The following is a 43,554-nucleotide window of genomic DNA, read 5'->3' as shown; positions in this document are numbered from 1 at the left end:
CCGGCGGGCGACGTCAGAGCCTCAAGCTCCTCGATCGTCATGCCGTAGAAGTCGTCGGCCTGCATGGAAGCGGCGGCTTCGGCGGCGGCGGCTTCGGCGGCAGCGGCTTCGGCGGCAGCGGCTTCGGCAGCAGCGGCTTCGGCAGCAGCGGCTTCGGCAGCAGCGGCTTCGGCAGCAGCGGCTTCGGCAGCAGCAGCTTCGGCAGCAGCAGCTTCGGCGGCAGCAGCTTCGGCCGCAGCGGCTTCAGCGGCAGCGGCAGCGGCTTCGGCAGCGGCTTCGGCAGCGGCGGCTTCGGCAGCGGCGGCTTCGGCAGCAGCAGCTTCAGCGGCAGCGGCCTCGGCAGCCGCGGCTTCAGCCGCCGCAGCTTCCGCGGCGGCGGCAGCCAGCGCGGCTTCGGCGGCAGCGAGCTCTTCGGCGGACGGACCGGCGCTGAAGTCTTCCGTGATGGTGAAGGCGGGGGCCGCGTCGTCGACGCGGGTGTCCTGCAGGAAGGCGTCGAGCGAGATGCGCTCCTGCGGTTCTCCGGCCGCTTCCGCGGTGTCGAAGCTGGGCAGGCCGGACAGGTCCGGGATTTCCATCGGCACCGGGGTCGGCATCACGCCGGTCGGCTCGTCCGGATGCAGCGGGATCGGGGCGTTGGCTTCCGGCAGCGCGTCGCGCAGCGCGGCCGCACGGGCCGCCAGCGGGGCGAAGGACGGCACCACGCCGCCCGGACGCTCCAGCGCGACGATGGCCTCGCGGATGGCGGCGGCCGAATCGCGGACCACCGACACGCCCTCGTCCGAGGGAATGCGCCGGTCGGCGACCGAGCGCTTCATGAAGCCTTCCAGCGGCGCGGTCACGTCGGTGAGCGCGGTGACTTCGGTCATCGCGAAGGCGCCGTTCATGGTGTGCACGGCGCGCAGCAGCGGATCGGTGACGGCCTGCGGGCCCTTGGCCGCGCACGCGGCCAGCCAGGCATCCACGGTCTCGAGGTGGCCGGCGACTTCGGGCTTGAGGATCTCGAACAGCACCGGGTCGATCGCGAAGCCACCGGCCTCGTCGGCCGCGGCCTCCTCCAGCTGCGCGAACACCACGGCCGGCTCCGGCAGCGACGGCTCGGGCTCGGCCACCGGCTCGGGCGCCAGCTCGGCCACCGGGGCCGCTTCCGCGGCGGCAGCCGCGGCCATCGCGGCCTGCGGCGGCTGGTACATCACTTCCTCGCCGGCCGCGACGCGGTCGGCCAGGGCCTGGATGCCCTCCAGGTCGGCATGAACGGTTTCGCCCTGCAGCGCGGCGCGCAGCAGCGGCAGGGTATTGAAGGCGTTTTCGATCAGCGACACCACCGCCGGGCTGGCGGTGCGGGTGCCGTCGAGCACGCGGTTGAGCGTGCTCTCGACCTTCCAGCTGAACTCGCCCAGGCTCTTGGCGCCGACCAGACGGCCGCTGCCCTTGAGCGTGTGGAAGACGCGGCGGATCGGCCGCAGCTGCTCCATGTTGTCGGGCTGCTTGCGCCAGGTCGGCAGCAGCTGCTCGAGGTTGCCGATTTCCTCCTGGAACTCCTCCAGGAAGACCTCGCGGATCTCGTCGTCGATCTCGTCGCTGGTGCCGTCGAAGCCGGGGATGACCGGCAGCGCCGGCGGCGCGAAGCTGGGCGCATGTGCGGCAGGGGCGGCAGGCGCCGCCGCGACCGGCGCGGGCGGCAGGTCCACCGGCAGGTGGAAGGCCGAGGTCAGCTCGACCGGGGCCTCCGGTTCGAATACGGGCGCCACCGGGGCCTCGGCGACCGGCTCCGACACCGCGGGGGCCTCGAAGATCGCTTCGTCAAAGGCCGGCGGATCGAAGATGGCGCCATCGAAGGCGGACACCGGTTCGACGGGCTCGGGCAGGACCTCCGGCTCGGGCTCCGGCGCGGCCGGCGCCACCGGCGCGACCACGGGCGCAGCGGCGCGCGGCGTCTCGACGTAAACCGGCGCGGGCGCCGTGATGGCGTCCTCGGCCGGCAGCGGCCAGTAGCCGAGCGACTCGAGGTTCTGGCGCGCGACTTCCAGGATCTGGTCGCGCTTCGGGCGGCGGTCGCGCAGCGCCTCGAGGTAGTACTCGAGGCTGGCGAGCGCGTCGGCCAGGCGGTCCATCTGCTGGCCGTTGGGCACGCGGTGGCGGCGCAGCAGCTCGTTCTCGGTGAAGCGGCGGACGGCGGCGAGGTATTGCGGCGCTTCTTCCAGCTCGAGGATGCGCAGCGCACCCGCGACTTCCTCGACCAGGCGCGGCACGTCGGCCAGCTGGGCGTGGTCCCAATGGGTTTCGACGAAGGCGACGAAGCACTGGCGCGCCTGCGCGAAGTTGGCGATGGCTTCCTTGACCAGCACCTCGAGCACCTTTCGGGCCTCGGTGTTGGGCAGCAGGGCGTCGTCGGCGGGCGCGTCGGCGCCATCGTCTGCCTCGCCAAGGCGGGCGACCTGGTCGTCCAGCGAGGCTTCGACGTAGAGCAGCGCACCGGCGATGTCGAGCAGGCTCGACTCGTCGGCGATGCGCTCGCCGCTGACCAGCCGGTGGATGGCATTGCGCTGGTCCTGCACGACCCGGCGCGGGACGCCGAGGCCGAGCATGCCGAGCGTGTCGGCGACGCGGTCGAGCGCTTCCACCTGGTCGCTCAGGCCGACGGCCGCGGCCTCCGGCGTGCGCAGGTGCAGGTCGAGCGCATCCTTGACGCGCAGCAGGTCTTCCTTGATCGCCACGGCGACGGTGGACAGCAGCGCGCGGTTGCGGCCGCTGAGGCTGCCGCGGGCGTGCGCGAGCTCGGATTCGCTGGGCAGGTACTCGCCCAGGCCGAACACCTGGCGGATCTCGCCGATGCGGCCGGCGTCGGTGGGCGCATGCGCCACGAAGTAAAGCAGCTGGCGGGTCAGCTCCAGCGGCGGATCGGAGCGGAAGGCGGCGTCGCCGCCCTCGGCCAGGCGCTTGATCTCGCGCTCGACCTTGGCCAGCGCCTGCTTGAGCGGGTTGCTGGCCTCGAAGGACTTCTTGGCCAGCGCGTCGAGCGTGCCGGCGGCGACCCAGAACAGGCGGCGCGCATGCTCGGAATCGGTGATCGGAACGAGCTGCTCGCAGACGTCGGTGAGGTCGCGGATGGTGGCCTGGCTGTTGTCGTCCTTCAGCCAGCGCAGCAGCGCGCCCTGGAACAGGTTGCGCATGCCCTCGGCGCGACGCTTGAGCTCTTCCGGCGCCAGCGGCTGGGCCGGGCCGGCCGCGGTGGGCGGCAGCGGGCGCGACAGGTCGGGCGAGAACAGCACGGACTCGGACAGCCCCTTCTCGCCGCGCGGTTCGCGCAGGTCGTTGAGCAGGGGCAGCAAGACGATGGGGATGTCGCGGTGGCCGCTCTGCAGGCGCTCGAGGTAATCGGGCAGCTGCACGATGCCGCGCATCAGCGCGGCGTAGCCGGTTTCACGCTCGGCGACGCGCCCCTCGACCAGCGCCTTGGCCAGCTGCTCCATTTCCTCGGCGACCATGGCGGCGCCGTACAGCTCGACCATGCGCAGCGTGCCCTGCACCTGGTGCAGGTAGTTGGCGCAGGCCTTGAGCTGGCCCGGGTCCTCGCCTTCCTCGACGTAGGCCTCCAGCGCCTGGCGGGCCTGGCGCAGGGTCTCGTCGAGCTCGGGCTTGACCCAGGTGAGCGTGGTGAAATCGTTGCTTTCGTGCAGCCTCATGCCGAGGTCCTGTCAAGGTAGGGGCGCCGGGAGGAGCGCCCGTACCGGGGTGAGTCCAGGGGCAAGCCGGGGCCGGGCATCAGCCCGGCAGCTTGAAGTCGGCGACCGAGCGACGGAGGTCGGCAGCGAGCTGCGCGAGGTTTCCGATCGACTCCGCCGTCTGGCTCGCGCCCTGCGACGTCTGGGTGGTGATCTCCTGAATCACGGACATGGTGGCCGTGATGTTGGTCGCCGCGGTGGACTGCTGGCGGGCCGCCTGGGAGATGTTCTGGATGAGGTCCGCGAGGTCGTTCGACACCTTTTCGATCTCGCCCAGCGCGAGGCCGGCGTCCTCGGCCAGTCGGGCACCGGCCACCACTTCCGCGGTGGTCTGTTCCATCGAGCTGACGGCTTCGTTGGTGTCGGACTGAATGGTCTGGACCAGGGCCTCGATTCGCTTCGTCGCGTTCGAGGCGCGCTCCGCGAGTCGCTGCACTTCGTCGGCCACGACCGCGAAGCCGCGGCCCGCTTCACCGGCGGAGGCCGCCTGGATGGCGGCGTTCAGCGCCAGGATGTTCGTCTGTTCCGAGATGTCGTTGATCAGTTCAACGATGGAACCAATTTCCTGCGAGCTTTCGCCCAGGCGCTTGATTCGCTTCGAGGTCTCCTGGATCTGGTCACGGATGTTGTCCATGCCCTGGATCGTCTGGCGCACCACTTCGGCGCCCTTCGCGGCGATCTGCACGGAGCGCTGCGCCACGTCGGCCGATTCGGCGGAGTTCTTCGACACCTCGTCGATGGACGACGCCATCTCGTTGATCTGCGCCGAGGCGCTGGTGATCTGCTGCGCCTGGTGTTCGGCGGCCTCGGCGAGGTGCATCGCGGTGGCCTGGGTTTCCTGGGCCGCGGCGGCGACCTGCACGGCCGTTTCGTTAATGGTGGACACCAGGGATCGCAGCGCTTCGACCGCGAAGTTGATGGAGTCGGCGATCGCGCCGGTGATGTCCTCGGTGACCGTCGCCTTGACCGTCAGGTCGCCTTCGGCGAGCGAACCCATTTCGTCCAGCAGGCGCAGAATCGCCTCCTGGTTACGCTGGTTGAGCTCCTGGGTGGTGCCGAGGCGGCGGCGCTGGTCGCGGAAGATGGTGAACAGCAGGCCGACGATGCCGAGGCCGGCGCCGATGGCGCCGCCGATGGCGAAGTAGTTGTTCGGGAAGACGCGCTGGTAGTTGATGGCGTCGAAGCTGGCGAACAGCGCCTGGCTGTTCTCGAGCAGGACGTTGGAATCCTCGGAGATCTGGGTCGCGGCGCCCTGCACTTCGGCCAGGTCGGCGGCGGCTTCCAGGATCACGTCGAGGTCGGCCTGCGCCTCGGCGTAGAGGTCGGACGCGGCCTGCAGGTTGGCGATGCCGGCGGCGCTGGTGATGCGGTTGTAGCCCGCCTCCTCGTTGCCGTCGCGGAAGCCTTCGAGCACCGAGGCGAACACGCCGGCGTCGCGCGAGAGCGCGTCGGCCGCCGAGACCGCGTTCTCGCCGCCCGCGACGATTTCCGTCACGCGGCGCGACATGCGGTCGGCCAGCACGAGCTGGCGGTTGGCGATGGAGATCTGCGAGGCCGGGGCGTTGGCGTCGGAGAGCGATCGCACCACTTCGTCGAGCTGGAAGGCCAGTCGCGGCACGCGGGCGGTGAACTGGGCGGCCGTGTCGGCGAGGTTGAGCACTTCCTCCTCGCTCTGGGTGATGCGGTCGGCGGCCTCGGCCATCGGGGTCCAGGTCTCGGTCACCTTCTCGAGCGCGCTGCTGACGCCGATCGCGTTCGGGTCACCCTCGTAGCCGGGCACGTTCTCGGTCTCGCTGCCGGTGCGCAGGGCCGCCACGATCGAGTCGATGCGGGCCTTGGTGGCCTTGAACTCGGTGAAGGCGTCGGCGTTGCCGTCGACGGCTTCCTGGGTGTACTTCGCGAGCTGCTGCGAAAGCACCTGGAGGTCCGCCGTGAGGCCTCGCGCGTTGTTTTCCTGGTTGTTGAGGTAGGACGCGTAGATGAAGTTCGCGCCGAACACCAACAGCGAAACGATCAGGATGAACGCCCAGAAGCCCAGGCCGAAATTGGTTAGCTTGTCGGTGAACGAGCGCGAGTTAGTGCTCATGACTGGACCTCAACCCCTGTAAAAAAACAAAAATGAGTGGAACCTTGGACGGCTACTTATGCGGTGGCCTGGCGGAATTCGGGGGTGCGCGTGAGCAGCGACATGTTGAACACACCCCAGGTCTGGTCGGCCAGCCGGTAGGCCTGGCCGACGAAGTGGCCGTAACGGCCGTCGTTCTCGCCGGACATCTCGGTCCGGTGCGAATCGTTGAAAGTGCGCTGGCCGAACAGCTCGTCGATGATCACCGCGACGTTGCCGCCGGACTGGCGCACGACCAGGCAGCGCTGGCCCTCGTGCACGACGGTGCGGTCGCCCTCGAGGAACTGCTTGAGGTCGACCACCGGCAGCAGGCTGCCGCGGACGTTGGCGACGCCGAGCATCCAGGCGTGGGCGCCCGGCACGGGCGTGACGGGCGGCAGCGGCAGGATCTCGACCACTTCGTCGAACGAGGACACCAGGCGACGCTGGCCCAGGCGGAAACCGACGCCGCGCCAGTGGCCCGGCGCCTCGATCATCTCCGGACGGCCGGCGACGTGGGCGAGCGAGCGCTCTTCGTAGTCGAGCAGGATGTCGAAGGGCGTGGCGGCCTGCGGGGACGGGGACTTGGCCATGGCGCGCGCCTCAGCCCGCCGGGACGTACTTGCGGATGGCGGAGAGCAGCTCATCGCGCGTGAAGGGCTTCGTGAGGTACTGCTCGGAGCCGACGATGCGGCCGCGGGCCTTGTCGAACAGGCCGTCCTTGGAGGACAGCATGATGACCGGCGTCTGCTTGAACATCTGGTTGTTCTTGATCAGCGAGCACGTCTGGTAGCCATCCAGCCGCGGCATCATGATGTCGACGAACACGATCTGCGGCTGGTGGTCGGCGATCTTGGCCAGCGCCTCGAAACCGTCCGTGGCCGTGACCACGTCGCAACCCTCCTTCTTGAGGAGGGTTTCGGCGGTACGGCGGATCGTCTTCGAGTCGTCGATGACCATGACCCGCAAGCCGGCCAGGTGGTTGTCTTCCATCTCACTCCCCATTGCGATGCTGTCCCTGGCAGTGCGCAGGCCCTTGCCGGGCTTGCACATTATTAGCTTATATCCCAGCCGAACCGGAATGTGTCAAGCACGACACGGTTCCCGTGTGACCGACCTCACCATCCCCGGGAGGCCCTGCTAGTCTAGGGCTCCGCGAGGATGGAGATGCAGCGCCGATGGCACTGGACGTGGCCGTGGTGATGGATCCGATCGGCCGTATCAAGATCGGGAAGGATACTAGCTTTGCGATGATGCTCGAGGCCCGGCGCCGCGGGCACCGCCTGCACTACGTCGCGCCCGGCGGCCTGTCGCTGGACGGCGAGCGGGCCATGGCCCGGATGGCGGAGGCCGAGGTCCGGGACGATCCGGCCGACTGGTACACGCTGGGCCCGGTGCAGCGCCGCCCGCTGGCCGAAATGGACGTGGTGCTGGTCCGGACCGACCCCCCGTTCGACGCCAACTACCTCTACGACACCCATATCCTGGGCCTGGCCCAGGACCAGGGCGTGCTGGTGGTCAACGACCCCCGCGGCCTGCGCGACCTGAACGAGAAGCTGGGCGCCCTGCTCTTCCCCCAGTGCTGCCCGCCGACCCGGGTCTCCCGGGATGCGGCCGAGCTGCGGGCCTTCGTGGCCGAGCACGGCGAGGCGGTGCTCAAGCCGCTGGACGGCATGGGCGGCCGCTCGATCTTCCGGGTCCGGACCGGCGACCCGAACCTGAACGTGATCCTGGAAACCCTGACCGACAACGGCCGGAACCTGGCCCTGGCCCAGCGCTACCTCCCGGAAATCAAGGACGGCGACAAGCGCATCCTGCTGGTGGATGGCGAGCCGGTGCCCTACTGCCTGGCCCGCATCCCGCAGGGCAACGAGTTCCGGGGCAACCTGGCCGCCGGCGGCCGCGGCGAAGGCCGCCCGCTGTCGGACCGCGACCGCTGGATCGCGGCCCAGGTCGGCCCCGAGCTCAAGCGCCGGGGCATGCTGTTCGTGGGCCTGGACGTGATCGGCGACTACCTCACCGAGGTCAACGTCACCAGCCCGACCTGCGTGCGCGAGCTCGACGCCCAGTTCGGGCTGAACATCGCCGGCCAGCTGTTCGACGCCATCGAGGCCCGCCGGGCCGGTCGCGGCTGAGATGGCGGCACCCGTCATCGGTCCGGCCGAGCGGCTCAGCGCCACCCTGGCGCTGAGCCTGGTCGCGTTCGGGGTGCTGATCCTGGGCGTGGGCTTCGCCCGCGACTCGGCCGCGCCGATCACCCCGACCCTGGACGTGATCCTGACCGAGACCCGCAGCGACGCCGCGCCCGAGGACGCCGACTTCATCGCCCAGGCCAACAACCAGGGCGGCGGCGACAGCGACGCCGCCGAGCGCCCGCGCGAAGAGCAGCTGGCCCCGGTGCCCAAGCCCGAGCCCGGCCTGGCCCCGGAAACCCTGGTGGCCCAGGCCCCGCCGCCCGAACCCGAGCCGACGCCGCGCCTCCTCAGCACCACGGCGCAAAGCGAATTCGCCCTGCCCCCGCCCAAGGACCAGCGCGAGACCGAGCCCAACCAGCTGGCCCCGGGCCGCGAGCTGGTCGAGCAGAGCCTCGAGATGGCCCGCCTGGCCGCCGAGATCGAGCGCCGGCAGGAGCTGCGCGCCAAGCGCCCCAAGCGCAAGTTCGTCTCGGCCAGCACCAAGGAATACGAATACGCCAGCTACCTGCGCGCCTGGGTGGTGAAGGTCGAGCGCATGGGCAACCTCAACTACCCCGACGAAGCCCGCCGGCGTGGCCTGGGCGGCCGGCTGGTGATGACGGTGGCGGTGCGCCGCGACGGCAGCATCGAGGAGATCCTGCTCAACCGGAGTTCGGGCCTGGGCGTGCTCGACCAGGCCGCGATGCGCATCGTGCGCCTGTCCGAACCCTTCCCGCCGCTGCCGCGCACCGACGAGAACATCGACGTGCTGCACATCACCCGCACCTGGCAGTTCCGCAACGGCAGCGTCGAAAGCGAGTGATCAGCTGAGCAGGGCGTCGATCACGGCCATGCGCACCGGCAGGCCGTTGGCCACCTGCGCCAGCACCCGCGACTGCGGGCCGTCGGCCACGGCGCCGTCGATCTCGATGCCGCGGTTCATCGGGCCGGGATGCATCACGATGGCATCGGGCGCGGCCAGCGCCAGCCGGCGCGGGTCCAGGCCGTAGTCGCGGAAGTAATCCTCGAGCGAGGCGACCAGGCCCTGCTCCATGCGCTCGCGCTGCAGGCGCAGCATGATCGCCACGTCCACGCCGCGCACCGCCTCGTCGAAACCGGCGATGACGCGGCAGCCGCGCAACGTGTCTGCATCCGGCAGCAGGTTGGCCGGGCCGCAGACGCGGATCTCGCCGCAGCCCAGCGCGCGCAGCGCGTGCAGGTCGGAGCGGGCCACGCGCGAGTGCAGCAGGTCGCCGGCCACCAGCACCTTCAGCGCGGACAGGTCGGCGCCTTTGTGCTGGCGCAGGGTCAGCATGTCCAGCAGGCCCTGGGTGGGATGCGCGGCGCGGCCGTCGCCTGCGTTGATGACGTGGGTGCCGGGGTTGGCGCCGGCCGCCAGTTCCGCCACCGCGCCGTCGCTGGCGTGGCGGATCACGAACACGTCCACGCCCATCGCCTCGATGGTCTTGAGCGTGTCGAGCGCGCTCTCGCCCTTCTTGGTGGACGAGGTGGCGACGTCGAAGTTCAGCACGTCCATGCCCAGCCGCGTGGCCGCCAGCTGGAAGCTGCTGCGGGTGCGGGTGCTGGCCTCGAAGAACAGCGTGCAGAGCGTGCGCCCGGCGTGGCGGCCGCGCAGCGCGGTGCCGGAGTGCGCGTGCGGCAGCATCTGCTCGGCGCGCTCGAGCAGGCCGTTGACCTGGCCCGCGTCGAGGCCGTCGAGGGTCAGCAGGTGGTCGAGGCGGCCGTCGGCGGCGAACTGCGGGGGATGGCTCATGGGCGCGGGGGTCCGGGGTCGAGGGGAATGCGGGTGTCGGGATTGGCCAGCCAGCGTTCGAGGATCACGACCGCGGCCACGGCGTCGAGCTGGTCGGCCTGCGAGCGCTTGCGGGCGCCGGCGGCGCGGCCGGCGGCGAAGCGCTGGGCGGCTTCGATCGAACTGCGGCCTTCGTCCACCTGCTGCACGGGCAGCGCGTAGCGGCGCGCCAGCTCGCGGGCGAAGCCGCGGGCGCGCTGGCGCGCGGGCTGGTCGCCGCCATCGGCGGGCACCGGGTCGCCGACCACCAGGGCGTCCGGACGCCAGTCGCGCATCCAGCGGTCCAGGCGCGGCCAGTCGGGGCCACTGGCGTGCACGTCGAGCACGCCCACTTCGCGGGCGCTGCCCGAGACGGTATTGCCGACGGCGACGCCGATGCGCTTGGACCCGACGTCGAAGCCCAGCAGGGTGACCGGATCGCTCATGCGTGGCCCGAGTAATCAGTCAGCGTGGACAGGTCGACGCCCAGCTGCCGCGCGGCGGCCCGCCAGCGATCTTCCAGCGGGGTGTCGAAGACGATGCCGCGGTCCACGGGCACGGTGAGCCAGCTGTTCTGGGCGAGTTCGTCCTCGAGCTGGCCGGGCTCCCAGCCGGCGTAACCCAGCGCCACCAGCACCCGCGCCGGGCCATCGCCGCGCGACAGGGCCTCGAGGATGTCGCGCGAGGTGGTGACCGACAGGCCGGGCGCGACGTGGAGGGTGGAATTCCATTCGCTGTCGTCGCCGTGCAGCACGAAGCCGCGCTCGGGATGCACCGGCCCGCCGGCGACGATGGCGCGGCCGGCCAGGGCGGGGTTCTGGGTGCCGAGCCTGAGGTGGTCGAGCAGTTCGCCGACGGTGTAGTCGGCCAGACGGTTGATCACGATGCCCATCGCACCGCCCGCGTCGTGCTGGCAGACGAGCGTCACCGAGCGCTGGAAGTTCGGATCCTCCAGCGCGGGCATCGCCACGAGGAAGTGATCGGCCAGGGACGGGGGAGTCTGCATGCCCCGCATTCTACCGCCGGGAAAAAGAAAACGCCGGGCAAGCCCGGCGTCTTCGGCGCAACCCCATGCCAGGGTTACTTGACCTCGGACAGCTCCACGCCGTCCAGGCCCTGGCTCAGCGTGCGGGCGTCGCCGCCCTGGGCCAGCTTGATCTTCAGGCGCACCTCGTTGGCCGAGTCGGCGAAGCGCAGCGCGTCCTCGTAGGAGATCTCACCGGCCTGGTAGAGCTCGAACAGCGCCTGGTCGAAGGTCTTCATGCCCAGGTTGGTGGACTCCTTCATGACGTCCTTGATCTTGTGGATCTCGCCGTCGCGGATGTAGTCCTGCACCAGCGGCGTGCCGAGCAGGATTTCCATCGCCACGCGGCGCGCCTTGCCGTCCGGCGTGGGGATGAGCTGCTGCGCGACCACGCCCTTGAGGTTCATCGAAAGATCCATCAGCAGCTGGCTGCGGCGGTCTTCCGGGAAGAAGTTGATGATGCGGTCCATCGCCTGGTTGGCGTTGTTGGCGTGCAGCGTGCACAGCACCAGGTGGCCGGTTTCGGCGAAGGCGATCGCGTGGTCCATGCCCTCGCGGGTACGCACCTCGCCGATCATGATCACGTCGGGCGCCTGGCGCAGCGTGTTCTTCAGCGCCGCCTCCCAGCTGTCGGTGTCGATGCCGACCTCGCGCTGGGTGATGATGCAGCCCTCGTGCTTGTGCACGAACTCGATCGGGTCCTCGATGGTGATGATGTGGCCCGAGGAGTTCATGTTGCGGTAGCCGATCATGGCCGCCAGCGAGGTGGACTTACCCGTGCCGGTGGCGCCGACGAACAGGATGATGCCGCGCTTGGTCATGGCCAGGGTCTTGATGACCGCGGGCAGGTTCAGCTCTTCCACCGTCGGGATGCGGGTCTCGATGCGGCGCAGCACCATGCCGACCTGGTTGCGCTGGTAGAAGCAGGACACGCGGAAGCGGCCGACGCCGGAGACGCCGATCGCGAAGTTGCATTCGTGGGTCTTTTCGAACTCCTCGCGCTGCGAGGGGTTCATGACGTTGAGCACCAGGTCGCGCGACTGCTGCGGGGTCAGCGGGTTCTGGGTGATCGGCGACAGCTTGCCGTTGACCTTCATCGACGGCGGCACGCCGGCCGTGATGAACAGGTCCGAGGCCTTCTTGTGCGCCATCAGCTTCAGGAAGGAGGTGAAGTCGATGCTGCTCATGCGTGCTCCTGTTCTGCCACCGTGGCCTTGGCCCGGTGGCGGTGCTCATGTGGCGTCCTGCCAGCCCCCCGACCGGCAGCGGCGTCAGTCGAAAAGCTTCTTTTCCTTGGCGTATTCCTTGGCCTGCAGCTTGGTCACCAGGCCCCGCTTGACCATGTCCTGCAGGCACTGGTCGAGCGTCTGCATGCCGTACTGCTGGCCGGTCTGGATGGCCGAGTACATCTGCGCGACCTTGTCCTCGCGGATCAGGTTGCGGATGGCCGGGGTGGCGATCATGATCTCGTGCGCCGCGACGCGGCCGCCGCCGACCTTCTTGAGCAGCGACTGCGAGATGACCGCGCGCAGCGACTCGGACAGCATCGAGCGCACCATCGGCTTCTCGCCGGCCGGGAACACGTCGATGATGCGGTCGATGGTCTTGGCCGCCGACGAGGTGTGCAGGGTGGCGAACACGAGGTGGCCGGTTTCCGCGGCGGTCAGCGCCAGGCGGATGGTCTCCAGGTCGCGCATCTCGCCGACCAGGATGTAGTCGGGATCTTCGCGCAGCGCCGAGCGCAGGGCCTCGTTGAAGCCGTGGGTATCGCGGTGCACCTCGCGCTGGTTGACCAGGCACTTCTGCGAGGTGTGCACGAACTCGATCGGGTCCTCGACGGTGAGGATGTGGCCGAATTCGTTCTTGTTCACGCTGTCGACCATGGCCGCCAGGGTGGTGGACTTGCCCGAGCCGGTCGGGCCGGTCACCAGCACGAGGCCCTGGGCCTGGTTGCACAGTTCCGCGAAGATCTTGGGCGCGGAGAGTTCCTCGAGGGTGAGGATCTGGCTGGGAATGGTCCGGAACACGGCGCCGGCGCCGCGGTTCTGGTTGAAGGCATTGACGCGGAAGCGCGCCAGGCCCGGGATTTCGAAGGAGAAGTCGACCTCGAGGAATTCCTCGTAGTCGCGGCGCTGCTTGTCCGACATGATGTCGTACACCAGCGCGTGGACCTGCTTGTGGTCGAGCGCGGGGATGTTGATGCGGCGGACGTCGCCGTCGACGCGGATCATGGGCGGCAGGCCGGCCGACAGATGGAGGTCGGAGGCCTTGTTCTTGACCGAGAATGCCAGCAGTTCAGCGATGTCCATTACTAATGTCCCCTTGGCGCATCAAACGGATAGGCGACCGCGCGTCCCCGGGGCAGTATAGCCCTATCCACGAAGGTGAATACCCCCCATGGAATCGGTGCACCCGACTCTTCACGACGTCCTGCAAACCATTGAAAACGCGGCCGTGCTGGCAGGGCGGCCACGCCAGGTCGGGCTGCTGGCCGTGTCCAAGACCCGGCCGGCGTCGGCGGTGCGGGAACTGGCCGCGGCCGGCCAGCGCGCCTTCGGCGAGAACTACGTGCAGGAAGGCGCCGGCAAGGCCCGCGAGCTGGCCGACCTCGGGCTGGAGTGGCACCTGATCGGCCACCTGCAGTCGAACAAATGCCGCGAGGCCGCCGAGGCCTTCGACTGGGTGCAGTCGGTGGACCGCGTGAAGCTGGTGGCGGCGCTGGACCAGGCCCGGCCCGCGGACCGCCCGCCCCTGAACGTGCTGATCCAGGTGAACGTGGACGGCGAGGCCGGCAAGTCCGGCTGCCGCCCGGACGAGGTGATGCCGCTGGCCGAGGCGGTGGCCGCCGCGCCGCGCCTGCGGCTGCGCGGGCTGATGGCCATCCCCGAGCCGCACCCGGACCCCGGCCATCGCCGCGCCAGCTTCCGCCGGCTGCAGGAACTCCAGGCCGCCCTCGCCGCCCGCTTCCCCGGCATCGACACCCTGTCGATGGGCATGAGCGATGATTTCCCGCTGGCGATCGCCGAAGGCGCCACCCTCGTGCGCATCGGCACCGCCCTGTTCGGCCCGCGCGGCCAGTAATCCTTTCCGTGGATCCCCAAGCATGACCCCACACGCGATCGCATTCATCGGCGGCGGCAACATGGCCCGCAGCCTCATCGGCGGCCTGATCAGGACCGGCCGCGCGCCGGAGTCGCTCCGGGTCGCCGAGCCCGTGGCAGCACTGCGCGAGGCATTGGCAGCCGACTTCGGCGTGCGCGTGCGCGAGGCCGGGCCGGAGGCCGCGGACGGCGCCGGCACCTGGGTGCTGGCCGTGAAGCCGCAGGTGATGCGCGAGGTCTGCGAAGGCCTGGCCACGCTCGCGCAAATCCACCGACCGCTGGTCGTTTCGATCGCCGCCGGCATTCCCACCGCGCGGATCGACCAGTGGCTGGGCGGCGGCCAGGCCGTGGTGCGGGCGATGCCGAACACGCCGGCGCTGCTCGGCGCCGGCGCCACCGGCCTGTTCGCCAATGCCGCCGTCGGTGGCGGCCAGCGTGAAGAAGCCGAGACCCTGATGCAGGCCGCCGGCCTCACCGCATGGATCCCCGACGAAGCGCTGATGGACGCCGTCACCGCCGTATCCGGCAGCGGCCCGGCTTACGTCTTCCTGCTGGCCGAAGCCATGCAGGCGGCGGGCGAAGCGCAGGGCCTCGCCCCCGACACCGCCCGCACGCTCGTGCTGCAAACGCTGCTCGGCGCCGCCCGCATGCTCAGCGAATCCGGCGAGCCCGCCGCCGTCCTGCGCCAGCGCGTCACCTCCCCCGGCGGCACCACCCAGGCCGCGATCGAGTCCTTCGAAGCCAACGGCTTCCGCGACCTGGTCTCGCAGGCCATCGCCGCCGCCACCCGCCGCGGGCGGGAGTTGTCGGGCGGGTGAAGATCGGTTTTGACGCGGATTGACGCGGATGAACGCGGATAGAGCGAAGGCGGAAGGTTGATCTTCGCGGGCTGTCTTGGATGGCGAAGATCCATTCCAACGGCTTTTGCCCTATCCGCGTTCATCCGCGTCAATCCGCGTCAAAAATCCCCAGAGACGTCCACGTGAAGGCCGATCCGATCAGACATGGACGAGGACGGTGGCGGGCGCGATGATGGGGGCCCACCCGGAGGAGGACTGGCCATGCGCCCGATGACTGCCGTGATCGCCCTGTTCGCGCTGCTGGCCGCCGCGCCTGCGCTGGCCGAGAATTCCCTGCGCGCCGGCGACATCACCGTGCACTTCAACGCGCTGCCCACCACCACCCTCACGCCTGAAGTGGCGCGGGCGAACGGCATCACCCGTTCCGCCAACCGCGCGCTGGTGAACATCGCGGTGCGCCAGGGCGAACCCGGCGCCGACCGCGCCGTGACGGCCAAGGTCACCGTGTCCGCCACCAACCTCGCCGGCCAGCGCGTCGAGCTGCGCATGCGCGAAGTGCGCGAGGGCGACGCCATCTACTACCTGGGCGAAGCGCGCACCTCGGGCCAGGAAACGCTCACCTTCGACCTCTCGGTGACGCCGGAAGGCGCCGAACGCCCGATCCGCACCGTGTTCCGCCAGGAGTTCTTCGGCCAGTGAGCCTGCTGCTGGTTCGACACGGGCAGGCCAGCTACGGCGCCGCCGACTACGACAAACTCTCCGAGCGCGGTCATGTGCAGGCCCGGCGCCTGGGCGAGTGGCTGGCGCGCGGCGGCCATCGCTTCGAGGCCGTGGTGGTGGGCGGCATGCGCCGGCACCGCGAAACCGCCGACGGCGTGATCGAGGCCTTCGCCGCGCAGGGCCTGGCCCTGCCCGAGCCCGTCGCAGACCCCGGCTTCGCCGAGTTCGACCACGAGGCGGTGTTCAGCACCTGGCTGCGCCAGAACGCCGACCACCCGGTCGCCATCGCCAGCCGCAGCGGCCTGCCGCGCGACGTCGGCGCGATGCTGCAGGCCGCGCTTCTGGCCTGGGCCAACGACGAACTGCCGGACCTGCCCGAGAGCTGGGCCACGTTCGGCGCGCGCGTGCACGCGGCCGGCGAACGGCTGGAGGCCTTGGGCGGCGGCGGCGAAGTGCTGGTGCTCAGCTCCGGCGGCGTCATCTCGCGGCTGGCGCAGATCGCGCTGGACGTGCCCAACCACCGCGCGGTCGAACTCAACCTGGCGCTGCGCAACAGCGCGCTCAGCGAATTCCACCCGCATGCCGGCCGCCTGCGCCTGGGCAGCTGGAACGCGCTGCCGCACCTGCACGGCGCGCGCGATCTCTGGACGTATTACTGAGCATGCCCTTCACGCCCCTCCACCTCGGGCCGGGCCTGGTGTTCAAGGCGATCGGGGGCCGGCACTTCAGCTTCATGGTGTTCGGCGGCGCGCAGGTGTTGATGGACCTCGAGCCGCTGCTGGGCATGATTTACGTCTGGCCGTCGCTGCACGGCACCACGCACAACCTGTTGGGCGCGCTGCTCATCGGCACCCTGGCCGGCGCGATCGGCCGGCCCATCAGCGAGCGCGTGCTGCGCGGGCTCCGCATCGCGCACGCACCGTTCACCTGGACGGCCTCGTTCGTGGCGGCCTACGTGGGCACCTTTTCGCACGTCGCGATCGACGCCCTGATGCACGCCGACATGTCGCCGCTGTGGCCGCTGCGCGACGGCAACGCCTGGCTGGGCGCCGTGTCGCTCGAACACCTGCACCTGGCCTGCGTGGGCGCCGCGCTGCTGGGCGGCGCGGTGCTCGGCCTGCGCGCCCTCCTCGCCCGATCAAGAAAAGAACCCACCGGATGACCGACACCGCACCCCAGGTTTCCAAGGACGCGATGGCCCTGCCCGAAGCCGCGCTGGCCGACTACCTGCAGGCGCAGGTGCCCGGCTTCCGCGGCCCGCTCACGGCCACCAAGTTCAAGGGCGGCCAGTCGAACCCGACCTACCGCCTCGACGCCGCCAGCGGCACCTACGTGCTGCGCCGCAAGCCGCCCGGCGTGCTGCTGCCCTCCGCGCATGCGGTGGACCGCGAATTCCGCGTGCTGCAGGCGCTGCACGGCGGCCCCGCGCCGGTGGCGCGGCCGCTGCACCTGTGCACCGATGAGTCGGTGGTCGGCTCGATGTTTTACCTGATGGACTTCGTCGACGGCCGCATCTTCTGGGACCCGTCGCTGCCCGACGCCACGCCCGCCGAACGCGCCGCGATCTACGGCGGCATCATCGACGCGATGGCCGCGCTGCATACGATCGATCCGTCGGCGGTGGGCCTGGCCGACTTCGGCAAGCCCGGCAACTATTTCGAACGCCAGCTGCGGCGCTGGACCGAGCAGTACCGCGCCAGCGAAACCCAGCCGATCCCCGCCATGGACGCGCTGATCGCCGCCCTGCCCGCCCGCTGCCCCGCCGACGACGGCAGCGTGGCGCTGGTGCACGGCGACTTCCGCATCGACAACCTGATGTTCGACCCGGCGCAGCCGAAGGTGATCGCGATCGTCGACTGGGAACTGTCGACGCTGGGCCACCCGCTCGCCGACCTCGGCTATTTCTGCATGGCGCTGCGCCTGCCGCGCAACCCGGCCCTGCCCGGCCTGGCCGGCCTGGACCGCGCGGCCTTGGGCATCCCCGACGAGGCGGCGCTGCTGGCGCGCTATTCCGAACTCACCGGCCGCGCGATCCCCGCCGACTGGCCCTTCGTCCTGGCCTTCAGTTTCTTCCGCCTCGCCGCCATCGCCCAGGGCGTCGCCAAACGCGCCCAACAGGGCAACGCCTCCAGCGACCAGGCCACCCAGGCCGGCCGCATGACCGCGATGCTGGCGCAACTCGGCGTCGAAGCACTGGGTTAGAGCGCTTTTGCCACTGATGAACACAGATGAACACGGATATAGCGAAAAGAGGGCTTGATTCAATTCCTTTCGGCTTTATCCGTTTTCATCTGTGTTCATCTGTGTTCATCAGTGGCTAAACGCTCTTTGATGCCCACTCCCGGATGACGGCCGCGATGGCGCGGACGCCGTCGGTGAGGGCGGCGGGGCCGGGCTGGAGGATCAGGGGGGATTTGATTTCGTGGAGGTCGCCGGTGCGGACGGCGGGTACGTTTTCCCAGCCCGGGCGCGACGCGACCTTGGTGGGCTGGAATTTCTTGCCGCACCAGGAGCCGAAGACGATGTCGGGCGAGCGCGCGATGATCTCGTCGTCGTTGGCGAGGATGCGGTGCTTGGCCAGCGACTGCGCCGCCAGCTCGGGGAAGATGTCGTCGCCGCCGGCGACCCGCACCAGTTCGGCCACCCACTGGATGCCGCTGATGCGCGGCTCGTCCCATTCCTCGAAATAGACCTTGGGCCGCCGCGGCAGCGTCGCGGCTTCCGCGGCGACGGCGTCCAGGCCACGCCGCAATTCATCCGCGTACGCGTCGGCCTTGTCCGCCACGCCCACCAGCGCGCCGAGGCGGCGCACGTAGTCGAGGATGCCGTCCACGCTGCGGTGGTTGCTGATCCAGACCTCCACGCCGCGGCGCACCAGCTCGGCGGCGATATCGGCCTGGATGTCGGAGAAACCGACCACGAAGGCGGGTTCGAGCTTGAGGATTTCGTCGATCCTGGCCGACGTGAAGGCGCTGACTTTCGGCTTTTCCTTCCGCGCCCGCGCCGGCCGCACCGTGAAGCCGGAAATCCCGACGATGCGGTCCTGCTCGCCCAGGGCGTACAGGACTTCGGTGGGTTCCTCGGTGAGGCAGACGATGCGGCGCGGGCCGTGGCTCACGGGAACAGCATCCGCTTGCGCCACTGGCCGTCCACGCGCTCGTAGTGGTGGCGCTCGTGCAGGCGGTACTTCGCGCCGTACCAGAACTCGAGGCGCTCCGGCACCACGCGGAAACCGGACCAGTGAGGCGGGCGCGGCACGTCCACGCCTTCGAACTTCTTCTCGAAGGCATCGATGCGCGCCTCGAACAGCTCGCGCGACGACAGCGTCTGCGACTGCAGCGAAGCCCAGGCGCCGATCTGGCTCGGCCGCGGCCGCGAGGCGAAGTAGGCGTCGGCCTCGGCCAGGTCCACCGGCTCCACCGTGCCCTCGATCTTCACCTGCACCTGCTCGCGCAGCTGCTTCCACAGGAACAGCAGCGCCGCCTGCGGATTGGCCGCCAGCTGCTGGCCCTTGCGGCTGTCGTAGTTGGTGTAGAACACGAAGCCGCGGGCGTCGAAGGCCTTCAGCAGCACCGTGCGCGCCGACGGCCGCCCGTGTGCGTCGCAGGTGGCGACGGTCATCGCGGTCGGTTCCGGGTCGCCCCCGGCGGTGGCCTCCGCCAGCAGGGTGGCGAAGGTGTCCAGGGCTTCGGCGTACAGGTCGGTCATGCGGGGATCCTCGTTTGCGCCATTGTCGCTCCGAAGGCGCCCCGCATGCACCCCGCGCCTCAGGTGACGATGAAGCTCACCCGCATGTTCACGCGCCACTCGGCGACGCTGCCGTCCTCGTTGCAGACGACCTTGATGTCGTTGACCCAGGCGCCCTGGATGTTCTTCACGCTCTTGCCGACCTTCTTCAGGCCGGACTGCACGGCATCCTCGATGCCTTTCTTGGACGAGGAGGACACTTCGATCACCTTGGTGACGGTAGCCATGACGCGCTCCTTTCCTGCCCGGGAGTGGGCCAAAGGACTATACGCCCGTCCCCGCCAGCAGGCTGGAATAGCCGGAACGGTAGTCCGGGAAGGCCGGCGTCCAGCCGGTGGCGCGCAGCCGGGCGTTGGCGACCCGGCGGCCCGTGGCCGGGCCCGCGTCCGCGTCCGGGTCCGCGCCGGCCGCGGCCAGTGGCGGCAGTCCCTGGCGGGCGCGCAGCCAGGCCAGCACCTCGTGCTCCAGGGCGGGCAGGTCGTCGTTGGCCAGCAGCAGGGGCGGCGGCGCGTCGAGGTCGAGCAGGTGCGAGATCGCCGAGGCCGCGTCGTCGGCGTGGATGCGGTTGGTCCAGCGCCGGGCACCGGGCTGCTCGCCGCGGGCCTTGCGCAGCAGGGCGCCGCGGCCGGGGCCGTAGATGCCGGAGCAGCGCAGCGCGGTGGCCAGCGGCCGCGCGGCCAGGACCTGCTCCGCCGCCAGCAGTGCCTGGCCGTTGAATGCCGGCGGGCGCGCAGGCGTGGCCTCATCCACCCACTCGCCGGCGTCTTCGGCGTAAACGGCGGTGGACGAAACGAACACGACGCGTACCGGATCGCAGGCGTCGATGGCGCGGCGGAGGCCGTCGACGTACAGCGCGCGGTAAGCGGCCTCGTCGCGAACATCCGGCGCGGCGCAGAACACCAGCGCGGCCACCCGCCGTGGCAGCGCCGCCAGGCCGTCGCCGCGGGACAGGTCGGCGCGCAGCCAGCGCAGGCCGGCGATCGGCTCGCCTTCGCCGCGGCGCAGGCCGATGACCTCGTCGCCGCGCCCCAGCCGGAGCCGCGCGAGGCGCAGTCCGACATCGCCCGCGCCAGCGACCACCACGGTCCCCGCGCTCACGCCGTTTCCCCGTTCGCCGCGTCGATCGCGCGCGTGTCGCCAGACGATGCCTTCATGCCGGGATGCTAGCATCGCGTCCCATGAATCCCGCCCCCAACCTCGTCCTGATCGGCCCGATGGGCGCCGGCAAGACCTCGATCGGCAAGCGCCTGGCGGCGCGGCTCGGGCTGGCCTTCGTCGACTGCGACCACCGCCTCGAGGAAGTCACCGGCGCCGCGGTGCCGCTGATCTTCGAGTGCGAGGGCGAGGCCGGCTTCCGCGCCCGCGAGACGGCGCTGATCGCCGAGCTGATGCGCGGGCGCGGCCAGCTGATCGCCACCGGCGGCGGCGCCGTGCTGGCCGAGGCCAACCGCAAGCAGCTGGCCGGGCGCGGCTTCGTGGTGCACCTGCAGGTCAGCGTGGCGCAGCAGATCGAGCGCCTGGGCCGCGACCGCAGCCGCCCGCTGCTGGCGGTGGGCGACAAGCGCGCCAAGCTTGAATCGCTGGCGGTCGAGCGCGGCCCGATCTACCGCGACCTGGCCGACCTGGCCTTCGACGCCGACGGCCTGACCGTCGCCATCGCCGCCGAACGCCTCGGCGCCCTGCTCGAACAGCGCTGGCAGCGCACGGAAGCCGCCTGATGACCCTGCACGAACTCGAGGTCGAACTCGGCCCGCGCCGCTACCCCATCCGCATCGGCCGCGGCCTGCTCGACCAGCCGGAGGCGCTGGCCGCCCTGGTCACCGGCCGGCACGCGCTGGTGGTCACCGATGGCAACGTCGCCCCGCACTACCTCGCGCGCGTGCAGGCTGCGCTCGCGGGCAAGACCCTGCAGGCGCTGGTGCTGCCGCCCGGCGAGCAGGAAAAAACCCTCGCCCGCTTCACCGAGGTGATGGCCGCGCTGGCGGCGATGGGCGCCAGCCGCGACGCCACCGTGGTGGCGCTGGGCGGGGGCGTGGTCGGCGACCTCGCCGGCTTCGCGGCCGCCTGCTGGATGCGCGGCGTGCGCTTCGTGCAGCTGCCCACCACCCTGCTGGCCATGGTCGACTCCTCGGTCGGCGGCAAGACCGCGGTCGACCTGCCGCAGGGCAAGAACCTGGTCGGCGCCTTCCACCAGCCGGCGGCCGTGCTGGCCGACACCGCCACCCTCGACACCCTGCGCGAGCGCGAGTTCAGCGCCGGCCTGGCCGAGGTGGTGAAGTACGGCGCCATCGCCGACGCCGAATTCTTCGCCTGGCTCGAGGACAACGCCGAGGCGCTGATGGCGCGCAACCCCGACGCCCTGGCGCACGCGATCGCCACCAGCTGCCGTCACAAGGCCGGCATCGTCGCCCGCGACGAAACCGAGCAGGGCGAGCGCATGCTGCTCAATTTCGGCCACACCTTCGGCCACGCCATCGAAACCGAACAGGGCTACGGCGGCCTGCTGCACGGGGAAGCAGTCGCCGTCGGCATGGTGCTGGCGGCGCGGCTCTCGGCCGACCTCGGCCGCGCGCCCTGGTCCGACACCGCGCGGCTGGCGGCGCTGCTCGAGCGCTTCGACCTGCCGGTGGCCCTGCCCGCCGGGCTCTCGGGCGAGGCGCTGCTGGGCCGCATGAAGCTGGACAAGAAGGCCGTCTCCGGCCGCATCCGCCTGATCCTCTGGGCCGGCCTGGGCCGGGCCGAGGTCGTCCCCGATGTCCCCGAGTCCGAGATCCTCCCCATCCTCGAAGCCTGACCCGACTCCCTGTAGGAGGGCCTTCAGGCCCGAAGCTTTTGGCCGAGAGGCTTCGGGCCTGAAGGCCCTCCTACAGGGGGTCTGCGGTTAGAATGGCGGCCTTATGCGCCTATTGATGCAGCAAAAGCCCTCTGCCGGCGAAGCGCCGAAGTACGTCCAGCTGATGCTCCAGCAGGACCTGCTCGGCGGCTGGACGCTGCTGCGCGAGACCGGCCAGATCGGCGGCAAGGCCTCGCTCAAGCGCGAACAGTACCTCGAGCGCGGCGCCGCCCTGGCCGCCTTCGAGAAAGCCCGCGATGCCCAGGTCCGCAAGGGCTTCCTGGTGATGTTCGCCCAAGGCGCCGACGCGCCCCGTTGACTGGACCTGCCGTGACCCTGAAGAACGACCGCTTCCTGCGCGCCCTGCGGCGCGAACCCGTGGACTGCACGCCGGTGTGGCTGATGCGCCAGGCCGGCCGCTACCTGCCGGAGTACCGCGCCACCCGGGCCCAGGCCGGCAGCTTCATGGGCCTGGCCACGAACCCCGAGCTCGCCTGCGAAGTGACGCTGCAGCCGCTGCGCCGCTACGCGCTCGACGCCGCCATCCTGTTCTCCGACATCCTCACCGTGCCCGACGCGATGGGCCTGGGCCTTTACTTCGCCGACGGCGAGGGCCCGAAGTTCGAGCGCCCCGTGCGCACGCCGGCCGACATCGCCAGGCTGGCCGTGCCCGACATGGGCAGTTCGCTGCGCTACGTGATGGACGCGGTCAGCCTGATCCGCCGCGAGCTCGACGGCGCGGTGCCGCTGATCGGCTTCTCCGGCAGCCCGTGGACCCTGGCCTGCTACATGGTGGAAGGCGGCGGCAGCAAGGACTTCGCGCGCATCAAATCCATGGCGCTGAACGAGCCGGCCGCGCTGCACCGCCTGCTGGAAGTCACCACCGATGCGGTCATCGCCTACCTCGCCGCGCAGCGCGCGGCGGGCGCGCAGGCGCTGCAGGTGTTCGACACCTGGGGCGGCGTGCTGGCGCCGCACGTGTACCGCGAATTCTCGCTGCGCTACCTGCAGCGCATCGCCGCCGAGCTGCCGCGCGGCGACGGCGCCGACCGCACGCCGCTGATCCTGTTCGGCAAGGGCAACGCGCCCTACCTCGAAGACCTGGCCGCCACCGGCAGCGAGGGCGTCGGCGTGGACTGGACGGTGTCGCTGGGCGAAGCCCGCCGCCGCACCGGCGGTCGCGTCGCGCTGCAGGGCAACCTCGACCCGGCGACGCTGTACGCGTCGCCCGAGGGCATCCGCACCGAAGTGAAGCGGGCACTCGACGACTACGCCTCGGCCAACGGCGGCTCGCGCAACGGCCACGTCTTCAACCTCGGCCACGGCATGTCGCCCGACATGAACCCGGAGCACGTGCGCGTGCTGGTCGACGCCGTCCACGAGTTCAGCCGCGAGGGCTGAGCCTCGCGGACTCCAGCGCGGCAATCGCCACTGCCAGCAGCTCGCCCGTCACCGGCTTGCGCAGGAAGCCGTCCATGCCCGCGGCGCGCGCCTCGGGCTCGGCCTGCGGGTCGGCGCGGGCGGTGAGCGCGAGCAGCGGCAGGGTTTCGCCGCGGGCGCGCAGCAGCCGCGCCAGCTGCAGGCCGTCGATGCCCGGCAGGTCGAGATCAAGCACGGCGAGGTCGTAGCTCGCGGTGGCCAGCTCGGCCAGTGCGGCGAGGCCGTGCGGGACGTGCCGCACGCGATGTCCCTGCTGCTCCAGCAGCGCCGCAACCACCTCGGCCACGACCGCATTGTCCTCGACCAGCAGCAGGCGCCGCACCGCCGTGCCGCGCGTCCCCGGGCGCACGTCGGGTTCGGGCGCGGGCACCGCCGGCAGCGGCAGGCTGACCTGGAAGCGCGCGCCCTGCCCCGGCGAGCTCTGCACCGAGATGCCGCCGCCCATCGCCACGGCCAGCTCGCGGCAGATCGCCAGGCCCAGCCCGCTGCCGCCACTGCCGCTGCTGCCGCCCTGGCCCGACGCACCCTGCTCGAAGCGCCGGAACAGGCGCGCCTGCTGTTCGGCGTCCAGACCCGGCCCGCTGTCGTGCACCGACAGCACGAGACCCTCGGGCTCGCCCGGCGCGACCTGCAGGCTGACTTCGCCGGCATCGCAGAACTTGATGGCGTTGTGGCCGAGGTTGAACAGTATTTGCCGCAGGCGCGTGGCGTCGCCCGACAGCGCCTCCGGCAGCGAAGGCGCGCAGGCCAGCCGGAAGCGCAGGCCCTTGGCCTCGGCCAGCGGGCGCAGCAGGTCGGCCACTTCATCGAGCAGCGGGCGCAGCCGGAACGGCGCCACCACCAGTTCCAGCCGCCCGGCCTCGATGCGCGCGAGGTCGAGCGCATCGTTCACCAGGCGCAGCAAGTGCTGGCCCGCGCGCTGGATCGCTTCGACCTGCCCGCGCTGGCGCGCGTCGAGCGCACTGCCCTGCAGCAGCTCGGCCATGCCCAGCACGCCGGTCATCGGCGTGCGGATCTCGTGGCCCAGCGTGGCGAGGAAGCGGCTCTTGGCCTCGGAATGCTGCTCGGCCAGCTGCTGCCGCGCACGCGTCATGCGCCAGGCCTCGCGCCGGCGATGGCGGGCGCGCAGCTCGCGGCTAAGCAGCGCCGCCAGCACCAACGCCAGCAGGCCGAACATCGCCAGCGCGTACTGACCCTGCCACCACGGTGGCTCGACCCACACGGCCACGCGCGGCAGTTCGCGCCAGTCGCCATCGGCTCCGGCCCAGGCGATGCGCAGCTGGTAGCTGCCGGGCTCGATCCGCCGGAACAGGCGCTCGCCCAGCGGCTCGGGCTCCATCCAGCCGGGGTCGTGGCCTTCGAGCTGGAAGCGGATGCGCCGCGGCTCCGGCGCCGTGCCGGACCCCGGGCCGACGACGACCCGCAGCGCGTCGTCGCCGGGCACCAGCCTGAGCAGGCGCGCATCGGCAGGTAGCGACAGCACCTCGCCGGCGCGCACGCGCTGCAGCGACAGCACCTGCGGCCCGGGCGCGGCGAACGCCGGCAGCGCCGCGAGTGCGAGCAGCAACAGCGCGCGCCGCCACCATCGGCGGCACGCGCCGTGCGCAACATTGGGTTCCGGGGCCATGCACCCTCCATTCACCGGGTCGGCCTAGACTACGGCCAGGCCCGCCGTCGGGCTGTAGGAGAACGCCGATGCCGAGGGGGACGATCGCGCTGGCCGGGATGTGCCTGCTGGCCCTGGCCAGCCAGGCCGACGCCGCGGCGCGCGAATACCAGCTCGACCCGGTGCACACCCGCATCGCCTTCCAGGTCGACCACGCCGGTTTCTCGCGCGCCATCGGCACCTTTTCCGGCGCCACAGGCACGCTGGTGTTCGACCCCGACGACTGGACCACGGCCACGCTGTCGGTGGCCGTGCCGCTCGACAGCCTGGACCTCGGCGACGCCGAATGGCGCGAACGCGTGCTCGACCGCAGCTTCCTCGATGCGGGCGCGCAGCCAACGGCACGCTTCACCTCCACCCGCGTCGAACCCACGGGCGAAGGCACGGCCCGCGTGTTCGGCGAACTCAGCCTGCGCGGCACCACGCGCGAGGTCGCACTGGACGTCACGCTCAACGCCCTCAAGCGCCACCCGCTAACCTTCAGGCGCACCGCGGGCTTCTCGGCCACCGGCACGCTGGTGCGCCAGGACTTCGGCATGACCGCCTGGGAGCGCCTGGTCGGCGCTGAGGTCACGCTGCAGATCGAAGCCGAGGCGATCCGCGGCCGCGCCGACGGCGCGACCGAAGACGAAGACGAGGCCACCCCCACCCCCGACCGGGAGAACGACGATGCCGCTCAAGAATGACGCCGACCGCTGGGGCTGGATCAGCCTCGGCATCCACTGGCTGACGGTGGCGATGGTGCTGGGCCTCGTCGCCGTGGGCCTGCTGATGCAGGAGCTGCCGAACTCCTCGACCAAGTCCGAGCTTTACTCGCTGCACAAGACCTTCGGCCTCACGGTGCTGGGCCTGACCGTGCTGCGCCTGCTGTGGCGCCTGTTCGCCGGCGCGCCCGCGCCGGTGGCGGGCACGCCGCGCTGGCAGGCGGCGATCGCCAGCGCGACCCACGGCGTGCTGTACCTGATCCTGCTGGCGATGCCGCTCAGCGGCTGGCTGTTCCACTCGGCGTCGGGCTTCCCGCCGCGCAACCTGAGCTGGTTCGGCCTGTTCAAGCTGCCCAGCCTCAGCGACCGCGACCCGGCGCTGCGCGATTTCGCGCTGGCCGCGCACGAGTGGCTGTTCATCGCGCTGGCCGTGATCGTCAGCGTGCATGCGCTGGCCGCGCTCAAGCACCACTACGTCGACCGCGACCGCACGCTGGCGCGCATGCTGCCGCTGGCCAAGCCCGCGCCCAAACCCCAAGACACCCCCGGAGCCTGACCATGCGACTGCCCCTCCTGCTCACCCTGCTGCTGGCCACCGCCGGCGCCCACGCCGCGGACTACCGCGCCCAGTCCGGCTCGAGCCTCGGTTTCGAAGGCGTGTACCAGGGCGAGGCCTTCGAAGGCCGGTTCGCGAAGTTCACGCCGGCGATCCGCTTCGACCCGGCCGACCTGGCGAACGCGCGCTTCGACGTGCGCATCGACCTGGCCAGCGCCAGCACCGGCAACCCCGACTACGACGGCGAGATGCTGGGCGAATCCTTCCTCGACAGCGTCGCGCGGCCGGAAGCGCGCTACGTCGCCACGAAGTTCCGCGCGCTGGGCGCAAACCGCTTCGTGGCCGAAGGCGAGCTCACGCTGCGCGGCATCACCCGGCCCGCGCCGCTCACCTTCACCTGGACCGCGGGCGCCGCGCCGGTGCTGGCGGGCGAGGCGGTGCTCAAGCGCCTGCAGTTCGAGGTCGGCACCGGCGACTGGAGCGACACGGAAGTGATCGCGGACGAGGTGAAGGTGGTGACGCGGCTGGTGCTGGCGCCTTCGAAATAAGTTCCGGCCATCGGGACTGAAGTCCCTCCCACAGGGCTCGCTGTGGGAGGGACTTCAGTCCCGATGCTTTTCAGGCCGCCAGGAACCGCCTGACCGCCTCGCCCGAAAACGGCCAGTCCAGCTCCGCCCCATCCGCTTCCCGCCGCAGCACGGGGATACGCGCGCCGTAGCGCGCCTCCAGCGCCGCGTCGCCGTCGATCCACAGCGAAGCGAAGTCGGCCACGCCGGCCGCGGCCAGTTGTTCCCAGGCCTGGTCGCACAGGTGGCAGTCGTCGCGCTGGATCAGGGTCAGGGACATGGCGGGGCCGGCAGTTCGCCGGCGTACAGTCGCTTCGGCGGGATGGCGCATAGAATACCGGCCTTCCCACGGAACCCGCGCATCCCATGGCCGTCAGCGTCTTCGACCTCTTCAAGATCGGCATCGGTCCCTCGTCCTCGCACACGGTCGGGCCGATGCGCGCCGCCGCGCGCTTCACCAGCCACTGGCTCGAGGACGGCGGCCTGCTGGCGCGCACCGCGCGCGTGCGGGTCGAGGTGTACGGCTCGCTGGCCCTGACCGGCCGCGGCCACGGCACCGACAAGGCCGTGCTGATGGGCCTGGAGGGCCACTGGCCGAACGAGATCGACCCCGACCTGATCCCGGCCGCGCTCGAGCGCATCCGCAAGCAGAAGAAGCTGCTCCTGCTCGGCCGCCACGAGATCGGCTTCGACGAGAAGCACGACCTGGTGATGAACAAGCGCCAGAAGCTGCCCTTCCACACCAACGGCATGCGCTTCACCGCTTTCGACGCCGACGGCGCGCAGCTGGCCACGCGCGACTACTACTCGGTCGGCGGCGGCTTCGTGGTGAACCAGGACGAGGCGGCGGAAGACCGCATCGTCGCCGACACCACCGAGCTGCCCTTCCCCTTCCACTCCGGCGACGAGCTGCTGCAGCGCTGCGCCGAGTCCGGCCTGGACATGGCCGGCGTGATGCTGGCCAACGAGAAGGCCTGGCGCAGCGAAGCCGAGATCACCGCCGGCCTGCGCGAGATCTGGCAGGCCATGCAGGACTGCACCGCGCGCGGCATCCGCGAGAAGGGCACCCTGCCCGGCGGCCTGCACGTCGCGCGCCGCGCGCCCTCGCTGCACGCCGAGCTCTCGTCCAAGCCCGAGGCCGGCATGCGCGACCCTCTGACCGTGCTCGACTGGGTCAACCTCTACGCGCTGGCCGTCAACGAAGAGAACGCCGCCGGCGGCCGCGTCGTCACCGCGCCCACCAACGGCGCCGCCGGCATCATCCCGGCCGTACTGCACTACTACGACCGCTTCTGCCCCGGCGCGAACGAGCAGGGCGTGTTCACCTTCCTGCTCACGGCCGCCGCGGTCGGCATCCTCTACAAGGAAAACGCGTCGATTTCCGGCGCGGAAGTCGGCTGCCAGGGCGAGGTGGGCGTGGCCTGCTCGATGGCCGCCGCCGGCCTCACCGCGGCGCTGGGCGGCACGCCCGGCCAGGTCGAGAACGCCGCCGAGATCGGCATGGAGCACAACCTGGGCCTGACCTGCGATCCGATCGGCGGCCTGGTGCAGATCCCGTGCATCGAGCGCAATGCGATGGGCGCGGTCAAGGCCATCAACGCCTCGCGCATGGCGCTGCGCGGCGACGGCAAGCACAAGGTCTCGCTCGACAAGGTCATCAAGACCATGCGCGACACGGGCCGCGACATGCAGGACAAGTACAAGGAAACCTCGCGCGGCGGCCTGGCAGTCAACGTCATCGAGTGCTGACCGCCATCGCTTGACGTGCGCGTTGCGCACGAAGGGCGCGAGGGGGAAGTGTGATGGGGGGCGCTTGCCGGGACGGGGGCGCAGGCGCGATAGTCGGGGCGAGCCTGCCACGGGACGTCCACGTGCCGAACATGCGCCGCGCCATGCCCTGGGTCGTCTTGCTTGCCGGGCTGCTGGCGGCGGCGCCCTTGGCCGCGCTGGACCCGGACAAGGCCTTCCATCACTACGTCCGCAATACCTGGAGCATCGAGGAAGGCCTGCCCCAGATCAGCGCCCTGGCCATCGCCCAGGACCGCCAGGGCTACCTCTGGGTCGGGACCCAGGCCGGCCTGGCCCGCTTCGACGGCGTGCGCTTCAGCGTCTATACCCCGGAGAGTTCCCCCGGCCTGCCCGGCGTCTGGATCCAGGACCTGCTGGTGGATCCCGAGAACCGGCTGTGGGTGTCCACCTACCGCGGGCTGGCGGTGCGCGACCACCAGGGGTTCCGCGAGGTCCGGCTGGCCGGCGCCGCCGCAGGCACCGTCACCGATACCCGCGACCTGGTGCGGACCGCCGCCGGCGAACTGCTGGTCGCGGCGCCGCAGGGCGTGTTCCGGGTGCGGGACGAGGAGCTGGAGCTGGCCCACCCGATGTCGCGCCCCGTCACCGCGCTGCTGGCGGCGGGCGATGCGCTGCTGGTCGGGCAGCGCGGGCAGGTGCTGCGGCTGGCCGGGGGCGTCACCGAGCTGATGCCGCTGCCCGAGGGCGACGAGGACACGGTGGTCACCGAACTGATCGAGGCGCAGGGCCGGCTGTGGGCCGGCACCAGCGGCGGGCTGTTCCACCGCGAGGGCGGCGAGTGGAAGCGGCACGAGGGCGGCGAGCCGCTGTCGCGGGCGCCGATCGAGACCCTGTTCGAGGACAGCGACGGCAACCTGTGGGTGGGCATGGTCGAGAACCTGGCGCGGCTGCGCAACGGCCGCGTGCGCGAGATCGTCACCGACGAACCGGCGGCGGCCGCGGTGCGCGCGGTGTTCGAGGATCGCGAGGGCAACGTCTGGTTCGGCGGCCAGTGGGAGGGCCTGACCCGCGTTTGGAACGGCTGGACCCGGCGCTACGGCAAGCGCGAAGGCCTGGCGGACCCGGTGCTGTGGTCGGTGGCGCGCGGCACCGACGGGCGGCTCTGGGCCGGCAGCAACTCCGGGCTGAGCGTGATGGAGGGCGGCGCTTTCCGGCAGGTGGTCAAGGGCAGCGACCTGCCGCATCCCAACGCCTACACGCTGCTGCCCGAGGACGACACCGTCTGGATCGGCACCCGGCGCGGGCTGGCCGTGCTGCGCGGCGATCGCCTCGAGCGGCCGGCGGAATTCAGCGCCTTCCGGGGCGCGCAGATCAACGGCATCCTGCGCGACCATCGCGGCGCGCTGTGGTTCGCCACCACGCAGGGCCTGTACCGCCACGCCCGCGGCGAGCTGCGCGGGTTCGGCCCCGGGGACGGGCTGCGCGAGACCCGCACGCGCCTGATGCTGGAAACCCACGACGGCCGGCTGCTGCTGGGCACCCAGGCCGGACTGTTCGAAGTGATCGGCGACCGGGTCGAGGCGCTGGGCGCCGACCAGGGCCTGCCCGACAACGTCGACGTCACCGCCATCCACGAGCTGCCCGGCGGCGAACTGGTGATCGGCACGCTGACCGAGGAAGTCTTCCTGCTGCGCAACGACCGCTGGACCCGATTCGGCGCCGCCCAGGGCATGCCGGTGAACTCGGCCTTCTTCATCACCCACGACCGCCAGGGCTACCTGTGGGTGGCCGGCATCCGCGGCATTCAGCGCATCCGCCTGCGCGACATGCAGGCGCTGGCCGACGGCGAGATCGCGCGCGTGCAGGGCGAGATGCTGCTCAATGAACGTGGCGACCGGCGCGGCGGCCAGAAGGGCGACTGCTGCAACGGCGCCGGCAACGCCAAGGGCTTCCTGTTCGGCGGCGACCTCTACCTGCCCACGCGCAGCGGGCTGGTGGTGATGTCCACCGAGGGCATCGTCAAGAGCGAGATCGCGCCGCGCAGCCTGATCGAGCGCGTGCGCGTGGGCGACGCGTGGCGCGAGGCCGACCCCTCGGCCAACTGGCGCCTGGGCCAGGACGACCGCGACCTGAGTTTCGACTTCACCCTGCTCAGCTTCCAGGACCCCAAGAGCGTCGAGCTGCGCTACCGCCTGGTCGGCTACGACAGCGACTGGCGCGAGCTCGAGGACGTCACCCGCCGCAGCGTGAACTACACCAACCTGCCGCCGGGGTCCTACGTGTTCGAGGCGATCGGCGCCAACAGCGCGGGCATCTGGAGCCCGGCGCCGGCCCAGCTGGGCTTCCACATCCAGCCGCGCTTCCACGAGACCGGCCTGTTTCAGCTGCTGCTGGCCGGCCTGCTGGGCAGCCTGGTGTTCGCCGGCTACCGCCGCCAGCAGGGCAAGCACCTGCGCCAGCGCGAGGCGCTGGAGGCGCTGGTGAGCCAGCGCACCGAGGCGCTGGAGGTGGCCAACTTCCGGCTCGAGGAGGCCAGCCAGACCGATCCGCTGACCGGCCTGCGCAACCGCCGCTACCTGGCCAACCAGATCCCCGCCGACATCGCCTACTACGACCGCGAAGTGGTGCGCCGCGCCTCGCCGGGCGAAGTGATGGTGTTCGCGCTGGTGGACGTGGACCACTTCAAGGCGGTGAACGACCGCCATGGCCACACCGCCGGCGACCGCGTGCTGCAGCAGTTCGCGCAGGTGCTGGGCCAACTCGTGCGCACCGGCGACTACATCGCGCGCTGGGGCGGCGAGGAATTCCTGGTGGTGTTCCGGCCGATGCCGAACCGGCACCTGCCGATCCTAGGCGAGCGCATCCGCCACGCCATCGCCAACCACCGCTTCGACGTCGGCACCGACGAGCCGATCTCCCTGACCTGCTCGATCGGCTTCATCGAATGCCCGCTGTTCCGGGACGCCCGCGGCAGCCTGGGCTGGGAGCAGATGGTCGAACTGGCGGACCGGGCGCTGTACCACGTGAAGGCCCACGGCCGGAACGGCTGGGCCGCCTACCGCCCCCTGCCCAACGCCGACCTGCCCGGCCTGCTGGCCGCCCTGCAGAGCGGCGAGACCGACCTGCTGGCCTCGGGCAAGTTCGAGCTGTTGGGCTCGGACGGCGTGGTCGCCCCCTAGTCGGCGGCGGGTCCCCGGGCCTATCCTCGGGGCATGCAGCAGACCCAACGAAGGATCGGCCTGTTCGTCCTCCTGGTGGCGCTGTACGTCGCGGGCGGCGCCTACGCCACCGAGCTGGTGGGCGGGCCGGCCAAGGTCGCACTGTTCTGGCCGGGCTCGGGCATCGCGCTCGCGGGCGTGATGCGGTTCGGCGCGCGCTGGGCGCTGTTCGTCCCCATCGGCGGGCTGCTGGTGCACCTGCTGTTCGCGCCGGTGCCGCTGGTTTTCCTGCCGTGGTCGCTGGCCAGCAACTTCATCGGCGTGCTGGTGGGCGTGTCCCTGCTCAAGCGCGCGCAGGGCAACGATCCGCTCACGGTCGACTTCGGCCTGCGCGCCCTCGCGGGCGGCATGGCGATGGCCGCCACCAGCGCGGCGATCGGCACGGTGGGCATGGTGCAGTCGGGGATCATCGCGCTCGACGCGCTGCCGGCGGCGATCGCGCTGTGGTTCCTGGGCGACCTGCTGGGCGTGGCCAGCATCGCGCCGGCGATGCTGCTGGCGCTGGCCCGCCGCGAGCGCCGCCGGGTCGCCGGCGGCACCGGCTACGCCGCCGAGCCCGAGCAGCTGCTCTGGAACGTGGCCATGGCCACCAGCTACCTCTTGATGGCCTGGGGCGCGAGCCTCGGCGGCAACTACGCGCTGGGCCTGGTGGCGCTGCCGCTCGGCATCCTGGTCTGGAGCGCGCTGCGCTTCCCGCCGCTGCACACGGCGCTGGCGATCGCGGTGACGATGCTGCTCATCGCGGGCATGGCCGGCATGGCGCTGGCGGGCTACCCGGCGCCGGTGCACGCGCGCGACAGCGCCAGCCTGCTGTCCTTCCTGATCGCGGTGGCGGCGCTGCCGATGATCCTCTCCTTCGCCATGCACCAGCAGCGCGCCAGCGCCGCCAGCCTGACCCAACGCGCCAACACCGACCCGCTCACCGGGCTGGCCAACCGCAACGCCTTCGAGGAGCAGGTGCGCGCCGCGCTGGCCGAACCGGCCGCGCCGCCGATGGCGCTGGCCTACCTCGACCTCGACCACTTCAAGCTGATCAACGACACCGCCAGCCACGTCGCCGGCGACAGCATGATCCGCGGCATCGCCGGCGTGATCGAGGCGCACCGGCACCGCGATGACTTGCTGGCGCGCACCGGCGGCGACGAGTTCGCGCTGCTGCTGCGCAACTGCACGCCGATGGTGGCCGAGGACCGCGCCCGCGCCCTGCTGCGCGCGATCGAAGGCTACCGCTGCGGCTGGGACGGCCGGATGCTGGCCACCCCCGCCAGCGTCGGCCTGGTGGCCTGCCAGCCGGGCCAGGGCGACTACGCGCAGCTGCTGTCGCAGGCCGATGCCGCCTGCTTCACCGCCAAGGAACAGGGCGGCAACCGCGTCTGCCTGGCCAGCCTGGACGGCGGCGAGCTGCTCGACCGCACCGCGGCGATGAAGTGGGTGGTGCGCATCCGCGAATCGCTCGAGCACCACGCGCTGGAGCTGCACTGCCAGAGCATCGTGCCGCTGCGCCCCGAGCTGAAGGACGGCCGGCACTTCGAGGTTCTGCTGCGCCTTCGCGACCCGCGCACCGGCGAGCTGATGATGCCCGGCCGCTTCATGCCCGCGGCCGAGCGCTTCCACCTCGGCACCCGCATCGACCGCGAGGTGATCGGACAGACCCTGGACTGGATGGAGGCGAACCCGGCCGCGGCCGCCACGGTTCGCACCTGTTCGATCAACCTCTCGGGCGATGCACTGATCGACGACGGCTTCATCGGCTTCGTCACCGAGCGCCTGCGCCGCGGCGGCTTCCCCGGCGAAAAGCTGTGCTTCGAGGTCACCGAGACCAGCGCCGTGCGCGACCTGGCCCGGGCCCAGCGCTTCATCAACGAGATGCGCGGGCTGGGCTGCCGGTTCGCACTCGATGACTTCGGCACGGGCTTCTGCTCCTTCAACTACGTGCAGGCGTTGGACGTGGACTACTTCAAGATCGACGGCAGCTTCGTGCGCGACATGGACAGCTCGCCGCTGTCGCTGGCGGTGGTGCGCTCGATCAACGAGATCGCGCACGTGCTCGGCAAGCACAGCATCGCCGAGCACACCGAGACCGAGGCGCAGCGCCGCGCCCTGGCCGAGCTCGGCGTGGACTACGCGCAGGGCCACGCCGTGGACCGGCCGCTGCCGATCGCCACTTATTTCGCGGCGCCGGCGCGGGGCTTCTGGGAGTGAGGGCGATGCGGTGGCTGGCCCTCGCGGTGCTGTGCGCGGCCGGCGTGGCCGCGGCCAACGACAGCCCGGCCGACCTGGTGATCGAACGCCGCGGCGCCGACGTGGTGGCCTACGCGGTGAACCGCCTGTCCGGGCCGGTCGAGGTCGAGCTCAACGCGCTTGAACTGGTGGACATGGCCAACGATACCGCCCTGCCCCTGCGGCGCGTGCTGCCGGCGCGGGCGCGGGTGGAGCTGGTGCGGCTGCGGGCGCTGTCGCCGGCGGCGAAGCAGTCGCTGCGGCTCGACGCCACGCCGGGGCCGCCCGGCAAGATCGCGCGCGACGTCGCCTATTCCCTGCCGGTGGACGAACGCCGGTTCGAGCTGGGCCAGGGCTTCCACGGCGGCTTCAGCCACGACGACCGCGCCAACCGCTACGCCGTGGACCTGATCGTGCCCGAGGGCACGCCGGTGCTGGCGGCCCGCGGCGGCGTGGTGATGCAGGCCGAAGGCGGCTTCCGCGAAGGCGGCCTGGACCCGGCGCTGGCCAACCGCGCCAACCTCATCCGCGTGCTGCACGAGGACGGCAGCATGGCGCTTTACGCTCACCTGCAGCCCGACGGCGTCTACGTGCGGCCCGGCGACACCGTGTCGCTGGGCCAGGTGATCGGCCGCAGCGGCAACACCGGCTACTCCAGCGGCCCGCACCTGCACTTCGCGGTGCAGGTGAACGCCGGCCTGGCGCTGGCCTCGATCCCCTTCCGCATGGTCGGCCCCGACGGCTTCCTGCCGCTTCGGTGACACGCTTCGGATGGGGCTGGCGTGTCTGAACGCGGATCAGAGCGGAAACGACCGATAAGAGCGGATAAGGCTTTAGTGGGTCTTCGCGGGATTGCCGGTCACGCGAAGACCCAACCTTCGTTTCGCTCTATCCGCCTTTATCCGCGTCATCCGCTCTGATCCGCGTTCAGACACACAAACCCGCACCAGGCGATCAGAACGAAAAGCGGGCGATTAGCTGGTAGACGCGACCGGCCGATTCCGTCTCGACTTCGTACTCGTCGTAGTCGCGGTTGGCCTGGTCGTCGAGCGTGGTGAACTTGTCGAAGACCTCGTCCTTGGAGGCGTCGAGCAGGTTCGATCCGGTCAGGCGCAGGGTCCACTGCTCGCCGAAGCGCTTCTCGACGAACACCTCGAGGTCGGCCCCGTAGGACGTGACGATCTCCTCGCCCACGATCCGGCCGAAGGCATCGCCCTGCTTGCGGTAGCTGGCGCCGAACGAGGCCGCCACGCTCGGCAGCTGCTGGATGAAGCCGACGTTGAAGACGTTGCGCGACTGGTCGTTGAAGCGGCGGACACCGAAGGCATCCTCGACCTCCGAGTCCAGCCACGAGTAGTTGAGGAACACGCCGGTATCGTCGAGGCCGAACGCCGTGAGCGGCGTGGACAGGTCGAGTTCGACGCCCCACACCTCGCCGTCGCCGGTGTTGCGCGGCTGCAGCACGAAGGTGCCCGGGCCCTCGTCGCCCTCGATGCCGGTGTTGGCGATCTCGATCAGGTCGCTGATGTCGCGGTAGAAAGCGTTGATGCCGACCACGCCGCGACGGCCCAGGCGACGCTCCCAGCCCAGGTCCAGGCCCCAGGCGATTTCCGGCGCGAGCGCGGCATTGCCCAGCAGGTCGTTGTCGCCCAGCTCGGCCAGCCGCAGCGCGGGCGAGATCTGGTCGAAGCCCGGGCGACGCATGGTGCGCGCCAGCGACGCCGTCAGGCGGTTGCTGTCGTCGAGGTTCCAGCGCAGGTGCGCCGAGGGCAGGAACACGCCGTAGTCGTTGTCCACGCGGGCATCGGCGGGAGCGACCGTGCGGTCGTCGATGCTCACGTCGGTGTGCTGGTACCGCAGGCCGGCCTCCCATTCCAGCGCGCCGGCGCTGCCGCTGAGCTTGGCAAACGGCTCCAGGCGGGTCTCTTCGATGGTGTTCAGGCCACCATCCACCGGCAGGAAGGGACCGAACTCCCCCGGGATGACCGGCCGCGGCGACGGTGCGTTGGGAATGGTGATGCGGTTGCGGTCGGCGGTGATCGCGGTATCGCGGTCCTTGCGGGTGGCCTCCAGGCCGAAGCGAAGCTCGGCGCCGCCCACGTCGCGGGTGTGGCGGATCTCGCCGGACAGCTCGCGGTCGCGGATGTCGAGGTAGCTGCGGTCGCCGGTGAAACGGTCGTCCTCCGGGAAGGGATTGGCGTCGCGCAGGTACTCGTACTCGTCCTCGAACTCGTACTGGTCGTCGTCGATGCCGGCGTAGCCAAACCGGATGCGGTTCTCGCCGCCGGCACCCGGCCAGGCGTACTCGGCGCCGAGCTGGTAGTTGTCGGTGCGGATGTCGAGGTCGTTCGCGTTGATGGTGAGGATGCTGGCGTCGGCCTGCACGCCGGCGTCGTACTCGATCGAGTCCTCCTCCTGGATCCGGTCGGTCCGCACGTAGAAGGCGTTCAGCGCCAGCCGGCCGGGGCCGACCTCGGCCGAGTAGTCGAGGTTGAACGAGTAGTCGTCGCCGCTGCGGGTGTCGGTCTGCACCTCGGTGTTGTCGAGGGTGCCGCCCGGCGCGTCGAAGCGCTGGCTGAACTTGAGCTTCGGGTTGCGGCGACCCTGGGTGCTGGCGCCGAGCAGCAGCTGGCCGCCCAGGGCCTCGCCGCCCCAGACCGCGCCGAGGGTCGGCTCGATCTCGTCGTCCGGGTACTGCGACGCGCCGACGCGCAGGTAGCCGCCCTCGAGGGAATAGCCGTCGCGCAGCACGATGTTGAGCGCGCCGGCGATGGCGTCGCCGCTGCGGTCGGCGGACGAGGAGCGGACGATCTCGATGCGGTCGACGAGCTCGGCCGGGATGCGGTCGACGAAGAAGGAGCGGTCGAAGCCGGCGCCGGGCACGCGGCTGCCGTTGATCAGGATCTGGGTGTAGCCCGGGTCGAGGCCGCGCAGGCGGACGCCATCGTATTCGAGCACGTCGGACAGGAAGGCGACGCTGGGCACGCGCTTGAGCATGTCGCCCACGGTGAGCGGCTCGAACGACTGGAAGTAGGCCAGGTCGTAGACCAGGGTGGCGGGTTCTTCGGTGCGGTCGCGGTAAACGATCTCGCCGGTGACCTCGATGGCGTCGAGTTCGCGCATCGCCCCGTCGGGCGTGGGCACCGCGTCCTGCGCGGCGGCGAGGCCGGCACCGGCCAGCAAGGCGCCGGCAATGGCCAGCGAGAGACGGGATGCGATCGGATGCTTCGTCATTGCCACGGGTTCCCCTGTAATGGATGCGGGGATTTCTACGCGGCGCAGATGGCCGAAATGTGACCGATGACGGTGTCATGGGAATGCCTTGAGGCTGCGATACAAGCGTCACCGACTTCCTTCATTTCTCGGAAAACACCATGCGCCCCACCCTGCTTTCGCTTGCCCTGCTGCCGCTGCTGGTTGCCGTTGCCTGCACGCCTTCCGCGCCCGAGCCCGCCGCCGGGCCGACCGCGGCGCCGACGCCCGTGCGTGAGCGCGAGCCGGACGAGAACGTCGAGGTGGATCCGCTGCTGGCCGACGCCGGTATCGCCCATGCCGTCGTGGCTGAAGCCTTCCTCACCGAGATGGTGCCGGAGAACAACACCGACTCGCTGGCGTCGTGGACCGCGCCGGACGGCGTCACCTGGCTGCTGGCCACCGCCAAGGAAGGCAGCAAGGGGCTGGTGATGTACGACGGCGACACCGGCGCGACCCTGCGCGACATCGGCACCGTCGGCCCGGGGCCGGGCCAGTTCAGCCGCCCGAACGGGATCGCGGTGGCCGGCGACCTGGTCTTCGTGGTCGAGCGGGACAACGCGCGCGTGCAGGTGCTGTCGCTGCCCGGGCTGGAGTCGCGGCTCACCTTTGGCGAGGACGCGCTGCGCAAGCCTTACGGGCTGTGGATCCGCGAACACGGGCCGGGCGACTTCGAGGTGATGGTGAGCGACGCCTACATGGCGGGCAAGGACGCGGCCGACGAAGACATCCTGCCGCCGCTTTCCGCGCTCGGCCAGCGCATTCATCGCTATCGCGTGCGCGCCGACGGCGAGGCGCTGGTGGCCGAGGCCACCGGCACCTTCGGCGACACCGGCGCCGACGGTGCGATCCGCATTCCCGAATCGCTGTGGGGCGACGTGGCGCACGACCGCGTGCTGGTGGCCGAGGAGGACGTGGCCACCGGCACGGGCTACCGCGAGTACTCGCTGGACGGCGTGTTCAAGGGCCGCTCGGTCGGCGTGGGCCAGTTCAAGGCGCAGGCCGAGGGGCTGTCGCTGTGGAGCTGCGCGGACGGCAGCGGCTACTGGATCACCACCGATCAGTTCAAGGATCGCAGCCTGTTCCACGTCTTCGACCGCGTGACGCTGGCGCCGCTGGGCGCGTTCGCCGGCGAGACCATCGCCAACACCGACGGCGTCTGGCTGCACCAGCCGCGCACGAAGCGTTTCCCCGCGGGCGTGTTCTACGCCGTGCACGACGACATGGGCGTCGGCGCCTTCGACTGGCGCGACATCGCCAAGGCCCTCGACCTGCGCGAGAGCTGCACCACGCCCTGATTCCGTTTCGCGCTACCTGTAGGAGGGCCTTCAGGCCCGAAGCTATGCGCCGGAAAGCTTCGGGCCTGAAGGCCCTCCTACACGGGTCATCGGTCAGGCGAGGATGCGGAGGAGGTCGTCGAGCAGGGCGGCGGCGGTGACTTCGGCGCCGGCGCCGGGGCCCTGGATCTGCAGCGGGCGGTCGCGGTAGCGGGTGCTCCAGATCGCGACGCGGTTGTCGCAGCCGCGGCCGACGGCCAGCGGGTCGTCGGGCACTAGCGTCTCGAGGCCGACGCGGGCGCCGGCGGCGTCGAAGCGGGCGACGTAGCGCAGCACGCGGCCATCGCGGGCGGCGCGGGCGGCGCGCTCGCCGATCGGGCCATCGAGGTCCTGCAGCGCGCCATCCACCGCGTCGGGCGTCGCCGCCTGCAGCCGGGGCGTCAGCAGCGAGTCCACCCGCACTTCTTCCGACTCCAGCGGATAGCCGGCGGCGCGGGCCAGGATCAGCAGCTTGCGGCGCACGTCCTCGCCCGAGAGGTCCACGCGGGGGTCGGGCTCGGCGTAGCCCTGGGCCACCGCCGCGCGCACGCGGTCCGAGAAAGGCTCGCGGCCGTCGTAGCCGTCGAACAGCCAGGCCAGCGTGCCCGACAGCACGCCCACGATCGCGCCGATGCGGTCGCCGCCGGCGCGCAGGCCGCGCAGCGTGGCCAGCAGCGGCAACCCGGCGCCGACGGTGGCGGCGTCGCCGTAGCGGCGCTGCGCGTTGGCCAGCTGGGCGATCTCGTGCTGGCGCAGCAGCGGGCCGCCGAGGCCAAGCTTGTTGGCGCTGACCACGTGCAGCCCCTGGCGCAGCCAGCGCGGATGCCAGGCCGCGAGCTCGGCCGAGGCGGTGGCGTCGATCACGATGTCGCCGGGGCCGAAGTCCGCCGGCAACGCGCCGCCGCCGTCGTGTGCCCCACCCTCGGCCAGCGCGGCGGCGCAGGCCAACGGCGAAAGCCCCTGCGGCGCGTGCACATGCCGGCGCGAGTTCGCGACCCACTGAAGCGAGAGGCGCGGCTCCGCGTGGTCGGCGAGCCGATCGAGCAAGGCCCGGCCGACGGTGCCGACGCCCAGCAGCGCCACGCGGCGCGTTGCCGGCAACGCCGCCGGCAGGGCTTCCACGGGCAGGCTCACGGCAGCACCTCCGCCGCGACCACGCGCGCGGCGCGATCGAGCGCGGCGCCGAGGTCGGCCTCGAGGTCCTCCAGCGCCTCGATGCCGACCGACAGCCGCAGCAGGCCTTCGCCGATGCCCGCGACGCGGCGCGCCTCGGCCGACATCGCCGCGTGCGTCATCGTCGCCGGATGCGCGACCAGGCTTTCGACGCCACCCAGCGATTCCGCCAGCGTGAAGTGCTGCAGCCCGTCGAGGAAAGCGCGCACCGCCGGCACGCCGCCCGCGAGCTCCAGCGACACCATCGCGCCGAAACCGTGCTGCTGCCTCGCCGCCAGCGCATGCCCCGGATGCGAGGCCAGGCCCGGATAGTGCACGGCCGCGCAGGCCGGATGGCGCTGCAGGCGCTCGGCCAGCGCCGCAGCGTTCTCCTGGTGCACGCGCAGGCGGGCGTCCAGCGTGCGCAGCCCGCGCAGGGTCAGGAAGCTGTCGAAGGGCGAGCCGGTGAGGCCGAGCGCGTTGGCCCACCACGCCAGGTGTTCGTGGCGCGCCGCGTCGCGGGCGACCACCGCGCCGCCGACCACATCGCTGTGGCCGTTGATGTACTTGGTGGTGGAGTGCAGCACGAAGTCGGCGCCGTGTTCGATCGGCCGCTGCAGCGCCGGCGAGAGGAAGGTGTTGTCCACCAGCGCCAGCGCGCCGGCGGCGTGCGCGGCGGCGATGACCGCGGAGAGATCGGTGATGCGCAGCAGCGGATTCGACGGCGTTTCAATCCAGACCAGCGCGGTCGGCTTGGCCAACGCGGCCGCGAGGGCGCTCGCATCGGCCAGGTCCACCAGCGCCAGCTCGAAGCGGCCCTTGCGCGCCAACGCGTCGAACAGGCGCCAGCTGCCGCCGTAGCAGTCGTGCGTCACCACCAGCCGGTCGCCGGGCTGCAGCAGGGCCTCGAGCACCAGCGTAATCGCAGCCATGCCGGTGGCCGTGACCACCGCGCCGGAGCCGCGCTCGAGCTCGGCCAGCGCCTCGGCGAGCTGGTCGCGCGTGGGGTTGCCGCTGCGCGTGTAGTCGTAGCGGCGCTTCTGGTTGAAGCCGGCGAAGCTGAAGTTGCTCGACAGCACCAGCGGCGGCGTGACCGCACCGAAGGCAGTGTCGGCATCGATGCCGGCGCGCACGGCGGCCGTGGCGGGACAGCGGGCGCTCACTTCGCACCGCCTTCGGCCGCGGCCAGGGCTTCGGTGAGCAGGCGCGCGATGGCCGCGTCCTCCTTCAGGAAGGCGTCGTGGCCGTAGCGCGAACGCAGCGGCCGCAGCGTGGCGGGGCCGCCCAGCGTCTCGACCAGCTGCTGCAGGTCGGCTAGCGGCACCAGCCGGTCTTCCTCGATGGCGACCACGGTGGTGGGCACGCGCACGGCGGCCGGATCAACGCGGTGCAAATCGATGGACTCCGACAGGCGCAGGAAGGCGGTGCTGGTCCAGCGCGCGGCGTAGCGCTGGCCGCAGTGCGCGAGGTAGTCCTCGGCGGCGCAGCGGGCAACGCCGTCGTGCAGCGCGGGCGGCGCGTCGAAACGCTCGCCGAACTCCTCGGGCGTGCGGTAGCTCAGCATCGCGAACTGCCGCGCCAACGCGAGGCCGCGCGACACCGCGCCCTCGCTGCGGCCCAGCGCCACGCACTGCCGCTGCAGCGCGCGCCAGGCGCTCGCGTACGGATGGGCACGATGCGCGCCGGAAATGGCGACCAGGCGTTCGATCCGATCACCGTGGCGCGCGGCGAACTGCAGGCCGACCATCGCGCCGTAGGACGCGCCGATGAAGGCCAGGGCACGGCCCACGCCCAGCGCATCGAGCACGGCCGCGAGCGCATCGGCCTGGTCGGCGCTGTCGATCGGCACGTCGAGCGCGCCGTCGGCACCCAGCCAGTCGATGGCGAGCACGCGCAGGCGGCGGGTATCGATGGCGCGACCGGGACCCACCTGCGCATCCCACCAGCCCGGCGTGGCGTCGTCGCGGCCCGCGGCGGCGTGGCGCCCCGCGGAAATGCCGCCGGCGACGATGACCAGCGGCGCATCGGCCAAGCCAAGCAGTTCGCCGCGCACCACCACGCGGCGCGGGCCGGCGTGGCGCAGCGCCAGTTCCAGCGGCAACGTGAATCCCCCCGGCCCCTGTGGGAGGGACTTCAGTCCCGATCGCCCTTCGCCAGAAAGCATCGGGACTGAAGTCCCTCCCACAAGGTCATGGACGTCGGGGTGGGCGGGGGCAAGGTGGAAACTCATCGCAGGACTCCTGGGTTGGACGGGCACCCAGGGAGGTTCATGCGGGAAAGCGGCGTCACGTGCCCTGCCTCTCGCGGGGAAGCACATGACCCATCTCTCGGCGGACGCGCGGTCCCCGCAGGAATTGGCACCTTCATGCGCGATTGCTCGTGCATGGGTTGCCCCGGCGTCTTCGGGCCTACCCCTCAGCCGGTCTCGATGGGTGTTGCGGGGTGGACTTTGCGCCTCCCCGGCAGGCATGTCAATCCCTTCATGCGGATGAAGCGATGGAATATCCCAGGCGATGGCGGGCGCCCGGGCCGGGCCGCATAATCCCGATCCATGACCCATCCCCCGCGCTGGCGCCTCGCCGCCCTCCCCCTCGCCCTGCTCGTCGCCGGCTGCGCCGGGACCGCGGGCCGCCCCGACAGCTCCTCCGGCCCGCTGCCGGACAAGACCCCGCCGCCGATGGCGCGCGTGGCCGAGAGCTTCGTCACCGCGCCGATGCCCGAGCACGAGATCGACTCGGTGGCCGCCTGGAACACGCCCGACGGCGGCACCTGGCTGATCGCCACCGCCAAGGAAACCCACCGGCTGGTGGTCTACGACGGCAACACCGGCGCGATGCTGCGCGAGATCGGCGGCCAGGGCGACGCGCCCGGCCAGTTCCTGCGCCCGAACGGCATCGCCGTGTTCGGCGACATCGTGTTCGTGGTCGAGCGCGACAACCAGCGCGTGCAGCTGTTCGAGCTGCCGTCCTTCCGCCCGCTGCTGCAGTTCGGCAAGGGCGAGCTCAAGAGCCCCTACGGCCTGTGGCTGCACGAACTGGCGCCGCGCGAACTGGAGCTGTTCGTCACCGACAGCTTCATGGCCGACTACCGCATCCAGCTGGCGCCGCCGCTGGACGAGCTCGACCAGCGCGTGAAGCGCTACCGCCTCGACCTGCGCGGCGCCACGCCGACCGCCACCCTGCTCGAGCAATTCGGCGACACCAGCGAGGAAGGCGCGCTGCGCATGGTCGAATCGATCGCCGGCGACCCGGTGCACGACCGCCTGCTGGTGGCCGAGGAAGACATCCGCATCGGCACCACCCTGCGCGAATACCGCATGGACGGCACCTACACCGGCCGCAGTCTGCCGCCCGAGCGCTTCCAGGCCCAGGCCGAAGGCGTGGCGCTATGGGCCTGCGCCGACGGCAGCGGCTATTGGATCACCGCCGACCAGAACCCCGACCGCACCGCCTTCCACGTCTTCGACCGCCAGAGCCTGGCGTTCAAGGGCAGCTTCGCCGGCGACCATATCGCCGTGACCGACGGCATCTGGCTGCACGCGGTGGGCACCAAGGCCTTCCCGAACGGCGTGCTGTACGTCTCGCACAACGACGAGGGTGCCGGCGCCTTCGACTGGCGCGAGATCGCCCGGGCCCTGGAGCTGCGCGTCGACTGCACCCAGCCCTGATTCCCCCTGTAGGAGGGCCTTCAGGCCC

40 protein-coding genes and 1 riboswitch are annotated in these 43,554 nt (G+C 71.2%); of the genes, 21 read left to right on the top strand and 19 right to left on the bottom strand.

What is annotated here, in order from left to right; genetic code table 11:
- The 4 genes from N787_RS09530 to pilG all read right to left on the bottom strand — a co-directional run.
- Positions 1-3,686: FimL-related protein (locus N787_RS09530; RefSeq protein WP_211252151.1), on the bottom strand; the 3,686-nt coding region annotated here is incomplete at its 3' end.
- A gap of 79 nt (positions 3,687-3,765) precedes the next feature.
- Positions 3,766-5,811, bottom strand: coding sequence for a methyl-accepting chemotaxis protein (locus N787_RS09525; protein WP_034213094.1), 2,046 nt, complete (start codon positions 5,809-5,811; stop codon positions 3,766-3,768).
- Between the two features lie 56 nt (positions 5,812-5,867).
- Entirely contained in the window at positions 5,868-6,422 is a 555-nt protein-coding gene (locus N787_RS09520; RefSeq protein WP_034213092.1) for a chemotaxis protein CheW, read from the bottom strand.
- A 10-nt stretch (positions 6,423-6,432) separates the two neighbouring features.
- The gene (gene pilG / locus N787_RS09515; protein ID WP_034213085.1) at positions 6,433-6,822 is read right to left on the bottom strand and encodes a twitching motility response regulator PilG; all 390 of its coding nucleotides are present in this window, start codon (positions 6,820-6,822) and stop codon (positions 6,433-6,435) included.
- A 185-nt stretch (positions 6,823-7,007) separates the two neighbouring features.
- Between pilG and gshB the strand changes: the two genes are divergently transcribed.
- Together gshB and N787_RS09505 are read left to right on the top strand one after the other, a co-directional pair.
- Entirely contained in the window at positions 7,008-7,964 is a 957-nt protein-coding gene (gene gshB, locus N787_RS09510; protein WP_034213083.1) for a glutathione synthase, read from the top strand.
- Between the two features lies 1 nt (position 7,965).
- Entirely contained in the window at positions 7,966-8,826 is an 861-nt protein-coding gene (locus tag N787_RS09505) for an energy transducer TonB (RefSeq protein WP_034213081.1), read from the top strand.
- Here N787_RS09505 and N787_RS09500 read toward each other — a convergent pair whose 3' ends face one another.
- The 5 genes from N787_RS09500 to N787_RS09480 all read right to left on the bottom strand — a co-directional run bounded on the left by N787_RS09500 (position 8,827) and on the right by N787_RS09480 (position 13,128).
- Complete coding sequence (locus tag N787_RS09500) at positions 8,827-9,777, bottom strand: aspartate carbamoyltransferase catalytic subunit (RefSeq protein WP_034213080.1); 951 nt, start codon at positions 9,775-9,777, stop codon at positions 8,827-8,829.
- Entirely contained in the window at positions 9,774-10,241 is a 468-nt protein-coding gene (gene ruvX, locus N787_RS09495; RefSeq protein ID WP_034213078.1) for a Holliday junction resolvase RuvX, read from the bottom strand. Before ruvX ends, N787_RS09500 begins: the two co-directional genes overlap by 4 nt.
- The gene (locus N787_RS09490) at positions 10,238-10,801 is read right to left on the bottom strand and encodes a YqgE/AlgH family protein (protein ID WP_425387865.1); all 564 of its coding nucleotides are present in this window, start codon (positions 10,799-10,801) and stop codon (positions 10,238-10,240) included. The genes ruvX and N787_RS09490 overlap by 4 nt, the downstream gene beginning before the upstream one ends.
- A gap of 74 nt (positions 10,802-10,875) precedes the next feature.
- Positions 10,876-12,006, bottom strand: a complete 1,131-nt coding sequence (locus N787_RS09485; RefSeq protein WP_034213074.1) for a PilT/PilU family type 4a pilus ATPase — start codon at positions 12,004-12,006, stop codon at positions 10,876-10,878.
- An 84-nt stretch (positions 12,007-12,090) separates the two neighbouring features.
- On the bottom strand, positions 12,091-13,128 hold the full coding sequence (locus N787_RS09480) for a type IV pilus twitching motility protein PilT (RefSeq protein ID WP_034213072.1): 1,038 nt from the start codon (positions 13,126-13,128) through the stop codon (positions 12,091-12,093).
- A gap of 88 nt (positions 13,129-13,216) precedes the next feature.
- Here N787_RS09480 and N787_RS09475 point away from each other — a divergent pair, with 88 nt between their 5' ends.
- The 6 genes from N787_RS09475 (at position 13,217) to N787_RS09450 (ending at position 17,642) form a co-directional block, all read left to right on the top strand.
- Positions 13,217-13,900: a YggS family pyridoxal phosphate-dependent enzyme gene (locus N787_RS09475; RefSeq protein ID WP_034213069.1), complete on the top strand. Its 684-nt coding sequence runs from the start codon at positions 13,217-13,219 to the stop codon at positions 13,898-13,900.
- Between the two features lie 22 nt (positions 13,901-13,922).
- Positions 13,923-14,738: a pyrroline-5-carboxylate reductase gene (proC, locus tag N787_RS09470; protein WP_034213067.1), complete on the top strand. Its 816-nt coding sequence runs from the start codon at positions 13,923-13,925 to the stop codon at positions 14,736-14,738.
- Positions 14,739-14,981: 243 nt separating this feature from the next.
- Positions 14,982-15,419: a DUF4426 domain-containing protein gene (locus N787_RS09465; RefSeq protein WP_034213065.1), complete on the top strand. Its 438-nt coding sequence runs from the start codon at positions 14,982-14,984 to the stop codon at positions 15,417-15,419.
- On the top strand, positions 15,416-16,099 hold the full coding sequence (locus N787_RS09460) for a histidine phosphatase family protein (RefSeq protein WP_034213063.1): 684 nt from the start codon (positions 15,416-15,418) through the stop codon (positions 16,097-16,099). The genes N787_RS09465 and N787_RS09460 overlap by 4 nt, the downstream gene beginning before the upstream one ends.
- Positions 16,100-16,101: 2 nt before the next feature.
- Positions 16,102-16,602, top strand: coding sequence for a metal-dependent hydrolase (locus N787_RS09455; protein WP_052575339.1), 501 nt, complete (start codon positions 16,102-16,104; stop codon positions 16,600-16,602).
- The gene (locus N787_RS09450; RefSeq protein ID WP_034213061.1) at positions 16,599-17,642 is read left to right on the top strand and encodes a phosphotransferase family protein; all 1,044 of its coding nucleotides are present in this window, start codon (positions 16,599-16,601) and stop codon (positions 17,640-17,642) included. Before N787_RS09455 ends, N787_RS09450 begins: the two co-directional genes overlap by 4 nt.
- Before the next feature lie 115 nt (positions 17,643-17,757).
- Here the strand turns inward: N787_RS09450 and N787_RS09445 are convergent, their stop codons facing one another.
- Genes N787_RS09445 through N787_RS09430 form a run of 4 tightly spaced genes read right to left on the bottom strand, consistent with a single transcriptional unit; the run spans position 17,758 to position 20,285 of the window.
- On the bottom strand, positions 17,758-18,558 hold the full coding sequence (locus N787_RS09445; RefSeq protein ID WP_034213059.1) for a cobalamin-binding protein: 801 nt from the start codon (positions 18,556-18,558) through the stop codon (positions 17,758-17,760).
- Positions 18,555-19,148: a pyridoxamine 5'-phosphate oxidase gene (gene pdxH / locus N787_RS09440; protein WP_034213057.1), complete on the bottom strand. Its 594-nt coding sequence runs from the start codon at positions 19,146-19,148 to the stop codon at positions 18,555-18,557. Before pdxH ends, N787_RS09445 begins: the two co-directional genes overlap by 4 nt.
- Before the next feature lie 59 nt (positions 19,149-19,207).
- Entirely contained in the window at positions 19,208-19,414 is a 207-nt protein-coding gene (locus N787_RS09435; protein WP_034213055.1) for a dodecin family protein, read from the bottom strand.
- Positions 19,415-19,451: 37 nt separating this feature from the next.
- Positions 19,452-20,285, bottom strand: coding sequence for an NAD-dependent epimerase/dehydratase family protein (locus N787_RS09430; RefSeq protein WP_245593996.1), 834 nt, complete (start codon positions 20,283-20,285; stop codon positions 19,452-19,454).
- An 80-nt stretch (positions 20,286-20,365) separates the two neighbouring features.
- Here N787_RS09430 and N787_RS09425 point away from each other — a divergent pair, with 80 nt between their 5' ends.
- From N787_RS09425 to hemE, 4 genes are all read left to right on the top strand, one after another.
- Positions 20,366-20,905 (top strand): shikimate kinase, encoded by a 540-nt coding sequence (locus N787_RS09425; RefSeq protein ID WP_034213053.1) that lies wholly within the window; start codon positions 20,366-20,368, stop codon positions 20,903-20,905.
- Entirely contained in the window at positions 20,905-21,981 is a 1,077-nt protein-coding gene (aroB, locus tag N787_RS09420) for a 3-dehydroquinate synthase (RefSeq protein WP_034213051.1), read from the top strand. Before N787_RS09425 ends, aroB begins: the two co-directional genes overlap by 1 nt.
- 103 nt (positions 21,982-22,084) lie before the next feature.
- Positions 22,085-22,339 carry a WGR domain-containing protein gene (locus N787_RS09415; RefSeq protein WP_034213049.1) on the top strand — a complete coding sequence of 85 codons (255 nt, stop codon included), beginning with the start codon at positions 22,085-22,087 and terminating at the stop codon, positions 22,337-22,339.
- Positions 22,340-22,350: 11 nt separating this feature from the next.
- Positions 22,351-23,421 carry a uroporphyrinogen decarboxylase gene (gene hemE / locus N787_RS09410; protein ID WP_425387864.1) on the top strand — a complete coding sequence of 357 codons (1,071 nt, stop codon included), beginning with the start codon at positions 22,351-22,353 and terminating at the stop codon, positions 23,419-23,421.
- Here hemE and N787_RS09405 read toward each other — a convergent pair.
- A complete protein-coding gene (locus tag N787_RS09405) occupies positions 23,405-25,027 on the bottom strand; it encodes an ATP-binding protein (RefSeq protein WP_052575337.1) in 1,623 nt (540 codons plus the stop codon). The genes hemE and N787_RS09405 overlap by 17 nt on opposite strands.
- Before the next feature lie 128 nt (positions 25,028-25,155).
- Between N787_RS09405 and N787_RS09400 the strand changes: the two genes are divergently transcribed.
- The 3 genes from N787_RS09400 to N787_RS09390 are packed head-to-tail and all read left to right on the top strand — an operon-like array spanning position 25,156 to position 26,934.
- Positions 25,156-25,812, top strand: coding sequence for a YceI family protein (locus tag N787_RS09400; protein ID WP_052575336.1), 657 nt, complete (start codon positions 25,156-25,158; stop codon positions 25,810-25,812).
- A complete protein-coding gene (locus N787_RS09395; RefSeq protein WP_034213042.1) occupies positions 25,796-26,386 on the top strand; it encodes a cytochrome b in 591 nt (196 codons plus the stop codon). The genes N787_RS09400 and N787_RS09395 overlap by 17 nt, the downstream gene beginning before the upstream one ends.
- A 2-nt stretch (positions 26,387-26,388) precedes the next feature.
- Positions 26,389-26,934, top strand: a complete 546-nt coding sequence (locus tag N787_RS09390) for a YceI family protein (protein ID WP_034213041.1) — start codon at positions 26,389-26,391, stop codon at positions 26,932-26,934.
- A 70-nt stretch (positions 26,935-27,004) separates the two neighbouring features.
- On the opposite strand, the gene N787_RS09385 is transcribed toward N787_RS09390, so the two are convergent.
- Positions 27,005-27,232, bottom strand: coding sequence for a glutaredoxin family protein (locus N787_RS09385; protein WP_034213038.1), 228 nt, complete (start codon positions 27,230-27,232; stop codon positions 27,005-27,007).
- Between the two features lie 86 nt (positions 27,233-27,318).
- On the opposite strand from N787_RS09385, the gene N787_RS09380 reads away from it, so the two are divergent.
- The 4 genes from N787_RS09380 (at position 27,319) to N787_RS09365 (ending at position 34,900) form a co-directional block, all read left to right on the top strand.
- Positions 27,319-28,701, top strand: a complete 1,383-nt coding sequence (locus N787_RS09380) for an L-serine ammonia-lyase (RefSeq protein ID WP_034213035.1) — start codon at positions 27,319-27,321, stop codon at positions 28,699-28,701.
- A 143-nt stretch (positions 28,702-28,844) separates the two neighbouring features.
- Positions 28,845-31,880, top strand: a complete 3,036-nt coding sequence (locus N787_RS09375) for a ligand-binding sensor domain-containing diguanylate cyclase (protein WP_169742301.1) — start codon at positions 28,845-28,847, stop codon at positions 31,878-31,880.
- Between the two features lie 33 nt (positions 31,881-31,913).
- Positions 31,914-34,121: a putative bifunctional diguanylate cyclase/phosphodiesterase gene (locus tag N787_RS14375; RefSeq protein ID WP_052575334.1), complete on the top strand. Its 2,208-nt coding sequence runs from the start codon at positions 31,914-31,916 to the stop codon at positions 34,119-34,121.
- A gap of 5 nt (positions 34,122-34,126) precedes the next feature.
- Positions 34,127-34,900 carry a M23 family metallopeptidase gene (locus tag N787_RS09365; protein ID WP_084590734.1) on the top strand — a complete coding sequence of 258 codons (774 nt, stop codon included), beginning with the start codon at positions 34,127-34,129 and terminating at the stop codon, positions 34,898-34,900.
- 193 nt (positions 34,901-35,093) lie between these two features.
- On the opposite strand, the gene N787_RS09360 is transcribed toward N787_RS09365, so the two are convergent.
- Complete coding sequence (locus N787_RS09360; protein ID WP_034213032.1) at positions 35,094-37,373, bottom strand: TonB-dependent receptor plug domain-containing protein; 2,280 nt, start codon at positions 37,371-37,373, stop codon at positions 35,094-35,096.
- Between the two features lie 140 nt (positions 37,374-37,513).
- On the opposite strand from N787_RS09360, the gene N787_RS09355 reads away from it, so the two are divergent.
- Positions 37,514-38,689 carry an NHL repeat-containing protein gene (locus N787_RS09355; RefSeq protein ID WP_034213030.1) on the top strand — a complete coding sequence of 392 codons (1,176 nt, stop codon included), beginning with the start codon at positions 37,514-37,516 and terminating at the stop codon, positions 38,687-38,689.
- Positions 38,690-38,782: 93 nt separating this feature from the next.
- On the opposite strand, the gene N787_RS09350 is transcribed toward N787_RS09355, so the two are convergent.
- Genes N787_RS09350 through metX form a run of 3 tightly spaced genes read right to left on the bottom strand, consistent with a single transcriptional unit; the run spans position 38,783 to position 42,089 of the window.
- Positions 38,783-39,829 (bottom strand): homoserine dehydrogenase family protein, encoded by a 1,047-nt coding sequence (locus N787_RS09350; RefSeq protein WP_034213028.1) that lies wholly within the window; start codon positions 39,827-39,829, stop codon positions 38,783-38,785.
- A gap of 8 nt (positions 39,830-39,837) precedes the next feature.
- Positions 39,838-41,022 (bottom strand): cystathionine gamma-synthase, encoded by a 1,185-nt coding sequence (metB, locus tag N787_RS09345; protein WP_034213026.1) that lies wholly within the window; start codon positions 41,020-41,022, stop codon positions 39,838-39,840.
- Positions 41,019-42,089 carry a homoserine O-succinyltransferase MetX gene (gene metX / locus N787_RS09340; RefSeq protein ID WP_425387863.1) on the bottom strand — a complete coding sequence of 357 codons (1,071 nt, stop codon included), beginning with the start codon at positions 42,087-42,089 and terminating at the stop codon, positions 41,019-41,021. Before metX ends, metB begins: the two co-directional genes overlap by 4 nt.
- Positions 42,090-42,176: 87 nt before the next feature.
- Positions 42,177-42,294, bottom strand: a riboswitch (SAM riboswitch).
- A 116-nt stretch (positions 42,295-42,410) separates the two neighbouring features.
- Here metX and N787_RS09335 point away from each other — a divergent pair.
- Positions 42,411-43,526, top strand: a complete 1,116-nt coding sequence (locus N787_RS09335) for an NHL repeat-containing protein (protein WP_052575332.1) — start codon at positions 42,411-42,413, stop codon at positions 43,524-43,526.
- Positions 43,527-43,554 lie beyond the last annotated feature (28 nt).

Source organism: Arenimonas metalli CF5-1 (assembly GCF_000747155.1).
GTDB classification, from domain to species: Bacteria; Pseudomonadota; Gammaproteobacteria; order Xanthomonadales; family Xanthomonadaceae; genus Arenimonas; species Arenimonas metalli.
This window is presented reverse-complemented; position numbering and strand designations above follow the sequence as displayed.

Bases quoted from the DNA above. Each gene is read 5' to 3' on its own strand.
- N787_RS09525 (WP_034213094.1), bottom strand. From the start codon at position 5,811: ATGAGCACTAACTCGCGCTCGTTCACCGACAAGCTAACCAATTTCGGC.
- N787_RS09520 (WP_034213092.1), bottom strand. From the start codon at position 6,422: ATGGCCAAGTCCCCGTCCCCGCAGGCCGCCACGCCCTTCGACATCCTG.
- pilG (WP_034213085.1), bottom strand. From the start codon at position 6,822: ATGGAAGACAACCACCTGGCCGGCTTGCGGGTCATGGTCATCGACGAC.
- gshB (WP_034213083.1), top strand. From the start codon at position 7,008: ATGGCACTGGACGTGGCCGTGGTGATGGATCCGATCGGCCGTATCAAG.
- N787_RS09505 (WP_034213081.1), top strand. From the start codon at position 7,966: ATGGCGGCACCCGTCATCGGTCCGGCCGAGCGGCTCAGCGCCACCCTG.
- N787_RS09500 (WP_034213080.1), bottom strand. From the start codon at position 9,777: ATGAGCCATCCCCCGCAGTTCGCCGCCGACGGCCGCCTCGACCACCTG.
- ruvX (WP_034213078.1), bottom strand. From the start codon at position 10,241: ATGAGCGATCCGGTCACCCTGCTGGGCTTCGACGTCGGGTCCAAGCGC.
- N787_RS09490 (WP_425387865.1), bottom strand. From the start codon at position 10,801: ATGCAGACTCCCCCGTCCCTGGCCGATCACTTCCTCGTGGCGATGCCC.
- N787_RS09485 (WP_034213074.1), bottom strand. From the start codon at position 12,006: ATGAGCAGCATCGACTTCACCTCCTTCCTGAAGCTGATGGCGCACAAG.
- N787_RS09480 (WP_034213072.1), bottom strand. From the start codon at position 13,128: ATGGACATCGCTGAACTGCTGGCATTCTCGGTCAAGAACAAGGCCTCC.
- N787_RS09475 (WP_034213069.1), top strand. From the start codon at position 13,217: ATGGAATCGGTGCACCCGACTCTTCACGACGTCCTGCAAACCATTGAA.
- proC (WP_034213067.1), top strand. From the start codon at position 13,923: ATGACCCCACACGCGATCGCATTCATCGGCGGCGGCAACATGGCCCGC.
- N787_RS09465 (WP_034213065.1), top strand. From the start codon at position 14,982: ATGCGCCCGATGACTGCCGTGATCGCCCTGTTCGCGCTGCTGGCCGCC.
- N787_RS09455 (WP_052575339.1), top strand. From the start codon at position 16,102: ATGCCCTTCACGCCCCTCCACCTCGGGCCGGGCCTGGTGTTCAAGGCG.
- N787_RS09450 (WP_034213061.1), top strand. From the start codon at position 16,599: ATGACCGACACCGCACCCCAGGTTTCCAAGGACGCGATGGCCCTGCCC.
- pdxH (WP_034213057.1), bottom strand. From the start codon at position 19,148: ATGACCGACCTGTACGCCGAAGCCCTGGACACCTTCGCCACCCTGCTG.
- N787_RS09435 (WP_034213055.1), bottom strand. From the start codon at position 19,414: ATGGCTACCGTCACCAAGGTGATCGAAGTGTCCTCCTCGTCCAAGAAA.
- N787_RS09425 (WP_034213053.1), top strand. From the start codon at position 20,366: ATGAATCCCGCCCCCAACCTCGTCCTGATCGGCCCGATGGGCGCCGGC.
- aroB (WP_034213051.1), top strand. From the start codon at position 20,905: ATGACCCTGCACGAACTCGAGGTCGAACTCGGCCCGCGCCGCTACCCC.
- N787_RS09415 (WP_034213049.1), top strand. From the start codon at position 22,085: ATGCGCCTATTGATGCAGCAAAAGCCCTCTGCCGGCGAAGCGCCGAAG.
- N787_RS09400 (WP_052575336.1), top strand. From the start codon at position 25,156: ATGCCGAGGGGGACGATCGCGCTGGCCGGGATGTGCCTGCTGGCCCTG.
- N787_RS09395 (WP_034213042.1), top strand. From the start codon at position 25,796: ATGCCGCTCAAGAATGACGCCGACCGCTGGGGCTGGATCAGCCTCGGC.
- N787_RS09390 (WP_034213041.1), top strand. From the start codon at position 26,389: ATGCGACTGCCCCTCCTGCTCACCCTGCTGCTGGCCACCGCCGGCGCC.
- N787_RS09385 (WP_034213038.1), bottom strand. From the start codon at position 27,232: ATGTCCCTGACCCTGATCCAGCGCGACGACTGCCACCTGTGCGACCAG.
- N787_RS09380 (WP_034213035.1), top strand. From the start codon at position 27,319: ATGGCCGTCAGCGTCTTCGACCTCTTCAAGATCGGCATCGGTCCCTCG.
- N787_RS09375 (WP_169742301.1), top strand. From the start codon at position 28,845: ATGCCCTGGGTCGTCTTGCTTGCCGGGCTGCTGGCGGCGGCGCCCTTG.
- N787_RS14375 (WP_052575334.1), top strand. From the start codon at position 31,914: ATGCAGCAGACCCAACGAAGGATCGGCCTGTTCGTCCTCCTGGTGGCG.
- N787_RS09365 (WP_084590734.1), top strand. From the start codon at position 34,127: ATGCGGTGGCTGGCCCTCGCGGTGCTGTGCGCGGCCGGCGTGGCCGCG.
- N787_RS09360 (WP_034213032.1), bottom strand. From the start codon at position 37,373: ATGACGAAGCATCCGATCGCATCCCGTCTCTCGCTGGCCATTGCCGGC.
- N787_RS09355 (WP_034213030.1), top strand. From the start codon at position 37,514: ATGCGCCCCACCCTGCTTTCGCTTGCCCTGCTGCCGCTGCTGGTTGCC.
- metX (WP_425387863.1), bottom strand. From the start codon at position 42,089: ATGAGTTTCCACCTTGCCCCCGCCCACCCCGACGTCCATGACCTTGTG.
- N787_RS09335 (WP_052575332.1), top strand. From the start codon at position 42,411: ATGACCCATCCCCCGCGCTGGCGCCTCGCCGCCCTCCCCCTCGCCCTG.